Annotated in this window: 39 protein-coding genes and 1 pseudogene (2 of these 40 cut by a window edge); 26 read left to right on the forward strand and 14 right to left on the reverse strand. The window is 69.2% G+C overall.

All coding sequences use genetic code 11. The features are described from left to right. Together SK803_RS20780 and SK803_RS20785 are read left to right on the forward strand one after the other, a co-directional pair. Positions 1-1,073 carry the 3' portion of a hypothetical protein gene (locus tag SK803_RS20780; protein ID WP_319967693.1) on the forward strand. The gene continues 280 nt to the left of window position 1, outside the view, so only the last 1,073 of its 1,353 coding nucleotides appear in the window; its start codon lies beyond the left edge, outside the window; its stop codon occupies positions 1,071-1,073. Between the two features lie 39 nt (positions 1,074-1,112). After that, positions 1,113-4,154 (forward strand): AfsR/SARP family transcriptional regulator, encoded by a 3,042-nt coding sequence (locus SK803_RS20785; RefSeq protein WP_319967694.1) that lies wholly within the window; start codon positions 1,113-1,115, stop codon positions 4,152-4,154. Here the strand turns inward: SK803_RS20785 and SK803_RS20790 are convergent. Beyond that, positions 4,146-4,706, reverse strand: a complete 561-nt coding sequence (locus SK803_RS20790) for a DUF4265 domain-containing protein (RefSeq protein ID WP_319967695.1) — start codon at positions 4,704-4,706, stop codon at positions 4,146-4,148. The two genes, SK803_RS20785 and SK803_RS20790, sit on opposite strands and share 9 nt — an antisense overlap. Positions 4,707-4,715: 9 nt before the next feature. Further along, positions 4,716-13,907 (reverse strand): LamG-like jellyroll fold domain-containing protein, encoded by a 9,192-nt coding sequence (locus SK803_RS20795; protein ID WP_319967696.1) that lies wholly within the window; start codon positions 13,905-13,907, stop codon positions 4,716-4,718. 204 nt (positions 13,908-14,111) lie between these two features. Between SK803_RS20795 and SK803_RS20800 the strand changes: the two genes are divergently transcribed. After that, positions 14,112-16,046 carry a tachylectin-related carbohydrate-binding protein gene (locus tag SK803_RS20800; protein WP_319967697.1) on the forward strand — a complete coding sequence of 645 codons (1,935 nt, stop codon included), beginning with the start codon at positions 14,112-14,114 and terminating at the stop codon, positions 16,044-16,046. Positions 16,047-16,310: 264 nt separating this feature from the next. Here the strand turns inward: SK803_RS20800 and SK803_RS20805 are convergent, their stop codons facing one another. Then, positions 16,311-17,495: a trypsin-like serine protease gene (locus SK803_RS20805; RefSeq protein WP_319967698.1), complete on the reverse strand. Its 1,185-nt coding sequence runs from the start codon at positions 17,493-17,495 to the stop codon at positions 16,311-16,313. Positions 17,496-17,694: 199 nt separating this feature from the next. On the opposite strand from SK803_RS20805, the gene SK803_RS20810 reads away from it, so the two are divergent. Further along, positions 17,695-18,567: a hypothetical protein gene (locus SK803_RS20810; RefSeq protein ID WP_319967699.1), complete on the forward strand. Its 873-nt coding sequence runs from the start codon at positions 17,695-17,697 to the stop codon at positions 18,565-18,567. Between the two features lie 187 nt (positions 18,568-18,754). Continuing rightward, positions 18,755-21,046: a beta-L-arabinofuranosidase domain-containing protein gene (locus tag SK803_RS20815; protein WP_319967700.1), complete on the forward strand. Its 2,292-nt coding sequence runs from the start codon at positions 18,755-18,757 to the stop codon at positions 21,044-21,046. A 58-nt stretch (positions 21,047-21,104) separates the two neighbouring features. On the opposite strand, the gene SK803_RS20820 is transcribed toward SK803_RS20815, so the two are convergent. Continuing rightward, positions 21,105-21,767, reverse strand: a complete 663-nt coding sequence (locus SK803_RS20820) for a lytic polysaccharide monooxygenase auxiliary activity family 9 protein (RefSeq protein WP_319967701.1) — start codon at positions 21,765-21,767, stop codon at positions 21,105-21,107. Positions 21,768-21,907: 140 nt separating this feature from the next. Next, the gene (locus SK803_RS20825) at positions 21,908-22,999 is read right to left on the reverse strand and encodes an RICIN domain-containing protein (RefSeq protein WP_319967702.1); all 1,092 of its coding nucleotides are present in this window, start codon (positions 22,997-22,999) and stop codon (positions 21,908-21,910) included. Between the two features lie 213 nt (positions 23,000-23,212). Here SK803_RS20825 and SK803_RS20830 point away from each other — a divergent pair, with 213 nt between their 5' ends. After that, positions 23,213-24,706, forward strand: a complete 1,494-nt coding sequence (locus SK803_RS20830; protein WP_319967703.1) for a non-reducing end alpha-L-arabinofuranosidase family hydrolase — start codon at positions 23,213-23,215, stop codon at positions 24,704-24,706. 33 nt (positions 24,707-24,739) lie between these two features. Here the strand turns inward: SK803_RS20830 and SK803_RS20835 are convergent, their stop codons facing one another. Then, on the reverse strand, positions 24,740-25,576 hold the full coding sequence (locus SK803_RS20835; RefSeq protein ID WP_319967704.1) for a PaaX family transcriptional regulator: 837 nt from the start codon (positions 25,574-25,576) through the stop codon (positions 24,740-24,742). Positions 25,577-25,736: 160 nt separating this feature from the next. Here SK803_RS20835 and SK803_RS20840 point away from each other — a divergent pair, with 160 nt between their 5' ends. The 9 genes from SK803_RS20840 (at position 25,737) to SK803_RS20880 (ending at position 37,692) form a co-directional block, all read left to right on the forward strand. Beyond that, positions 25,737-26,666: an extracellular catalytic domain type 1 short-chain-length polyhydroxyalkanoate depolymerase gene (locus tag SK803_RS20840; RefSeq protein WP_319967705.1), complete on the forward strand. Its 930-nt coding sequence runs from the start codon at positions 25,737-25,739 to the stop codon at positions 26,664-26,666. A 1,038-nt stretch (positions 26,667-27,704) separates the two neighbouring features. Further along, on the forward strand, positions 27,705-30,347 hold the full coding sequence (locus tag SK803_RS20845; RefSeq protein ID WP_319967706.1) for a glycoside hydrolase family 9 protein: 2,643 nt from the start codon (positions 27,705-27,707) through the stop codon (positions 30,345-30,347). Between the two features lie 172 nt (positions 30,348-30,519). Beyond that, the gene (locus SK803_RS20850) at positions 30,520-31,551 is read left to right on the forward strand and encodes a LacI family DNA-binding transcriptional regulator (protein ID WP_319967707.1); all 1,032 of its coding nucleotides are present in this window, start codon (positions 30,520-30,522) and stop codon (positions 31,549-31,551) included. A gap of 234 nt (positions 31,552-31,785) precedes the next feature. Beyond that, positions 31,786-33,066, forward strand: coding sequence for an ABC transporter substrate-binding protein (locus SK803_RS20855; protein WP_406601557.1), 1,281 nt, complete (start codon positions 31,786-31,788; stop codon positions 33,064-33,066). Then, positions 33,063-34,022 carry a carbohydrate ABC transporter permease gene (locus SK803_RS20860; RefSeq protein ID WP_319967708.1) on the forward strand — a complete coding sequence of 320 codons (960 nt, stop codon included), beginning with the start codon at positions 33,063-33,065 and terminating at the stop codon, positions 34,020-34,022. The genes SK803_RS20855 and SK803_RS20860 overlap by 4 nt, the downstream gene beginning before the upstream one ends. Beyond that, on the forward strand, positions 34,019-34,837 hold the full coding sequence (locus tag SK803_RS20865) for a carbohydrate ABC transporter permease (RefSeq protein ID WP_319967709.1): 819 nt from the start codon (positions 34,019-34,021) through the stop codon (positions 34,835-34,837). Before SK803_RS20860 ends, SK803_RS20865 begins: the two co-directional genes overlap by 4 nt. 2 nt (positions 34,838-34,839) lie before the next feature. Beyond that, the gene (locus SK803_RS20870; RefSeq protein WP_319967710.1) at positions 34,840-36,219 is read left to right on the forward strand and encodes a GH1 family beta-glucosidase; all 1,380 of its coding nucleotides are present in this window, start codon (positions 34,840-34,842) and stop codon (positions 36,217-36,219) included. After that, positions 36,216-37,235 (forward strand): LacI family DNA-binding transcriptional regulator, encoded by a 1,020-nt coding sequence (locus SK803_RS20875; RefSeq protein ID WP_319967711.1) that lies wholly within the window; start codon positions 36,216-36,218, stop codon positions 37,233-37,235. Before SK803_RS20870 ends, SK803_RS20875 begins: the two co-directional genes overlap by 4 nt. 145 nt (positions 37,236-37,380) lie before the next feature. After that, complete coding sequence (locus tag SK803_RS20880) at positions 37,381-37,692, forward strand: hypothetical protein (RefSeq protein ID WP_319967712.1); 312 nt, start codon at positions 37,381-37,383, stop codon at positions 37,690-37,692. Here SK803_RS20880 and SK803_RS20885 read toward each other — a convergent pair. Then, positions 37,682-39,793, reverse strand: a complete 2,112-nt coding sequence (locus tag SK803_RS20885) for a beta-galactosidase (RefSeq protein ID WP_319967713.1) — start codon at positions 39,791-39,793, stop codon at positions 37,682-37,684. The genes SK803_RS20880 and SK803_RS20885 overlap by 11 nt on opposite strands. A gap of 203 nt (positions 39,794-39,996) precedes the next feature. Between SK803_RS20885 and SK803_RS20890 the strand changes: the two genes are divergently transcribed. Both SK803_RS20890 and SK803_RS20895 read left to right on the forward strand, forming a co-directional pair. Continuing rightward, a complete protein-coding gene (locus SK803_RS20890; RefSeq protein WP_319967714.1) occupies positions 39,997-42,018 on the forward strand; it encodes a cellulose binding domain-containing protein in 2,022 nt (673 codons plus the stop codon). A gap of 23 nt (positions 42,019-42,041) precedes the next feature. Further along, a complete protein-coding gene (locus SK803_RS20895) occupies positions 42,042-43,637 on the forward strand; it encodes a cellulase family glycosylhydrolase (protein ID WP_319967715.1) in 1,596 nt (531 codons plus the stop codon). A 69-nt stretch (positions 43,638-43,706) separates the two neighbouring features. Here SK803_RS20895 and SK803_RS20900 read toward each other — a convergent pair whose 3' ends face one another. Beyond that, positions 43,707-44,264, reverse strand: coding sequence for an NAD(P)H-dependent oxidoreductase (locus SK803_RS20900; RefSeq protein ID WP_319967716.1), 558 nt, complete (start codon positions 44,262-44,264; stop codon positions 43,707-43,709). Positions 44,265-44,349: 85 nt separating this feature from the next. Between SK803_RS20900 and SK803_RS20905 the strand changes: the two genes are divergently transcribed. Next, positions 44,350-44,949 carry a TetR/AcrR family transcriptional regulator gene (locus SK803_RS20905; RefSeq protein WP_319967717.1) on the forward strand — a complete coding sequence of 200 codons (600 nt, stop codon included), beginning with the start codon at positions 44,350-44,352 and terminating at the stop codon, positions 44,947-44,949. A gap of 17 nt (positions 44,950-44,966) precedes the next feature. Here SK803_RS20905 and SK803_RS20910 read toward each other — a convergent pair. From SK803_RS20910 to SK803_RS20935, 5 genes and pseudogenes are all read right to left on the reverse strand, one after another. Further along, positions 44,967-45,832: pseudogene (locus SK803_RS20910) on the reverse strand (amidohydrolase family protein). Beyond that, the gene (locus SK803_RS20920) at positions 45,829-46,674 is read right to left on the reverse strand and encodes a fumarylacetoacetate hydrolase family protein (protein ID WP_319967720.1); all 846 of its coding nucleotides are present in this window, start codon (positions 46,672-46,674) and stop codon (positions 45,829-45,831) included. Before SK803_RS20920 ends, SK803_RS20910 begins: the two are co-directional and overlap by 4 nt. Before the next feature lie 57 nt (positions 46,675-46,731). Continuing rightward, positions 46,732-47,694: an aldo/keto reductase gene (locus SK803_RS20925; RefSeq protein WP_319967721.1), complete on the reverse strand. Its 963-nt coding sequence runs from the start codon at positions 47,692-47,694 to the stop codon at positions 46,732-46,734. Next, complete coding sequence (locus SK803_RS20930; RefSeq protein ID WP_319967722.1) at positions 47,687-48,439, reverse strand: SDR family NAD(P)-dependent oxidoreductase; 753 nt, start codon at positions 48,437-48,439, stop codon at positions 47,687-47,689. Before SK803_RS20930 ends, SK803_RS20925 begins: the two co-directional genes overlap by 8 nt. Before the next feature lie 52 nt (positions 48,440-48,491). After that, positions 48,492-49,259: a FadR/GntR family transcriptional regulator gene (locus SK803_RS20935; RefSeq protein ID WP_319967723.1), complete on the reverse strand. Its 768-nt coding sequence runs from the start codon at positions 49,257-49,259 to the stop codon at positions 48,492-48,494. 154 nt (positions 49,260-49,413) lie between these two features. On the opposite strand from SK803_RS20935, the gene SK803_RS20940 reads away from it, so the two are divergent. The 5 genes from SK803_RS20940 (at position 49,414) to SK803_RS20960 (ending at position 54,176) form a co-directional block, all read left to right on the forward strand. Next, entirely contained in the window at positions 49,414-50,682 is a 1,269-nt protein-coding gene (locus tag SK803_RS20940; protein ID WP_319967724.1) for an ABC transporter substrate-binding protein, read from the forward strand. Between the two features lie 5 nt (positions 50,683-50,687). Continuing rightward, positions 50,688-51,668, forward strand: a complete 981-nt coding sequence (locus tag SK803_RS20945) for a carbohydrate ABC transporter permease (RefSeq protein ID WP_319967725.1) — start codon at positions 50,688-50,690, stop codon at positions 51,666-51,668. Next, entirely contained in the window at positions 51,668-52,495 is an 828-nt protein-coding gene (locus tag SK803_RS20950; RefSeq protein ID WP_319967726.1) for a carbohydrate ABC transporter permease, read from the forward strand. The genes SK803_RS20945 and SK803_RS20950 overlap by 1 nt, the downstream gene beginning before the upstream one ends. A 1-nt stretch (position 52,496) precedes the next feature. Next, positions 52,497-53,672: a mandelate racemase/muconate lactonizing enzyme family protein gene (locus tag SK803_RS20955; RefSeq protein WP_319967727.1), complete on the forward strand. Its 1,176-nt coding sequence runs from the start codon at positions 52,497-52,499 to the stop codon at positions 53,670-53,672. A 147-nt stretch (positions 53,673-53,819) separates the two neighbouring features. After that, positions 53,820-54,176: an L-rhamnose mutarotase gene (locus SK803_RS20960; protein WP_319967728.1), complete on the forward strand. Its 357-nt coding sequence runs from the start codon at positions 53,820-53,822 to the stop codon at positions 54,174-54,176. A 15-nt stretch (positions 54,177-54,191) separates the two neighbouring features. On the opposite strand, the gene SK803_RS20965 is transcribed toward SK803_RS20960, so the two are convergent. Next, positions 54,192-54,881, reverse strand: coding sequence for a FadR/GntR family transcriptional regulator (locus tag SK803_RS20965; RefSeq protein WP_319967729.1), 690 nt, complete (start codon positions 54,879-54,881; stop codon positions 54,192-54,194). Positions 54,882-55,048: 167 nt separating this feature from the next. Between SK803_RS20965 and SK803_RS20970 the strand changes: the two genes are divergently transcribed. The 3 genes in view from SK803_RS20970 to SK803_RS20980 are tightly spaced (at most 13 nt apart) and all read left to right on the forward strand, a layout consistent with a single transcriptional unit that may run on beyond the window. After that, complete coding sequence (locus SK803_RS20970; protein WP_319967730.1) at positions 55,049-56,374, forward strand: enolase C-terminal domain-like protein; 1,326 nt, start codon at positions 55,049-55,051, stop codon at positions 56,372-56,374. 11 nt (positions 56,375-56,385) lie between these two features. Next, positions 56,386-57,441 (forward strand): sugar ABC transporter substrate-binding protein, encoded by a 1,056-nt coding sequence (locus SK803_RS20975; RefSeq protein WP_319967731.1) that lies wholly within the window; start codon positions 56,386-56,388, stop codon positions 57,439-57,441. Positions 57,442-57,454: 13 nt separating this feature from the next. After that, positions 57,455-57,671, forward strand: the 5' portion of a protein-coding gene (locus SK803_RS20980; protein WP_319967732.1) for a sugar ABC transporter ATP-binding protein. It continues 1,289 nt past the right edge of the window; the window shows 217 of its 1,506 coding nt (coding positions 1-217); its start codon is at positions 57,455-57,457; the stop codon falls past the right edge of the window.

A 57,671-nucleotide genomic window follows, 5' to 3' on the forward strand; every position in this document is an offset into this window, starting at 1 on the left:
GCCACACCCACAACGGGCCGATGGTCGGGCGCGTGCCAGACCCGTACGTGTTGCTGGGCAACGAGGACGACGTCGCTCTCACCGACGCGTTCACCGCGGAGTTCGCCGACGTGATCGTGAGTCTGGTGACCCGTACGCGTGCGGCGGCGCCGGTCGAGGTCATCCTCGGACACGCCGAGGGACAGGCCTACATCGCGGCCAACCGGGAGCAGCTGGGGTGGGCACCGCCCGACGTTCCGGTGCTGGTCGCCAGGCGGGCTTCCGACGGCGCGGTGCACGCGGTCCTGTTCGGACACGCCTGTCATCCGGTGTGCCACCCGTATGCGACGAAGACCTTTGACGCGGATCACTGCGGCCGGGCCGCCGCGGAGGTGACGCGCCGCCTGGGTGTGCCCGCCCTGTTCTTCCAGGGCGCGGCGGGCGATCTCAACCCCGTCTCGATGGGTAGCGAGTCCGCGGTGCGGCTCACCGGCGACCAGCTGGCCGACTCCGTCGTCGCCATGGTGCGCAACAACGCGTTCCTCCCGGTGAACGGTCCGATTCGGACGGCCGCCGAGACGATCGAGCTGCCGTTCTCCGTCGACCTGACGGATGCCGCCGCCGTGGACCTGTTGCGGCGCAAGTACCAGCAGCGCGTCGACACGTCGGGCACCAACGCCGGTGCGCGCAGGCACGCCGAACGGATGCTCGAACTGATCGGGCGGAATGCTCTGCCGCGGTCGCTGCCGATGACGGTGCAGCGGCTGGATCTCGGCGGCCTGACCGTGCTCGCGCTCGCCCACGAGGTGGTCAGCGGCTACCACGTCGGTACCAAGGACCGGTACGGCAAGCCGTTGTGGTTCATGGCGTACGCGAACCACGTGGACGCCTACGTCGCCGCCGACGACCTGCTGTGGCGCGGTGGCTACGCCGCCGGTTGGAAGGACGACGACAAGATCGCGGGCATCGACACCGCCGCGCTCTCCTACCTGCTGCCCGCACCACTGCGTGCCTCGCCGCGGGACCATCCCGGTGCGCCCGACTGCACCGAGGGCCTGGTGAACGCCGCGATCGCGCGGCTGCTGGGCAGCTGATCGCACGTGCAGTCCACGTCGACGACTGGGGGGTTGTTGATGTCTGGCCGGTTCCGCTTCGGCGTGCTCGGACCGCTCGAAGCGTTCGACAGATCGGGGCAGGTGTCCGTGCGGCCGGCGAAGCTCCGCGCTTTGCTGGCCCTGCTGCTGATCAGCGCCAACGAGGTGCTGAGGATCGACGAGCTGGTGGGCCGGTTGTGGGGAGACTCGCCGCCGGCCAACGCCAAGCGGACGCTGCAGGTGTACGTGATGCGTCTGCGCGCCCTGCTCGGCGACAGCCACGGCCGGGAGCTGATCCGCACCACACCGGGCGGCTATCAGCTCACCATCGCACCTGACGCGGTAGATCTGGCGGTGTTCCGCAAGACGGTGGCCGCCGCCAGAGCCACCGCCGATCCCGCCGCCCGTGCGGCCTTGCTGCGCGATGCGGACGCGTTGTGGCGTGGCAGCCCGCTTGTGGACGTGGAGGCGGCGTACGTGATCGTTCACGTGACTCCGGCGTTGGCCGAGGAGCGGTTGCACGCGATCGAGATGCGCGTCGACGCCGACCTCGACCGCGGCGAGCACTCCGCGGTCGTCGGTGAACTGCGCAAGCTCGTGTCGGCGCATCCGTTGCGGGAACGCATGTGGGTGCAGCTCATCACGGCGTTGTGGCGTTCGGGACGTCAGGCGGACGCGCTCGCGGCCTACCAGGACGTGCGCCGTGTGCTCGCCGACGAGCTCGGTGTCGATCCCGGCGCGGAACTTCGGCGGTTGCACGCGACGGTACTGGCGGGCGGCGAGGAGATCGCGGTGCCGGACCAGGCAACCGCGCCGGCGCCGATGCAGCTCCCCCTCGACCTCAGGGGCTTCGTCGGCAGGGCAGGGCTCGCCGAGTGGGTGACCACGCGGCTACGCCCGTGCGCGGGCGCCACCTCGGTCCTGGTGCTGAGCGGCCCGCCGGGCGTCGGCAAGACCGCGCTCGCCGTCCACGTCGCACACCGGGTGCGCGACCACTTCCCGGACGGCCAGCTGTTCGCGGACCTGCGCGGCTACGACGAGCAGCCGCCGCTGACCGCGGACCAGGTGCTCAACCAGTTCCTGCGCGGCATCGGCATCCCCGCCGAGCAGATCCCGCTCGACGTGGACGAGCAGGCGGCGCTGTTCCGGTCGGTCCTCGCCGGCCGCAGGATGCTGGTGGTGCTGGACAACGCCGCCGACGCGGAGCACGTCCGCAAGCTCCTGCCGGCCGACAGCGGCTGCGCGGTGCTCGTCACGAGCCGCGATCCGTTGCGCGGCCTGGTGGTCACGCACGGAGCGCGGTCGTTGACCATCGACGTGTTCGACGCGGCCGAGGCCGAGCAGCTGCTGGTGGACGTGGTCGGACCGGAGCTGGTGCGCGCCGAACCCGGTGCGGCGGCTGACCTGATCACGCTGTGCGCGCACCTGCCGCTCGCGTTGCGCATCGCCGCCGCGAACATCACCGGCTCGATCGCCGAGTACGTCGCGGACCTGCGCGGACGTGGCCTGGCCGCGCTGTCGGTGGCGGGCGACGCCCGAGTCGCGGTGTCGGCCGCGTTCGACCTGTCCTACGCGGCGCTGGACCCGTTGGCGCAGCAGGCTTTCCGACTGCTGGCCAGACTTCCGGGCGACGACTTCGGCACCGAGGTAGCCGCCGTACTGATCTCCGTCTGTCCCGCCACCGCGGCCTCGGTGCTGCGCACGCTCACCGACGCGCACCTCGTCCACCGTGTCGCACCGGGCAGGTTCCGCTTCCACGACCTGATCCGCGGTTACGCCGCCGCGCTGCCCGACTCGCGCGGGGTGGACGCCGTCTACGACTGGTACCTGTCGCGCGCACTCGGTGCGGCACAACACCTCTACCCGGAAATGCTGCCATCCCGCGCGGACGGTGGTCCGTTCCGCACGGCCGAGGACGCCCTCTCGTGGCTGCACACCGAACGCGCCAACCTCGTCGCCGCCATCTCCCACGCCGCCGACCACGGCCCACGTCCGTTGGCATGGCAGCTCACGGACGCGCTGCGCGGCTACTTCTGGCTGCAGACCAACGGCACCGACTGGACCGTCGCAGCACACGCTGGTTTGCGTGCAGCTGTGGGAAACCCGCAAGCACAGGCGTTGATGCGGCACAGCCTCGGCACTCTGTACGCGAGCTTCCACCACCACGGCCGCGCTCTGGAGGAGTACGACCGGGCGCTGGAAGTCGCCTGCCTGCAAGATGTCCCGCGCGTCGTGCACGCCAGCCACAACAACATCGGCGTGCTGCGTCAGGACATGGGCCAACCGGCCGTCGCCATCACCGCGTACGAGACGGCGCTGGTGATCCAACGCGCGGCCGGCCACCTCGCCGCCGAGGCCACCACCCTCGTGAACCTCGGCTCGGCGTTCTGGGAGATGGGCGACCTGACCCGCGCCTGCCAGACGTTCAACGAGGCCCTGGTGTGCCTCAGCCTGTCCGACTCACACCAGGCGCGGGTGGAGGTGCAGGACAGTCTCGCGCGCGTCCACCTGGACCGAGGCGACCTGAACCAGGCCCACGACTACGCCTCCCACGCCCTGGCCTCGGCCGCGCACCACCCCCGGTTGGCCGCCGAGGCGCACAACACCCTGGGCGCTGTGTGTTTGCGGCTGGGGCTTTCCGGCGACGCGCTGCGTCACCACTCACAGGCGCTGGACGTCGCCCGTTCGCTGGGCCATCGCCGGGCCGAGGTCGCCGCGCTGCTCGGGCTGGCAGAGGCTCAGGGCAGATCCGGGGACTTCGTTCAGTCGCTGGAGATGTGTCGTCAGGCGCACTCTTTGGTGGTGGCGTCCGGGGTTCGGTCGCGGGTCGGGCGGGTGTTGACGGCGTTGGCTTCCGCTCATTTGCGGCTGGGGGACGGCGGGGCTGCCGTTGTTCAGGGGTGGCGGGCGGTGTGCGCGCATCGGGAGCACGGGCATCGGTTGGCTGAGGCTCGGGCGTTGCGGGTGTACGCGGAGGCGGTCGCTGTGGTGTCCGGGGAGGAGGAGGCTCGGCCGCATCGGGTGATGGCGGCCGAGATCTTCGCCTCGCTCGGGGTGGCGGAGCCGCTGGTCTCACACTAGTGGCGCTCCGGGCCAGCCGTTCACAGGCGGCTCGAAGGGAATGGCCTCCGACCACTCCCAGAACGCGAGCCCCCTGTCCACGTAGCCAGCGATGAACTCGATCACTGAAGCGATCTGCTCGTTCGACGTGCCCACGGGCACGTCGATCGCCACGTTGCCCCAGCTGTTCCACTCGAAGAGGAGGCCGAGGCCGGACGCCCTGCGCTCGACCTCAGTGCGAAACGTCTCCGCCATCGCGTCGTCCACACTCGGCGCCAGCAGCACCCGCAAGGTGCGGTTCCCCTTTCGCCGGACCACGCGCTCGACCATCACCTCCGGGTTGACCGCCACCTCGTCACCGAGAGAGAACCCGAACGCCACAAACGGGATGCACTGGACCACGAAGACACCTGCTTCACCAGGGACCACCACCAACTGCTCGAAGAACGCGGGCTGGCCGAACGGCTCCAAGTCCACGAGGCACGTGATGTTCCGCTCGGACTGACGTGCTGGACTCTTGTGCCCGATGTAGATGGGTCCGGCCGTCACCGGGAACCACACTCCAATCTCCATAGACCAAAATCAGGGACCGTTCGCATTGCGGGTGTGCCACCAGTCCAGCTGGTCCTGCGACCACCACGGCGGCGGCCAAGGCCAGGCGGGAGGATAACCCGGCGGCTTGTTCCAAGGCGCGGGCCGTTTGCCCTTCGAGCTGTTGCAGTGCCCGCAGGCGGGCGCCTGGTTCGGCTTGGTGAGGTCACCCTTGTCGACCTTGGGGTGCACGTGGTCAACCGAGGTAGCTGGGTGCCACCTGCAGTACGAGCACAGCGGCGGCATGGTGCCATCACGCTTCCCCGCGCCGATGTTGTAGTGGGTCCGGAGCGTCTCGGGAACACCCAGACCAGCACCATTCCCGCCCTTCGAGCCAGGGGGAATCTCGTAGACCGGCGCACCATCCGGTGTGCACCCAATCGGTGAGTTGATGCCGTATGGGTTCTTGGCAAAGTCATCGGGCGTGCAATCGTGGGTCTCCGCTGTCTCGTCTTCCCCCGCTCCTTGGTGGTTCCACTGGAACTGATGGGTGGTGGTTCCCCCAACATCACGCCTGATCCGGAACGCGCCTTCCTCCGTGTAGATGGTGCTGTCGCTGAAGGTCAGCTCCGACGGCATCGGCTCGTCGGCGTTCTGGATGACCGTGTTCTCGGCCCCCAGCACCGCCTCGCGGACCTTCTGGTTGACGACCTCCTCGTCCTGGACGTCGTGCAGCACCGTCCCCACGACCGCCGCCGGCACGTCCGGGTTGGCCGCGACGACGCCACCGGCGATCACGACCGCGAGGGCTGCCGGGTCGAGCGCCATCTCGACGTTCTTCGCCGACTGCTCCGCCTCGATGCGGGCGATCACGCCCGGCGGGATGGGCGGCGGGAGGACGACGTCGGGCGGGAGCTGTTCCTCGTTCGGGTTGTTCTGGTCCGGGTTGTTCTGGTCCGGTGATCCCGGCTTGTCGCTTGGGCGAACCGGCCACTTCACGCGGCTGATGAACTGGTTCTCCGGGCCTGGAGGGTTGATCCAGTCGTAGATGTCGAAGGTGGTCTGCGCCCAGCCGAAGACCGGCATGAACCTGGTCGCGATCCGGCGTGCCGTGAACTTGGCCACGCTGCCGGAAGGCTTGGCCGAAGGGCGGGTCTGCGTGTAGCAGGAGCCGCCTCCCGCCTTCCTGTAGATCGACCCGGGCTGGGCCGTCGCCGTCCTGCCGCTGCACTGGTGGCCGTCCGGGTCGTAGTTGCCGACCGGGTCGCCGTTGCCGTACGTGAAGCGGTTCGCCCCAACGGAAGGCGACGCGGGCAGCGAGATGTCGTCGCGTGAGGTGAAGCCGCCGGCTGCCGGGTCGTACCAGCGGGCGCCCATGTCCACTTCGCCGCTGTCCGGGTCGGTGTAGTCCGACTGGAAGCCCAGCGAGGGGCGGGTTCCGGTGCTGGCCTGGACCTTGCCGAACGGGTCGAACGTCGTCGAGTCCGCGAGGCCGGTGAGTTGCGTGCCGCCGTCGAAGCCGCCCACGACGTCGCCGTGCCGGTCGGTGAGCAGGGTGCGCTTGTCGGTGCCGCGGTTCAGGGAGAGCAGTGAGCCGGTCAGGTCGCGGCTGTAGTTCGTCGTGCCGTCGGAGGCCACGTCCAGTGAGGTGCCGACGTAGGAGAACGAGACTCCGTTGCGGCGCACCAGGCGGTCCAGGCCGTCGTAGGTGTAGGTGCCCGCGCCGCGTTTCACCGACCGGTCGAAGGCGTCGAACTGGTAGGTCACGTCGCCGCGTTTGACCGGGGAGCCGCGTGCCGACCAGGTGTAGGTGACACCGCTGTCGGACAGCATGCGGTTGCGTTCGTCGTAGATCGCCGTGCGCGCGCCTGCCTGCGTGCGGTTGCCTGAGTCGTCCCAGGCGTACGCGGTGGTGGTGCTGCCGGCGGTCCAGGACTTCAGGCGGCTGGACTTGTCGTAGGTGTAGGTGTTGTCGGTCGTCGACGGGCCGGTGACGACCTTCTTGCGCTTGACCCGGTCGGCCAGGTCGTACTCGTAGGTCGTGGCGGTGATGTCGGTGGTGCCGCCGCGCACCGTGTCAGAAGCCAGGCCGCCGACGTCGTTGTAGCCGTAGGTCCTCGTGTTGCCCGCGCCGTACGCCACGGAGGCCAGCGCGCCCGCGTTGTCGTAGTCCAGCGTGCGGGTGCGACCGGTGGCGCCGTCCAGGACGGTGGCCAGGCGGCCGTCCACATAGGAGTTCCGGGTGGTGCCGCCGGCGTCGGTCTGCGTGAGCGGCCTGCCGTTGGCGTCGTAGGTGAACGACGAGTTGCCGGACGGACCGGTCGCGCTGAGCAGCTGACCGCGGTCGTTGTAGTCGAACGTGTTGGTACCGCCGGGCGCGCTGACGGTCTTGAGCCTGCCCGCCAGGTCGTAGTCGAGAACGCGGCTGGGAGTGGCGACCTCCGCGCCGGCGCCGGTTTCCTCCTTGAGACGGTTCAGCGCGTCGTACACGCGGGTGCGCGTCACGCCGCCCGGCGCCTTCAGCAGGTCCGGGTTGCCCGCGAGGTCGTAGCTCGTCGTCCAGGTGCGGTCGGCGGCCTGCGGGTGCTGCGCCGTGGCCGGTTCGACGGTCGACTCGGGCAGGCCGAGGCTGTTGTAGGTGGTGATGAACCTGTTGGCGCGGCCGTCGGTGAACCGCGTGCGCTGGCCGTTGGCGTCGTAGCCGAACGAAGTGGTGACGGACTTGTTGTCCGCCACCGGTTCGACCTGGCTCACGAGCCGGTTCGCCGCGTCGTAGGCGAACGTCGTGACTTCCTGCTCGGCGTTGCGGACCTCGATCACGTTGCCCGCGTCGTCGTAGACGGTCGCGGTCTGGCGCAGGACCGCCTGCTGCGCGTTGAGCTGGTAGGTGCCGACCGGGCGGCGGGCGGCGTCGATCTTCGTGAACGACGTGCGCCCGAGACCGTCGGAGACGCGGACCTGGTTTCCGGTCAGGTCGTAGCCGAACTGGGTCGTGACGTTGTCCGGCGCGATGGTCCTGATCCGCTCGCCCAGCACGTTGTAGTCGTGCTGCGTGACCTCCCTCGGCGGAGCGGTGACCGTGCGCAGGTTGCCGGCGTCGTCGTAACGGAGCTCGGTGGTGTGCGCGGCGGGCTGCGGTTTGCGTTCCAGCGACGTGCTGGTGACCGGCCTGCCGAGGTCGTCGTAGGTGGCCTGCGTGCGAGACCCCGTCGGATCGGTGGCCGACAACGGCTCACCGGCCGCCGTGTAGGTGTACGACGAGGTTCCGCCGGGTGCGGGCTCACGCACCTCGCGCAGCCTGCCCAGCTGGTCGTAGCGGTTCGTGGTGATGCCGGCGCGCGGGTCCGTCACCTCGATCCGGTTGCCGAGGCCGTCGTACCTCGCGGTCTGGACCGACTTCCTCGCGGTCGTCTCGCCTGGCCTCGTGTAGTCCGGCGACTCCGTGCGCACGACGCGGCCGAGCCGGTCGTAACCAGTCGTGACGACCTCGCCGTTCGGGGTCTTCACGTGCGTCGGCGCGCCGAACGTGTCGAGGCCGGTCGTGGTCACCGGGCGCTGCACGACCGCGGCGCCGCCGTTGGACTCCACCTGCACGGTCGGTGAAGTCGCCTTCACCTGGTTGTTGTGCTCGTCGTAGCCGAGGTCGGTGATGTTGCCGCGCGGGTCGGTGACCGAGGTGAGCAGGCCGCGATCGTTGTAGCCGTGCTGCGTGACCAGCGACTTGGCGCCGTTGACGACGGTCTGCTTGAACATCCGCCCGGCGAGGTCGTACTGGAAGTCGGTGACCTCGACGCGGCTGGTGTCGATGCCGACGCTGTTGGAGCTCAACCCGGTGCGCTTGACCTGGGTCGTGTGGCCCTGCGTGTCGTAGGTGTACTCGGTCCTGCGCTTGAGACCGTCCGGATCGGACTCGGTCGTCTTGACGCGGCCGACAGCGTCGTAGGTGCTGGTGGTGACGCGCTTGCCGGTCCCCTCCGTACCGGGGGTCAGCTGCCAGACCGGGTTACCGGCGCCGTCGTAGAGGTTCTCCTCCAGCAGGACGTCCCGAGCCGCGGCACCGGCGTTGAACGGGTCGCGCACTCCCTTGGCGACGACTTTGTGCAGCAGATCGTCGTTGTAGTAGATGAACTGCTTCGTGCGTCCCATCGCATCGGTGGCGCGAATGGTTCGCCCGGCGAGGTCGTAGGTGAACGACTGCAGCACCAGGGTGGTGCCCGGCGTCGTCGACGACGTGCCCTCACCGGTGCCGCTGCCTGGTACGACCGGCTGGTCGTGGAACGCGCGCAGCCGCACCTCAGCGATCTTGTTGCGGCCGGTGTAGGCGTACTCGTACTTGTTGCCGCCCGCGTCGGTCATCGACGTGCGGTTGCCGAAGGAGTCGTAGCCGTAGGAAGTCCTGGCGCCCTCGGCGTCGGTCTGGACGCTGAGGCGGCCGCGGTCGTCGTACTCGTTCTTCGTGGTGCGCGCCGCGTCGCCACCGGTGAGGTCGCTGATCGTCACCGTGAGCGGCCGGCCGTCGGCGTCGTAGGACGTCTCGGTGCGCAGCGTGTGCTTGACGTTCGTGACCGCATTGGTGGTGGCCGGCTCGGTGACGGACGTCCGCCGGGACAACTTGTCGTAGGTGAACGTCGTCTTGAGGCCCTGCGGGAAGTCGTCGGAGATCTGCTTCTGCGACGTGCGCCTGCCGAGGGCGTCGTAGGTGTACTGGGTGATCAGTCCGGTAGCGACGACCTCCTCCTGCGCCAGGTCACCGTTGCGGAAGTAGCTGTACTTCGTGACGGCGCCGCGGCTGTCCTTCGAGGTGGCGACCAGCCCGGCCGGTGCGCCGCCGCCGTCGAACGCTGGGGTGGCGCCGTTGAGCAGCGTGTAGGTGTGAGTGAGGCCTCCACCGTCCGGTTTGGACACCTGCGCGAGTAGTCCGCGCTGGTTGTTCTCGCCGGTGTAGGAGTAGGTCGTGAGGTAACGGGAGTCGGTCGCGTTCGACGAGCGCGCGTCGCGGTGCGTGACGATCTTGTCGTTGCGCGGGTCGGTGACGTCGTCGGTGTTGAGGTAGTACGTCGAGTACGACGCCTGGCAGTCGGTCTCCAGGACGCGACAGGTCCTGCGGGACACCAGGTTCCCGCGCTCGTCGGTGGTCAGGAAGACCTTGTTGCCGTTCTCGTCCGTGATGGTGCTCTGGAAGCCCTGCTCGTCGTAGGCGAACGTGCGAACGCCCTGGCCGTCGACGGGTCCGCCGATCCACTCGTTCGGAGGCGTGCCCGGACCGCCGCAGTAGACCGGCGGCGGGTCACCGGGTCCCGGTGGCGGGCTGGTCGGCGCGGGGCAGGTGGGCGTGGGCGGCAGGCTCGGCTTGCCGGTGGCGTCCCGCGCGTCCTCCTGCCGGGTGCCCAGGCCCAGCGGCGCGGCGTAGCGCAGCACTCGCCCGCGCTTGGGGTCGAAGTCGTAGAAGTGGTTGCGGTTGCCGGGATCCGTCACGCGGGTGGTGCGGATCAGGTTGTCCGCGTTGCCGGTGACGACCGGGATGCTGATCTTCCACAGGCCGCCGTCGCGGTCGGTGAACTCGCTGACCCGGTCGTTGACGACGTCGTACCTGAGCTGTGCCGCCGTCCGTCCACTCGGGAGGGTCAGCTTCGTCAGCTGGTCGGACGGCGCGCGGGCGCGGAAGTGCGACCTGACCTCGGCCGGCCCGAGCGGGTGTTCGTAGTAGGCGACCTCATCGATCAGGCCGGAGAAGTAGCGGCGGGCGTCGGTGCCCCAGCCGGGCCACGCTGACGGCGGCACGGTGTAGCCGCCGCCGATCTGGCTGTGCAGCGCGTCGGGGTGGTTGATCTCGCCGGACAGCGGTGTCTGGGTGACCGGCTCACCGTCGAGGTAGAGCATCTGGGTCGCGAGCGAGCCCGACAGCACCACGTGGTGCCACTGGTCGTCGTTGACCACCCTGGTCGAGGTGAGCGGGTTGGCGCTGCCGTTCCAGAACTGGCCGCGCAGCTTGCCGTCCTGCCCGACGTACAGGGCCGGCACGCCACCGCCGGAGACCCCGGTGATCGGCTGCTGCTGGTAGCCGAACAGCGGGCCGCCCGCCGACGTCTTGAACCACAGTTCGACGGCGAGGTCGCGGTTCTTGCGCACCAGACCGGCCTGCAGCGTGATCGCCGACGAGGAGCCGTTGAACCGGCCGGAGCCGTCGGAGGTGCCGTTCAGCACGCCCTCGGCGGGCGTGACGTCCTTCGAGATGCCGTCGTCCTTGCCGAGGTTCGTGCGGACCTGGCTCTCGGCCTTGGTGCCGAGCGGGTCGCCGAGCCGCCAGTACGACAGCGGCCGCGAGTCGACCACCACGCTGCGGTAGTGCGATCCGAGCTGGTAGTCGTACTTCGTGCAGTTGTTCTCCGGTCCGCAGGCCTGGTCGAGCTTGTCGCCGGTGTAGCTGTAGGCCCAGACGATCCCGTCCGGGCTGCCGTCCACCGGGTCGGTGGTGACGGTCCTGACGTGCGTGCCGCCCGCCCAGCCGAACTCGAGGGCGCGGTCACTGGTGCGGTTGATCGCGCGCGTGATCCTGCCGTTGGCGTCGTACTCGACCTCGACCCAGTGACCGGCCTCGTTGAGGACCCTCCACAGTCGGCCGTCGATGCGGAAGCGGTAGGTGGTGAACGCCTTGTCGGTGAGCCACCAGCCGCCGCCCTCCTCCACCGCCGCGGCGCGGAAGTTCGCCGACCGGCCCGGCGGCGGGGAGAAGGTGCCGTCGGCGTTGCGGCCGAACCGCACCTGCTGGCCGTCGGGATAGGTGACGACGACGTTGCCGGAGCCGTCGTTGTCCGGCAGGACGCGCATGTCGTAGCGGGTCGACCAGCCGGCACCGAAGATCAGGTCCTTGCGCGGGTCGAGGCTGTTGTACGTGCGCACCACGTCCAGCGCCGGACCCGTGACCGCCACGGACGCGTCGACCGCGCTGGAGAAGTAGTTGCCGGTCTGCGAGTCGAAGTTCTCGTTCGCACCGCCGTAGGGCGCGTTCGCGAGGCGCGAGGTGATCTCGGGCTGCGGCACCGCGGTGAGCAGTGCGCTGCCCGGCAGCTCCAGGCTTTCGGCGATGCCGTCATACCCGAACGCCCGCCACTGGTAGGTCTTGCTCCACCTCAGCGCGCCGGCGGGGATCGTCCACACGCGATCGTTGACGTAGCCGGAGTTGGCGACGCAGCCGACGCCCTTGCCGTCGACGAACTTGTCGCAGACCTCGAACCTGTACTGCGGCTTCTTGTCCGGCGGCGAGTCGACGTCCACGGCGTCGACCCACAACTGCGGCGTAAGCGTCTGCGCCGAGTAGCCGTTGGGCGGGTACTGCGCCTTGACGATCGGCTTGATGTTGACCACGCGCAACGTCAGCCGGGCGGGCGGGATCTGCTCGTCGGTGAACCAGGGGCCGCCCTTGCGCAGCATCGAGAAGTCGAGGACGTACTCCCCGATCGGCATCGCGTTGATGTTCGCGTCGAGCGTGACCGAGCCACCGCGGGGCACGTCGCTGGTCAGCGTCTTGGACTCGACGGTCGCGAACGGCGCACCGTTGGAGGTGTAGGCGCGGTAACCGAGCACGAAGTCGTTCGCGCCCCACGTCTGCGCGCCGCGGTTCGTGACGGTGATCTTGACCTTGCCGGGCGACTGAGCGTGCACCGGAGGTTCCGGCACGCCGTTGTCGATGCGGTACTCCGCGTCGTACGGGCTGTGGGTGATGAACAGCCTCGGCTTGTTCGCGGTGCCGTGGCCGGTGAACTTCTTCCAGCCGAGGGCGTCGGTCTCCGACGCGCGGACGGTGAGGCCGTTGTTGGGCTGGCCGTTTGCCCAGCCCTGCACGAGATCGCGGCCGCGCACCCCGAGGTCGATCACCTCGGACGCGGTCGGGCAGCTCGACACCGGCTGCCAGTCGCCGATGAAGCCGTGCGCGAACGACGAGCTCGTCAGCGGTTCGGGATCGAAGGACGGACCGGGGTAGGCCCCGCTGCTGCCCCACGCGCTGCGCACGGCGTGGACGGTGATGGGCCGCGGTTCGCAGGACTCGGACCACCAGTTGGTGAGGTACAGCTGGGCGCCGAACACCTTGTGGTCGCGGATCGAGCCGGCGATGTCGCCGAAGTTCAGGTAACTGGCGTACTTGACGTTGTCGTGCAGACCGACGAGCAGGTCCTGGGCGCCGGACTGCCGGCCGTTGCTGTGCACCACGATGCCGTCGCCGGCCGCGCGCTCCAGGACGCTCGGGTCGACCAGGACCGGGAAGCGGCGGGCGGGATCGCGCAGCCAGGCCTCGTCCGCCTCGACCTTGAGCGTCCCGTCCACAATGGAGTACTTGACGCCGTAGGAGATGGCGGAGTCCTTCGCCGAGTCCGTCATGAATCCGGCGGGGATGGTCGCGCGCTCGATGCCCTTCGCGTCCTTGAGCACGACCTGGTTGTCCACGACCTGCGCGGCCAGCCCCTTGAGGTGCAGGGGGAAGCTCCACGACCTGGCCGAGTCGGGACCGTGCAGGACGACGGTCTCCTTGACGCCGCCGGGCACCGACTCGAGCTTGAGGTCGCTGCCCGGCAACGCGGCCGGGTAGGTGATGGTCGCGCCGTCGACGACTCCGGTGGCTCGGGTGGCGCCCCGCAGGCCGTACCCGAACTCGACGCCGTCGCCGAAGTCCATGCGCACCAGGCGTTGCGCGTCCGACGTGCGCGCGAAGGTGGTGCGCACGCTGTCCGCGCGGTTGCGCCAGCCGTCCGCGCCCGCGTCCTCGATCGCCGGGTCGACGGCCTGCCACTTGCCGTCGGCGGCCCGGTAGTTCAGCGCGTCACGGGAGAACTCGGTCGTGAGCGTGCCGTCGTCGTTGCGGTACGTGCGCTGCTGTCTGCCCCGTTGCTCGGGCAGTTCCTCGCTGGTGTCCCGATTGAACCCGCGCACCTGCGCCGGACCGGTGGACACCTTGGTCTCGTTGCGCGGCACATCAGGGTGTTCCGGAAACTTGATCTCCGGGTACTTCGCCTGCAGCGACTCGGGTTTCGCCTGGTTCACCGGCCCCTCGGCGATCTCGTGCGGCTTGCCCGCCGCGCTGCCGCCGGCCTGCTCGGGCGCGAGCGCGATCGCCTCCAGCAACGCGCGTTGCTCGGCGGTGATCAGCGGGAACAGCTGCGACGCAGCCGGGCCGAACAACGTGATGAGCAACAAGAGCGCCAGTCCGAGCAAGGACAAGCGCCGCACACGACCGCGTTTCTCCGCCACCACGTGAACCATCCCCCAGGCAGGACGAAATATCTGCTCCGCACGAGAGAATGAACCAGAAGAACAATTCGCGCAAGGCTCTGACCAGCTGTTTCATCGCGAAAGCGGCGCGTTGCAGCGATGAAACAGATATGAAGGCGGCACCCCTTAAAATTGGAGCACCCTTGTCGCACGCCCATTTCTCATCAATGCAGAGGAAATACAATGAGGCGAAGAGTGAAGCGGTGGCACGCGCCGCTGCTGGCCGGCCTGATCGCGGCGCCGCTGGCCGTGGTGTCGACCCCGTTGGTGGCCGCCGCCGACACCACCCCGGTGTGCCGCAGCGCGGCGACGGTGTTCACCGTGCGCCAGAACGGCGACCTGGCGATCTTCGGGCACGAGGAGCCGGAGAACGGACAGCGCGTGTGGACCGGGGGCGAGGTCAAGGGCACGCAGTGGACCGGTCGCACCATCGCCGGACCGGACGGCGTGATCTACAACATCCCGCCGGACGGCACGCTGAAGCGGTTGCGCTGGAACGGTTCCGGCTGGGACAACAACGGCCAGCCCGAGGTGATCGGCGTCGACTGGCAGCGCTTCACGACCGACGAGTACCGCAACCGGATCACCGTCGACGAGACCGGCCGGATCTACACGATCGACGACAAGGGCCAGCTGAAGATCTACCTCTGGGACGCGCAGAACAAGAAGTGGGCCAACCCTTCCGGCGACGTCATCGGGGTGGGCTGGAACCGGTACGACTCGATCACCGCCGGCGGCGCCGGTGTGCTCTACGCGCGCAAGCCGACCGGCGAGATGATCCGCTACCGCTTCCACGCGGAGTCGCAGCGCTACGTCCTGCGCGACGTCCAGGTCGGCACCGGCTGGCACAGCTTCAAGCGGATCTTCTCCCCTGGCGGCGACGTGCTCTACGGCGTGCGCCCTGACGGCGTGATGCTCTGGTACCGCTACATCGAGTCGAACAACACGTGGGTCGGCGGTGACACCACGGGTGTGCCGATCGGCAACGATTGGCAGAACGACGACACCAGCGCGATGACCGACGCCTGCAAGCTCACCTCGGTGCCGTCGTTCCCCCAGCGTGTCGGCGTGCCACTCGACGGCCGCGGCGCCGCACACGTGATGATGGGCAAAGACGGTGTGCCGCAGTACTTCTACGTCAACAGTTTCGGACAGACCGTGCACGGCAAGCAGGTCAACCCGAGCGACCCGCGCACCGTCCAGCTGCAGGTCATCGACGGCAACTCGCTGACCAGGACGCCCTCCGCCGTGCTCGGCGCCGGCGACCGGCTGCAGGCGTTCGCCCTCGGCCAGGACGGGGAGACCAGGACGTCCACGCAGAGCGCCGACGGCCTCACCTGGTCCGGGTACAGCTCACTGGGCGGATGGACTCCCGGCCCGGCGACGTTCGTGCGCGACAAGGACAACCTGATCCGCGGGTTCGCGGTGGACGCGGCCGGCAAGCTGTGGACCCGCTCGCAGGCCGCCGTGGACGGGCCGCTGATCCCCTGGACCGAGGTCGGCGGCACCAACCTCACGCCCGACTTCGTGGTGATCCGCTCCGGCGACGGCTTCGAACTCGTCGCCCGCACGACAACCGGTGACGTCACGGCCGTGCGCTACGAACAGTCGGTCTTCGGTGCCTGGCGACCGGTACCGGGTGGCGCGATCACGGGCAAGCCCGCCGCCGTGCTGAACCTGGACGGCAAGCTGGACCTCTACGTCCGCCGCGCGGACGGGCTCGTGCACTGGCAGCGCGAGACGCGCAACGGCTTCACCGGTATCTGGGCGCCCATCTCCGGCCTCACCGCGGTGGGCTCCCCCGCCGCGGCCGTCGCCGGTGGCGTCACCCGGATCTCGGTCCGCAACAGCACGGACAACTACGTGTACACGACCCAGCAGTCGGCCCCCGGCAGCGTCACCCACCAGGAGTGGACGGTCCTCACGGACGCCCGCACCGGCACGAAGGTGCTCGCTGACACGGACACGGCGATGGCCACCACGGCGAACGGCACCGGGGTGCTCATCACCTTCCGCGATCCCAACGAGATCCCGGCGTTCTACGCCACGGCCGGCACGACGCCCAACGCGCGTTCCGCCACGACGGGCGATTCGTTCACCGGTGGCCTCGTGCGGTAGTGACGCTCGGTGGGTGGAGGCTCCTCGGAGTGGAGCCTCCACCGCAGTGCCACCGGGAGCGGGAGGGGGTCGTTCTGCGCGCGGCACCTCCCGGGGTCGCAGCCGTCAGGTGCGCAGCAGGGTCGTCGGCCGCTCCAGCTCCAACTCCTCTTCCGCGGCAGGCAGTTCCTCCGGGAGCCACGACAGCAACGCCAGCCCCGCTTGACGCGGGCCTGATCGGGGCGGGCCCGCCGCGCCTCGCCCCGATCGGCCTCGGATGAGGCGTTACGCGTACGCCTCGAATTCGTAGACGCGGGCGATGTTCGCGCCGGACTGCGCACCCGTGATCACGGTGAGGCGGACGTGCCTCGCGCTGTTGCTGATCGTGTGTTCTGTGGTGCCGCTGGTGTTGCCGCGCACCGTTGCCACCGTGGTCCAGGCGGTGCCGTCGGCCGACACGGCCAGGTCGAAGTCCCTGGTGTTGAACGTCGCGGACTCACCGCCGGCGCCGGCGTGCTTGACGACGAGCTTCTTCAGCGCGTGACCGGATCCGAGGTCGACCTGCAGCGACTTCGTCCCGGCCGTGGAGCACCACTTGTCGGTGGTGCCGCCGGAGACGCTGCCGTTCACGGCTTTCGCGGCACTTTCGTTCGTGTTGCAGGCGGCCGAGCCCGTGGCAGGCTTGTTCAGGGCGAGGTTGTTGCCGGGTGGAGGGCCGTCGGGGCCGGCGACGTTGTTGATCCAGGTGTGCACGCTGCCCTGGAGTTCGGCGTAGTAGAAGCGCGCGGTGCCGCAGACGCCGGGGCCGCCGGACGTGTCGCCGCCGAGCCTCCAGTTGCCGGGTGTGCCCACCAGGAGCGGACCGCCCGAGTCGCCGTAGCAGGCGCTCTTGCCGTCCTTGTTGTCCAGGCAGATCTCCCACTGGCCGGTGCCGCACGCGCTGTCGGGCAGCACGGGCACCTCGACCTGTTTGAGGTTGGTGGGTGCGCCGCCGCAGCCGCCGCTCGGGTTGCACGTCGTGGCGCCCCAGCCGAGCAGTCGCACCGTCGAGCCGGGGGCGACTACCGGAGCGATCGAGATCGGCTGGTGGGTCACGGGTGCGGTCAGTTCGACGAGCGAGGTGTCGGCGTTGCCGTGGTCGACCCAGCGCCTGACCCTGGCCACCGTGCCGCCGGAGTTGCGGTTGTTGCTGCCGATCCGGATCTGCACACCGCTGGGAACCTCGCCCGCCATGCAGTGCTTGGCCGTCAGCACCCAGGTGGGCCGGATCAGGGCGCCGCCGCAGAAGTGGCCGCCGGAGTTGCCCTGCATCGAGGCCATGAAGCTGTAGTTCTCGGTGGCGTCCACACCGCCGATGATGTTCGGGGTCAGCGGATCGGGCTGTTGCTGTGCCGTCGCCGTCGTGACGGCCGATCCCGCCAGGGTCAGGACGGCGGCCGCCGCCAGCAGCCCCTTGACCAGTGCTCGCATGGAAACCTCGCGTTCGATGGGGTCGAAGGAGAATTCCCAGAAGGGTCCACCGGCCGAAATCGCCGGATCTAAGTCCGAAACTTCGGTGCTGCGGATGGGCTAACCACTCGCGCGGCCGGTGAATACGATGCGCCGCCCCGGTTGATGGTCTGGACCTCTCGTCGCGAACCGCCGTAGGGTGGAGCGCACGAGGAGTTCGATGACCGGACCATTTCATCTCGTGTTGCGCACCGCGATCCGCGAGCGCGGGCTGCCGCTCGACCGACTGCGGTCGCGGCTGGCCGAGCGCGGCATCCGGGTCGGGCTGGCCAGTCTCAGCGACTGGCAGCACGGCAGGGCATGGCCGCGACGACCGAACTCGTTGCGTGCCATCGCGGTCCTGGAGGAGATTCTCGGCCTGCCTCGCCACGCCCTGACGGGTCTGCTCACCACTCATCACCTCACGCCGTTCCGGCCGCAGCAGGGCGTGGACGAGTACCACGGCCCGATGGGCGAACTGCTCGACGAGCTCCCCGGCGCGAGGGACTGGAACCTCGAGGTGATCACGTCCGAGCACGCCGTGGACGTGGACGCGCACCGCAGCCCGTCGCGCATCACGGTGCGCAGCCTCGCCCGCGCCCGCCGGGACGACGTCGACCGAGCGGTGGTGCGGTACTTCGGCGCACCGGACTGTGCGATCGATCGCGTCCGCGTCGTGCCGGTGCGCAACTGTGCCGCCGGGCGACTGCTGCGCCACCCGAAAGGACAGGTGCTGGCCGCTGAACTGCTTTTCGGACAACGACTTCAGACCGGCGAGACGTGGGTCTGGGAGTACGAGCTGCACGACACCACCTCCGACTCCCGAACCGACTTCGCGCACGCGTTCCGCCGGCACGAGGGCACCTGCCTGATGGAGGTGCGGTTCCACCCGGACGCGCTGCCTTCCCAGGTGCACCACTACTTCCGCGCCGATCTGTACGTCGATCAGCACCGGCTGGACGAGTTGCGGCTCAACGCCCACCACGCGGTGCACGTGGCGACCAGTGGCATGAACTCCGGTGTCATCGGCATCAGCTGGGAGTGGCCGGACTGATCCGCGCGGGGAAGCTGCATGTGAGCGCTAACACCAGGTAGCTTCAGGACAGCCGCCTCGACAACTCCCTGGCGATATCGTTCGACTATTCGACTACATCCATGCCAGTTCACGGAAGTTAGCGCTAACATCCAGCGTTGAGCCGAGTGACTGGAGCGTCCTCATGTCCTCACCGTTGAGTCGACGAATGCTCTTCCAAGCCGCGGGGGTGGCCGCCGTCGCGACCACGGCACCGTCGCTGATGGCAGGTTCGGCCCAGGCCGCCACCGTGCCCCCTGCCCGTGGCGACGCGGGCGTGTCCGCCTATCCGTTCGACCTGTCGGAGGTCCGGCTGACGCAGGGCCGGTGGCTGGAAAACCAGAACCGGACGTTGTCCTACCTGCGGTTCGTCGATGTCGACCGGCTGCTCTACAACTTCCGCGCCAACCACCGGCTGTCCACCAACGCCGCCGCGGCGCTGGGAGGCTGGGAAGCGCCGAACTTCCCGTTCCGCACGCACAGCCAGGGGCACTTCCTCACCGCGTGGGCGCAGGCGTGGGCGGTCCTGGGCGACACGACGTGCCGGGACAAGGCGAACCACATGGTGGCGGAGCTGGCCAAGTGCCAGGCGAACAACTCGGCGGCCGGGTTCAACACCGGTTACCTGTCGGGCTTCCCGGAGTCGGACTTCGACGCGATGGAGGCGGGTTCGCCCAAGTCCGTGTCGTACTACTCCCTCCACAAGACCCTGGCCGGACTGCTGGACGCATGGCGCTACATCGGCAACACCCAGGCGCGGGACGTGCTGCTGCGCCTCGCCGGGTGGGTGGACTGGCGCACGGCCCGGCTGTCCTACAGCCGGATGCAGAGCGTCCTGGGCACCGAGTTCGGCGGCATGAACGCGGTGCTCGCCGACCTGTACCAGCAGACGGGCGACTCCCGCTGGCTGACGGCGGCGCAGCGGTTCGACCACGCCGCGGTGTTCGACCCGCTGGCGTCCAACCAGGACCGGCTCAACGGCCTGCACGCCAACACCCAGGTGCCGAAGTGGATCGGCGCGGCCCGCGAGTACAAGGCGACCGGGACCACCCGCTACCGCGACATCGCCGCCAACGCCTGGAACATCACGCTCAGCGCGCACACCTACGTCATCGGCGGCAACAGCCAGGCCGAGCACTTCCGCGCGCCCAACGCCGTCGCCGCCTACCTCAACACCGACACGTGCGAGGCGTGCAACACCTACAACATGCTCAAGCTGACCCGTGAGCTGTGGCTGACCGATCCCGGCCGGGTGGCCTACTTCGACTACTACGAGCGCGCCCTGATCAACCACCTGATCGGCCAGCAGAACCCGGCGGACCCGCACGGGAACATCTGCTACTTCACCGGCCTCAACCCCGGCCACCGGCGGGGCAACACCGGCCCCGCGTGGGGCGGCGGCAACTGGAGCACGGACTACGGCACGTTCTGGTGCTGTCAGGGCACCGCCCAGGAGACGAACACCAAGCTCGCCGACTCCATCTACTTCCACAGCGGCACCACTCTGACGGTGAACCTGTACACGCCGTCGGTGCTGACGTGGTCGTCCCGCGGCATCACGGTCACCCAGACCACGACCTACCCGGCGAGCGACACCACGACCCTGACCGTCACCGGCAACGCGGGCGGGTCGTGGACGATGCGGTTCCGCGTCCCGGCCTGGACCACCGGCGCGACCATCGGTGTCAACGGCGTCGCGCAGAACGTGACCGCCACGCCCGGCACCTACGCGTCGCTGACGCGGTCGTGGACGTCCGGCGACGTGGTGACGCTGCGGCTGCCGATGCGCGTGATCGCCCAGCCGGCCAACGACAGCGCCAACGCCGTCGCGCTGACCTACGGCCCGGCCGTGCTGGCGGGCAACTACGGCAACACCAGCCTGTCGGCGTTGCCCTCGCTGGACATCGGCTCCGTCACCCGCACCAGCACGTCGTCGCTGGCGTTCACCGCGACGGCGAACGGCACGCAGGTGTCGCTCGGGCCTTTCCACGACGCGCACGGCTTCAACTACACCGTCTATTGGAGCGCCGGCGGTGGTGGCACGACGAGCTACCGGTTGGTCAACGCCGGCACCGGCATGGTGCTCGGTGTCCAGAACATGTCCACTTCGGACGGTGGGCTCGCCGTGCAGTGGCACGACAGCGGCACCGCCGACCACAACTGGCAGCTGATCACCGACGGATCCGACGTGCGGCTGCGCAACGTCCACAGCGGCAAGGTGCTGGGCGTGGAGAACATGTCCACCACGGACAACGCCCGCGTCCTGCAATGGTCGGACAACGGCACCGCCGACCACAGGTGGACGTTGGTCCCCAACGGCGACGGCACCCACAAGGTCCGCAACGCCAACAGCGGCAAGCTGCTCGGCATCCTCAACGGTTCCACCAGCGCGGGTGCGCAGGTCGTGCAGGACTCCGACAACGGCAGTGCGGACAACCGCTGGCGCCTGGTCGCCAACTGACGACGTGGGTGCGTGCCCCCGGAAGCACCGGGGGCACGCACCACATCGGACGGATCTCCTAACCGAAGTTCACGTCACTGCACCACATGTAGGCCTGGTCCAGATGTGAGGCCTGCCAGATCGTGAACACGATGTGGTGTCCCCGGTAGGCGCCGGAGGTCTGGACGTTGAACGTGATGTCCTTGGCAGGGGCGAACCTGCCGGTCTGCGTGATGAAGTCGAGGTTGCCCCAGCCGAGTCTCTGGGTGGTGGGGTCGTACCCGTTCTTGCTCACGTAGACCCGGAAGTAGTCGGCACCGTGCGTGGCCTGGTCGTACAGGTGCATCGAGAAGGTGCTGCCGACGTTGGTGGTCTTCCACTGGCCGGGCGTGTTCAGGGAGTTGTTGCGGGAGAGGGCGTTGCTGCAGAGCTGTCCGTCCGGGGTGGCCCCCTGGAAGTTTCCGCGAAGCCCGTCCCGCAGCGCGCTCATCCAGTTCCACATGGTGTCGGCGTTGGCCTGGAAGGCCTGCCAGCACATGGGATCCTGCTGCTGCATAGCGGGATTCGTGTGCTGACTGCCCCACGTCTTCCAACACTGGTAGGCGCGGGTCGCGGGGCCGACGATGGTGCCGTGCGCCGAGGCCGGCGGGGCCCAGAGGACCGTGCAGGCCAGCATGCCGACGATCACGGCGAGGACACCTCGACGTCTGGTGACGGAACCGGAGGTAGTGCGCATACGCATGGTTGAGCCTCCATTCTCCGATGATCGAGCAACAGCGATCGATCTGGGAGCGCTCCCAGTTTCAGCCTATCCGTCACCCTCCGAGATCGCAACGGTGCATTGCGTGACAGATGCGGTCACCTGGCCCCGACCGGCCGCGGTCAGGACCTCCACTGCTGGTTGGACTGCCCGGAGCAGGCCCACAGGATCAGCTTGGTGCCGTTGACGGAACCCCGGCCGTTGGCGTCCAGGCAGAGGCCGGACAGCGCGTTGGTGATCGTGCCGCCGGAGTTGACGTTCCACTGCTGGTTCGCACCGCCGTGGCAGTCCCAGATCGCCACCGGGGTGCCGTTGGCCGTCCCCCAGCCGGACGCTTCCAGGCACTTCGAGCCGAAGACCACCAATGCCTTGCCGGAGGTGTACGTCCAGTTCTGATTGGTTCCGCCGTGACAGTCCCACAGTTGGACCTGCGTGCCGTTGGTGGTGGTCGCGCCCGGAACGTCCGTGCACCGGCCTGACGGCACGCCGACGATCCGTCGGCCGGCCGCGGGATCGCCGATGCTGCCGGGCACCGAGCGCAGTGCCGCGTACCAGGCCGTGGCCATCTTGTCGTAGCCGGTGGCGGTCGGGTGGACGCCGTCGATCAGGTCGGCGGTGGTGAGTGCGGCGTGCATGTCGACCAGGTGCACGCGCTTGCCCGCGTTCCGCTTGCCCTGCACCATTCCGGGGATCGTGGCGTTGTACGCGCGGGCCGCGGACTCCTGCCCCGCGTTCGACAGCGGGATGATCGTCGCGACGAACACGTCCGCGTTGGGCACGGTCGCGGTGATGCGGTCGACCAGGGCCGACAGACGTGCGGGCGCGTTGGCCACGTCGAAGTTCTGGAGCACGTCGTTGGTGCCGATGTGCAGCAACACGGTGCGCGGGCTGGTGTTGCCGAGCCAGCTGACGACGTTCGCGTCGATCTGGTCGATGCGCCAGCCGGGGTGGCCTTCGTGGTCGCGATCCCCCAGTGACGCGGGGCCGTTGAACTGCGAGCCGACGAGGTCCACACGGTAGTTCCCGCCCCCGAACCGCTGCCACAACCCGATGCGGTAACCACCCGGCACCTGCGTGCCCTCGGTGATCGAGTCGCCGAGCGGCATCACCCGTGTTCCCCCGTTGGACTCCGCGGCCGCCGGCGCGGCGGGCAGCAGTGCGGCGGTGATCAACGCGGCGGCGCAGGCGATGAGCCGCCGTGACCTGGTCAGCATCGCGTTCTCCTCGTTGAGAGCGGCAACAGACTTGTTAGCGCTCACATTGGAGGCGCGCCAAAGTGAAGTCAACTACGGAAGTCGAATTCGTCGAACTCGACTCACGTGAGTACCACCCAGTACTTCTTCGAGCGTTGTTGAGTCTTGCGGTTCGCGCGAGCACGAAGTTAGCGTTCACATCCTGTCCCGCCACAATCACGGAAGATGGTGAACATGGGCAGTCGAACAACGGCGATCGGCACGGTCCTGGCCCTGCTGGCCGGCGCACTGGTCGCGACCGGTGCACCGGGAGCACAAGCGGCCACTGTGGACACAAGTGCGTGGTACGTCGTGGTGAACCGCAACAGCGGCAAGGCATTGGACGTGTCGGGGGCGAGCACCGCCGACGGCGCCGCCGTCACGCAGTGGGCCCGGCACGACGGGACCAACCAGCAGTTCCAGTTCGTGGACTCCGGCGGTGGCCACTACCGGCTGAAGGCACGGCATTCCGGCAAGGTCCTGGACGTGTCCGGGTGGTCGGCCGCGGACAACGCCGCTGTCAACCAGTGGACCGACCACGGTGGCGTGAACCAGCAGTTCCGGCTGCAGGACTCCCCCGACGGGTACGTGCGGCTGATCAACCGCAACAGCGGGAAGGCCGTCGAGGTGCCGGGTTTCTCGGCCGCCGACGGGACCGGCGTCGTCCAGTACTCGGACCTGGGCGGGGTGAACCAGCAGTGGCAGCTCGTCCGCGTCGGCACCACGGGCTCGCTGCCGTCGAGGTTCCAATGGTCCTCCAGCGGTCCGCTGGCCGGCCCGAAGCCCGACGCCCAGCACCCAGAAGCCTTGGCGGTCAAGGACTTCTCGGTCATCCGGTACAACAACCAATGGCAGGTCTACGCCACCACGGCCGGCCCGTCCGGGTGGGGTCTGGTGCACTACGCGTTCAGCGACTGGTCGCAGGCCGCGTCCGCGCCGCACACCTACCTCGACACTTCCTCCGCGGTCGGGCCGGGCTATCGCGCGGCGCCGCAGGTGTTCTACTTCGCTCCGCAGAACCTGTGGTACCTGGTCTACCAGACCCCCTGGCCCACCTACTCGACCAGCACCAACCCTGCCGACCCGCGGTCGTGGTCGGCGCCACGCACGTTCATGTCCGAGGAGCCGGACATCGTCAAGCAGAACAAGGGTGACGGCACGTGGATCGACTTCTGGGTCATCTGCGACAGCGCCAACTGCCATCTGTTCTTCAGTGACGACAACGGCCACATCTACCGCGCCCAGACGTCGCTGGGCAGCTTCCCCAGCGGCTTCGGCAACACCCAGCTGATCCTGTCCGACACCAAGGAGAACCTGTTCGAGGCGACCAACGTCTACAAGGTGGCCGGCAGCGACCAGTACCTGCTGATCCAGGAGGCGGCCGGCCCCGGCTGGCGGCGCTACTTCCGGTCCTTCACCTCCACCAGCCTCACCGGGCCCTGGACGCCGGCCTCCGGCCTTTACGACGACCCGTTCGCGGGCCGCGCCAACGTCACGTTCCCGGGCGGCGAGTGGTCGCACGACATCAGCCACGGCGAGATGATCCGCGCGAACAACGACCAGACGCTCACCATCAACCCCTGTCGGCTGCAGTTCGTCTACCAGGGCATCGATCCCAACGCGGGTGGCGACTACCTCCGGCTGCCCTACCGGATGGGCCTGCTCACGCAGACCAACTCACCCTGCTGAACCGGGCGCGGGGCGGCTCCCGCCGTCCCGCGCTCATTCGTCCACAATGGAGTCGAGCGCGCTCGCGGCCAGCTCACCGGCCTGGCGCGCCCAGCCCTGACGCAGCGTGCGGAACATCTCCGCGGCCCGCGTGCCCGGCCAGTCCTGCGGCAGCAGCACGGACGGCAGCACCGGGTCGCGGCGGATCACCAGCAACCACTCCGCGCCCAGCAGGACCCGCCGGGACAACTCGTCGAGGTGCTCGAACGCCCTGCTTTCCCAGCGCAGCAGGAAGTCCTCGTATCCCGCGGCGATTCCCGGCAGGTCCCAGGCCTCCGCGGCGATCCGCGCGGGATCGGTCCACGAGGTCGCCTCCGCCCGGAACACCTCGGCGTGCTCGAGCAGATCGAGCTCCGCCAGTGTCGCCGAGACGTCGGCCGCCGACGTCGAGACCCACAGGCCGCTGCGCAACGGCCCGAACCCGAACCAGCCCAGGTGGGTGCGCAGGGCGTGCCGGTCCGCGCGCCTGCTCTCCGGCACCGAGAACGTCAGCAGCGTCCACCGGCCGTCCCAGTTCCGTTCGACGATCTCGCCGTCGAGCTTGCGCTGCCCGTCGCGCAGCACCGCGGTTCCGTGCTCGGTCAGCCCGAGGAAGGCCTGACGGCCCCTGCGGACCGTGCGCAGCAGGCCGCGGCGACCCATCCTGCTCAGCGCCGTCCTGGTCGCGTGCTCACCGATGCCGAGGTTGCCGAGCACGTCGATGACGCCCACCGTCGACACGGCGACACCGCGGTCCAGCACGTGATCGCCCAGCAGGGCGAGGACCGCGGTCTCCGGCCGGACCGCGGTCACGGCCGCGACACCGTCCGGGCGAGGCACCGCTGCCGACATTCGACGCTCCTTCCACCCGGACGGTTCGACGTTAGCCGAGTACCGGACGTTCTTCGTCGAACGCCTCACCATCAACATTCGTCGAAAGTTTGACGGCCGTCACGAATCTGAATATGTTCAGGGCTCGGGGGGATCTGAAATCCCTGACCGGAGGTCGACGATGACCGCACGCAGAACCACTTTCACGACACTCGTCAGCATCCTGATCACCATCGCCGGAGTCGTGCTCGCACCGCACGCGTCCGCCGCGGCACTGGTGGAGGTGACCGGTTTCGGCGACAACCCTGGCCGGATGCGCATGCACGTCTACTTGCCGGACTCCCGCCCGGCCGCTCCCGCGATCGTGGTCGCCATGCACGGCTGCGGCGGCTCGGGCCCTGGCTTCTACGCGGGCAGCGAGTTCGCCTCACTCGCCGACAGGTACGGCTTCGTCGTCATCTACCCGAGCGCGCAACAGGAAGCCGGTTTCGGCAAGTGCTTCGACACCTGGTCCGACGCCGCCAAGCGCCGCGGCGGCGGCAGCGATCCCGTCTCGATCGTCTCGATGGTGACCTACGCGCGGCAGCGGTACGGCGGTGACCCGAACCGCGTGTTCGCCACCGGATCGTCGTCCGGCGGCATGATGACCAACGAGATGCTGGCCCTGTACCCGGACGTCTTCAAGGCGGGCGCGGCGTTCATGGGCGTGCCCTTCAACTGCTTCGCCAACGCCGCAGACTTCCCGCCGGGACGCAGCAAGTGCACCGGCGGCAGCATGAACCGCACCCCGCAGCAGTGGGGCGACGCCGTCCGGCAGGCCTATCCCGGCTACACCGGGCCCCGCCCGCGAATGCAGCTGTGGCACGGCACCGCCGACACCCTCGTGCCGTACTCCTTGCTGCGGGAGGAGATCGAGCAGTGGACCAACGTGTTCGGCCTGAGCCAGACACCGACGTCCACCGACACCCCGCGGCCGGGCTGGAACCGCAGCCGTTACGGCACGCAGGTGGAGGCCTACAGCATCCAGGGCGCCGGGCACAGCCTGCCGTCGGCCGGCATGGCGGCTTCCGCCGTGGAGTTCTTCGGCATCACCGCGCGCCGCGCGGGCTGAGCAGGTTACCTCACCGTTCGTACTGGTAAGGCGTGTGCAAGTACCACCAACTCTTGATCGAACCGCCCTCAACTGCACCCAACATGTTCGTCGTTCGCCGAACGTCTGCGCGAGCGGCCGGGACCGCCACGGCGCTGGATGAGGCTGTTGGTAGTGAGAAAGTGCTTGTTGATGTTGAGTTGGCGGTACTTGCACACGCCACGGGGTAGCGGGGCGGGTGGCAGCGGGCATCTCGCGGCTGGTCCCTGCTGCGCATCGCTCGATCCGCACGCACACCGGGCCGATCCGCAGTCGATCATCAACGAGTTGCGGACAGCACCTCCGAGCAGGCGCTTGGACGTGGGCGGCTTCCTGACGGGCACCCCTCCCGGCTCACACCGGAGGGGATGCCCATCGGGACCGGCACGATGGCGAGCCGCCGTCGAGGACGCGAGGGTGACCTCCACGACGCCACACCGTGTCGGTCCGCGTCCCACTCCCGTCACCGGGCCGGATACCTGGGAGCGTTCCCAGGTGAAGCCGGACTTAACCACGGCGACGGCGACTCGGGAAGAGGTCGTCGAACCCGTGGTCGATATGGGAGCGAACCTCACATTGCACTTCCCGTAACCAAAATGGCACCCACCACCCACTCTTTCTGACCAGCTCGCCGCTGAAATGAGCCTTTTCCGAACACGTCCAGTAGGCGATTTTCTCCACCGGTAGGCCATCTCAGCGAGAGGCTGCGGAACCACGCCCGGATTCATTGTGTGACGGCCACGTAAAAATTACGCCGAATGGCCTCACGCCACATTGATCTTGCGCAGTCAGCACCCCGACGACCTGGCTCTTCTCGACTCAGCGAACATGCCCAGAGCCATTCGGCAGAAGGCGCGGACGACGTTCAGGCGACGACCACCGCCCGATCGTCGGCATTTTCCGACGCATTCGGCGGGCACCCCTGTCGGGATGGTTTCGTGACCGTTACAGTCCCGGACCTGGGAGCGCTCCCAGCCGAATCCGAACCCCCTGTCCTCGGAGGCTCACGTGCAGAGTCGCATGTCGAGAGCTGTGGCAGCCGTCCTCGTCGCGGTGCTCGCGGGACTGACCGGCCCGCTGATGCCGCGGGCGGAGGCGGCGCCCGCGTTCAACTACGCGGAGGCGCTGCAGAAGTCGGTCTGGTTCTACGACGCCCAGCGGTCCGGGAAGCTGCCGGCGGACAACCGCGTGAGCTGGCGGGCGGACTCGGCGCTGCGCGACGGTGCCGACGTCGGGCTCGACCTGTCCGGCGGCTTCTACGACGCCGGCGACCACGTGAAGTTCGGGCTGCCCTTCGCGTTCAGCATGTCGATGCTCGCCTGGGGCGCCGTGGAGAACCGGGGCGCCTACGCGAACTCCGGCCAGCTGCCGCACCTGATGGCGAACCTGCGGTGGGGCACGGACTGGATCATCAGGGCGCACCCGTCCCCGAACGTCGTCTACGGTCAGGTCGGCGCGGGCAACCCGGACCACGCCTGGTGGGGGTCGGCGGAGGTCATGCCGATGGCCCGTCCTTCGTACAAAGTGGACGCTTCCTGTCCAGGGTCCGACCTCGCGGGCGAGTACGCGGCGGCAACGGCGTCGGCCTCGATGGTCTTCAAGGACACCGACCCCGCCTACGCGGCCACCCTGCTCACGCACGCCAAGCAGCTCTACAGCTTCGCGGACACCTACCGCGGCAAGTACAGCTCGTGCATCACCGACGCCGCGAGCTTCTACAACTCGTGGAGCGGCTACCAGGACGAGCTGGTGTGGGGTGCGATCTGGCTGCACCGCGCGACCGGTGACGCGAGCTACCTGACCAAGGCGAAGGCGGAGTACCAGAAGCTCGGCACCGAGCCGCAGAGCACGGAGCGCTCCTACAAGTGGACCATCGCGTGGGACGACAAGTCCTACGGCGCCTACGTCCTGATGGCGAAGCTGACCGGCGAGCAGACCTACGTCACCGATGCCAACCGCTGGCTGGACTTCTGGACCACCGGGTACAACGGCAACCGGATCCGTTACTCCCCCGGCGGCCAGGCGGTGCTCGACAGCTGGGGCTCACTGCGCTACGCCGCCAACACCTCCTTCGCCGCACTGGTGTATTCGGACTGGCTGTCCACACGCGACAGCACCCGCGCCAGGACGTACCACGACTTCGGGGTGCGACAGATCAACTACGCCCTCGGCGACAATCCTCGCAACTCCAGCTACGTGGTCGGGTTCGGCGCCAACCCGCCGCGCAACCCGCACCACCGCACCGCGCACGGGTCGTGGGCCGACACCGTTCAAGAACCCGTCACCAGCCGGCACGTGCTCTACGGTGCGCTGGTCGGCGGCCCCAGCACCAACAACGACGCCTACACCGACAGCCGCGGCGACTACGTGATGAACGAGGTCGCGCTCGACTACAACGCGGGCTTCACCGGTGCTCTCGCCCGGCTGTACGGGGAGTTCGGCGGCACCCCGCTCGCGAGCTTCCCGGTGGCGGAGACGCCGGACGGTCCCGAGCTGACCGTCCAGGCGTCGGTGAACCAGAGTGCCGCCCAGTTCACCGAGATCAAGGCGTTCGTGCTCAACAAGAGCGCCTGGCCGGCGCGCACGTTCAACGGCACGCTGCGCTACTTCTTCACGCTCGACGGCGCCACCACTCCGAGCCAGATCAGCGTTTCCACGAACTACAACCAGTGCGGCACGGCGAGTGCGCCCGCGCAGTACCGCGGCGCGGTGTACTACGTGGAGATCCCGTGTTCCGGCATCGCTCCCGCCGGGCAGTCCGCGTACCGCAAGGAAGTGCAGTTCCGCATCACCAGCACCGGCACGTGGGATCCGGCCAACGACTGGTCCTACGCCGGCCTGGGCAGCGGCAACACGGTCGCCCAGACCGACCGGATCGTGTTGCGCCAGGACGGGAAGACGCTGTGGGGCAAGGAACCCGGAGGGATCGTCGACGACAGCGAGCCACCGACCGTCCCCATCGGACTGACCGCGTCGAACATCGGCAGCACCAGCGTCACCCTGAGCTGGACCGCCTCGACCGACAACACCGGCGTCACCGGGTACGAGGTCCTCAACGGCACCACCGTCGCCGGCTCGTCGGCCACCACCAGCCTGCTGGTGACCGGTCTCGTACCGGACACGCCCTACTCGTTCTCGGTGCGTGCGAAGGACGCGGCCGGCAACGTCTCCGCCGCCGGCACGCCGGTCAGCACGCGCACTCTCCCCGGCGCCAGGAGCACGCTCGCGGTGCAGCACAAGGGCACCGGCGCGGCCGTCTCGAACCAGGTCGGTGCCACGCTGCAGCTGACCAACCGCGGCACCACACCGGTCGGCCTCGCCACCACGACCGCGAGGTACTGGTTCACCGGCGACGCGCCCGCCGCCACCTACCAGGTGTGGTGCGACTGGGCCCAGATCGGGTGCGCGGGCGTCCAGGCAAGAGTGGTCAAGCTCGCCACCGCCCGTCCGGGAGCGGATGCCTACCTCGAGGTGTCCTTCGCCTCCGGCAGCCTCGCGGCGGGCGCGAGCACGGGTGAGATCCAGGTCCGGGTGGCGAAGTCCGACTGGTCCTCCTTCGACCAGGCCGACGACCACAGCTACCGGGTCAGCGCCGCGCTCACCGACTTCGACCGGGTCACCGCCTATTCCGGCGGTGTCCTCACGTGGGGTGCCGAACCCTGACAGACCTCGGCGCGGAACGTTCTGCGAGTCCAGGCGGACCGCGCCGATCCCAACCCCGGCCGATGGCCGGCCACGACCGCGACCCCGGCACAACGCTGTGCCGGGGTCGCGCTCTCACGGCGACACGCGGCAGGGTTCGCCTGCGTTCGACTGACGGCCGCTGACTCCTACGATGAACGACATGACGGAGATTGACCGGCAACGACGGTCCGGCCCGCGGATCGAAGAGGTCGCCCGGCTGGCGGGGGTGTCCAAGTCGACGGTCTCCAGGGTGATCAACGGCGAGCCGTACGTGAGCGCGAGAGCCCGCGACGCCGTGCACGAGGCGATCGCCCGGCTCCGCTACAGCCCGAACCAGGCCGCCCGATCTCTCGCGGGCAGCAAGGCGAACGCCATCGCGCTGATCATCTCCGAAGCGGGCAGCAGGGTCCTCGGTGATCCGTTCTTCGCCGGGATGCTGCGCGGGGTGCACGCCGAACTGGCCGGGCGGCACACCCAGCTGCTGCTCATGCTGAGCCGCCCGGAGGGCCACGACGACCTCGTCGACTACCTGGGCGGCGGCCACGTCGACGGAGCGCTGCTGGTGAGCCTGCACGGTGACGACCCGCTGCCACAACGGCTGCACGAGATCGGCCTGCCGGTCGTCGTCGGCGGCCGCCCGCTCGGCGCGGCCTCGGTCCCGTTCGTGGACTCGGACAACTTCACCGGCGGTCTGGAGGCGGTGCGCCACCTGGTGTCGTTGGGACGCAAGAGGGTCGCGACGGTCGCGGGTCCGCGCGACATGGCAGCGGGGCTGGACCGGCTCAGCGGGTGGCGACGTGGCCTCGGCGAGGCGAAGCTGGCCGCGGACCTGGTGGCGGAAGCCGACTTCACGCCGGAGAGCGGCGCCCGCGCGATGACCGAGCTGCTCGCCCGCGCACCTGATCTCGACGCGGTCTTCGTCGCGGCCGACATCATCGCCCTGGGCGTGCTGCAGGTGCTGCACGCCAGCGGCAGGCGCATTCCGCAGGACGTGGCGGTCGTCGGGTTCGACGACTCCCTGCTGGCCTCGACCGCGACCCCGCCGCTCACCACGGTCCGGCAGGACGTCGAGCAACTGGGTCGCACGATGACCTGGCGCCTGCTGGGCGAACTCGCCGGCGAGGACGGCCTGCCGCCGTCACTGCTGCTGCCGACCTCCCTGGTGCGCCGCGCCAGCGCCTGAGTCGGCACGTCGCCTCCGACCGATGGCGTAACCGGCACGACACACATCCGGGAACGCTCCCAGGTATTCCAACCGTGACTCTCGCGGAAACAACGAGGTCATCAAGTTCGGCGCGCCCGAACCGCCTGGTGCGGCCCGGAGTGTGTCTTGACACACACTCGACACCGGGGCGACACTCCTCGGCATCTGGGAGCGCTCCCAGAACCCGCCCGCCGAGACCAGAGGAGTTCTCCCGTGCGACACCGTTGGGTCAGCGTGCTGATCTGCGCCGCCGTGTCCGCCGCCGCCACCACAGCCTGCGGCTCGGGCGGGGCAAGTCAGTCCGCGGACGGCCAGACCGAGCTGACGATCGCCACGTTCAACGAGTTCGGGTACGAGGATCTGCTCAAGGAGTACGAAGCCGCGCACCCGGACGTCAAGATCACACAACGCAAGACAGGCCAGGGGCAGCCGCACCACCAGAACCTGTTCACCAAGCTCGGCGCCGGGTCCGGTCTCGCGGACGTCGAAGGCGTCGAGGAGGGCTACCTCAGCCAGGTGATGTCGAAGGCCGGACAGTTCAACGATCTCGGGGAGATCGGCCCGAAGATCGAGGACGGGCGCTGGCTGAAGTGGAAGACCGAAGCCATGACCACCAAGGACGGCAAGCTCATCGGCTACGGCACCGACATCGGCCCGCTCGCCATGTGCTACCGCAAGGACCTGTTCGCACAGGCCGGTCTGCCGTCGGACCCGGAGGGCGTCAAGGCGCTGTTCTCCACGTGGGACAGCTACTTCGCCGCGGGTGACCAGTTCGTCGCCAAGGTCCCGGGCGTCGCCTGGTTCGACAGCGCCGCACAGGTGTTCAACGCGATGCACAACCAGCACGAGACCGGCTACTACGACAAGTCCGACAAACTGGTCGTGGACACCAACCCCGACATCAAGTCGGACTGGACCGCGGTGACCGCCGCTGTCGCGAAGGGACAGTCGGCGAGGCTCGCGGCCTTCAGCAACGAGTGGAACACCGGGTTCAAACTCGGCAAGTTCGCCACCAAGACCTGCCCGTCGTGGATGCTCGGCGTGGTCGAGTCCCAGGCGGGTCCGGAGAACAAGGGCAAGTGGGCCGTCACCGACGCGTTCCCCGACGGCGGTGGCAACTGGGGCGGCTCGTACCTGACCGTGCCGAAGCAGAGCAAGAACGCCAAGAAGGCCGCCGAACTCGCCGCCTGGCTGACCGCGCCGGAACAGCAGATCAAGGCGTTCAAGGCCAAGGGCACCTTCCCCAGCCAGGTCAAGGCACTGGACGCGCCCGAACTGCTGGAGCAGACCAACGCCTACTTCGGTGACGTCAAGGCCGGCGCGCTGTTCGCCACCCAGGCCAAGAAGGTCAAGGCCGCGCAGTACAAGGGTCCCGCGGACGGCCAGATCCAGGAGACCGTCTTCAGCCCGGCGCTGCAGTCGGTCGAGCAGGGCAAGAACGCCGAGGAGGCGTGGCGCACCGCGGTAGAGGGCGCACAGAAGGCGGCCAAGTGACCGTCGTTCTCACCAAGGACGGCCGCGGGCGAGCCGAGCAGGCTCCCCCGCAGCCGCCGCGGCGGCACCGGCTGAACCGCTTGGACGCCAAGGTCTCTCCGTACCTGTTCGTCGCGCCGTTCTTCGTGTTGTTCGGCGCGATCGGGCTGTTCCCGTTGCTGTACACGGCCTACGTCTCGCTCTTCGACTGGGAGGTGGGGGCAGACGAACCGGCGTTCATCGGACTGGACAACTACCGGACCCTGGTCGAGGACGGCCAGTTCTGGAACGCGCTGTTCAACACGTTCAGCATCTTCGTGCTCTCCAGCGCCCCGCAGATCGTCATCGCGGTGGCGATCGCGGCGCTGCTCAACGAGAACCTGCGGGCGCGCACCGGCTGGCGGATGGGCGTGCTGCTCCCCTACGTCGCCAGTCTCGTCGCGTTGACGATCATCTTCGGCAACCTGTTCGGGCCGCAGTACGGACTGGTCAACAACGTCCTCTCGGCGGTGGGCATCAGCCCGATCGACTGGCAGGCCGAGACCTTCGGCAGCCACGCCGCCATCGCGTCGATGGTCAACTGGCGGTGGACCGGGTACAACGCGCTGATCGTGCTCGCGGCCATGCAGGCGATCCCCCGCGAGGTGCACGAGGCCGCGCTCGTCGACGGCGCGGGGCCGCTGCGCCGGTTCTTCAGCATCACGTTGCCGATGCTGAAGCCGACGCTGATCTTCGTCGTCGTCACCTCGACGATCGGCGGTCTGCAGATCTTCACCGAGCCGAAGCTGTTCGAACCGTCCGGTGGCAGCGGCGGCGGCACGGAGCACCAGTACCAGACGGTCGTGCTCTACCTCTACCAGTCGGGGTTCCAGCAACTGGACCTCGGCTACGCGTCCGCGATCGCGTGGGTGCTGTTCCTGATCGTGATCGCGGTCGCGGGACTCAACTTCCTCGTCACCAGGAGGGCGGTGCGATGACCGGCCGCAGACCTTCGTTTCTGGTGTACGGGATCCTCGGCGCGTTCGTGCTGGGCTCGGCGTTCCCGTTCTACTGGTCGTACCTGGTCGCCAGCCGCGACAACTCGGTGCTGACCGGTGACTTCACGCTGATCCCCGGCGGGAACTTCTTCTCCAACGCCGCACGGGTGATCGACACCATCCCGTTCTGGAAGGCGCTGGGCAACAGCTTCATCGTGTCCGGCACCGTGACGCTGTCGGTGGTGCTGCTCTCGACGCTGGCCGGGTTCGCGTTCGCCAAACTGCGGTTCCGCGGCCGGGGCGTGCTGTTCCTGTTCGTGGTGGCGACGCTCGCGGTGCCGACGCAGCTCGGGATCATCCCGCTGTACATGGCGATGGCGGAGTTCGGCTGGGCCGGTGAACTGGAAGCGGTGATCGTGCCGAACCTCGTCACCGCGTTCGGCGTGTTCTGGATGCGGCAGTACCTCGTCGACGCCATCCCCGACGAACTCGTCGAGGCGGCGCGGATGGACGGCTGCAGCCTGTGGCGGACGTTCTGGCACGTCGCTTTGCCGGCCGCGCGACCGGCCGCCGCGATGCTGGGCGTGTTCACCTTCATGCAGTCCTGGAACGACTTCCTGTGGCCACTCGTCGTGCTCAACGCCGACAACCCGACGATGCAGGTCGCGCTGGAGAAGCTGCAGAGCGGTTACTACGTCGACTACTCGCTCGTGCTCGCCGGGACGACGCTCGCGACCGTCCCGGTCCTCATCGTGTTCCTCGTGCTCGGGCGGCAGATCGTCGCCGGTGTGATGCAGGGCGCCGTCAAGGGGTGAAAATGGAGAACATTGTTTTCCCGCAGGGTTTTCTGTGGGGTGCCGCGACCGCGGCGTTCCAGGTGGAGGGTGCGACCGACGTGGACGGCCGCACCGACTCCATCTGGGACGTCTTCTGCCGGATGCCCGGCAAGGTCGTCGGCGGCGACTGCGGTGAACCTGCCGCCGACCACTACCGGCGGTTCGAGCAGGACGTGGCGATGATGGCGGACCTGGGCCTCAAGGCCTACCGGTTCTCGATCGCCTGGCCGCGGGTGCGGCCGGACGGCGGCGCCGTCAACCAGGCGGGCCTCGACTTCTACCGGCGGTTGATCGACACGTTGCTGGAGCACGACATCGTGCCGTGGCCGACGCTCTACCACTGGGACCTCCCGCAGAAGCTCGAGGAGAAAGGCGGCTGGGCCTCGCGCGACACCGCGTTCCGGTTCGCCGACTACGCGACGGCCACCGTCGAGGCGCTCGGTGACCGCGTCACCACGTGGACGACGTTGAACGAGCCCTGGTGCTCGGCCTTTCTCGGCTACGCGTCCGGAGTTCACGCGCCGGGCCGCACGGATCCGGGCGACGCCGTCGCCGCGGTGCACCACCTGCTGCTCGGGCACGGGCTCGCGGCCGACACCATCCGCTCGGCCGCACCGGACGCCAAGGTGGGCATCACCCTCAACATGTACCCGATCATCCCGGTCGACCTGGGCGACCCGGCGGACCTCGACGTCGCGCGCCGGCTCGACGGGCTGCAGCAGCGGATCTTCCTCGACCCGTTGCTGCGCGGCGAATACCCCGCGGACGTCCTGGCGGACCTCGAGCCGTTCGGGTTCGGCGAGCGCGTGCTGGACGGCGACCTCGGCGTGATCTCGGCGCCCATGGACATGCTCGGCGTGAACTACTACACCGAGCATTACGTCAGCTCCTCGCCCAACGGCAGCGACGAAGGCCCGTCGCCGTGGGTCGGCGTGCGGCACGCGTCGTTCCCGCGGCGCGACGCCCCGCGGACCGACATGGACTGGGAGGTCAGGCCGGACGGGCTCACCGCCGTGTTGCTGCGGCTGCACCACGACTACCCGCGGCTCCCGTTGTACATCACCGAGAACGGCGCCGCGTTCCGCGACGACTTCTCCGGCAACGGTGCGATCGACGACGTCGACCGCACCGGTTACATCGCCTCACACCTGCGCGCCGCACACGCGGCGATCAGCGCCGGGGTCGATCTCCGCGGTTACTTCTGCTGGTCGCTGCTGGACAACTTCGAGTGGGCAGAGGGGTACGCGAAGCGGTTCGGCATCGTGCACGTCGACTACGCCACTCAGATCCGCACGCCGAAGATGAGTGCGAGGTGGTTCGCCCGAGTGGCACGCGACAACGCGTTGGTCGCTGTCTCGTGACGGAAGGCAGGAGTCGGCGCCCCGGCCCGCGCATCGAGGAGGTCGCGCGCATGGCCGGGGTGTCGAAGTCGACGGTCTCCCGGGTGATCAACGGCGAGAAGTACGTGAGCGAACGGTCCCGTCAAGCGGTGCACCGGGCGATCACGCTGCTCGGGTACAGCCCGAACCACGCCGCGCGGACGCTGGCGGGCAGCAGGGCCGACGCGATCGCGCTCGTGATCTCCGAGCAGGGCAGCCGCGTCCTCGCCGACCCGTTCTTCGCCGGCGTCCTGCGCGGCGTCCACGCCGAACTGGCCGGGCGGCACGTCCAGCTCCTGCTGATGATGAACCAACCGGCCGACGGTGAGGACCAGGTCGCCTACCTCACCGGCGGCCACGTCGACGGCGCGCTCGTGGTGAGCCTGCACGGCGAGGACCCGTTGCCGAGGAAGTTGTACGAGGCGGGGCTGCCCATCGTGGTGGGCGGTCGTCCGCTCGCGGGCGGCTCCGTCCCGTTCGTCGACTCGGACAACTTCACCGGCGCGCTGGAGGCGGTGCGCCATCTCGTCTCACTCGACCGCAGCAGGATCGCCACGATCGCCGGCCCGCGCGACATGGCCGTCGGCATGGACCGGCTGAGCGGGTGGCGGTGCGGGCTCGCGGAACGCGGCATGGGCGTGGAGCTGGTGGTGCACAGCGACTTCACGCCCGAGAGCGGCGCGCTCGCGATGGAGGAGCTGCTGCGCAGGGCGCCCGGCCTCGACGCGGTGTTCGTGGCGGCGGACATCATGGCGCTGGGCGCCATGCGGGTGCTCCAGGCACGCGGCTACCGGATCCCCGCCGACGTGGCGGTGGTCGGCTTCGACGACTCCGTGCTGGCGTCGACGGCGGTGCCGTCGCTCACCACCGTGCGCCAGGACGTGGAACAGTTCGGCCGCACCCTGACCTGGCGCCTGCTCGCCGACCTGGCCGGCGACGAGAACCTGCCGATGTCCATTCTGCTGCCCACCTCGCTGGTGCACCGGTCCAGCGCCTGATCCTGCTTTCTCCCCAAAAGAGATCGAATGCGTCCACGATCGAATCGACGCCGACGCATTCGACTCGAAAGTAGTTGTTCCCTGGCATGAACCACGGCCAGGACCAGGCCGTACTACGAAACGGAGACAGAAACGGGGGTTTCGGATGCACGCTGGCAGATTTCTCGACAATTCACCGGACGACGCTTCGGCTCTGCCGGAAACAGCGGTTCTCCGGGTGCTGTGGATGACGGCGCAGGGCATGGTGTGGCCGTGGCTGCTGCAAAGCCTGTGCCGGCGCGACGCGATCGAGCGCGCGATGGAGACACAGCTGATCTCACCACCGGTGGGCGACCACCTCGGCTTTCACATCACGGACGCGGGCAGGCAGCGGATCGTGGACTGGTACCGGGAGAACCGCCCGGGCACCGGCGCGCACGACGACGCCGAGGAATGGCGCGCCGTCACTAGACGCTGACCCCCGGCGGGGTCGCGAACACGCGCACGTCGCGCTCTGCCAGCACGACGGACCCGCCCGCCGCGACACCGCCACCGGCCAGCAGGTCGGTGAGCTCGACCGGAGCCGTGACCTCGGCGCGGTCGCCGCTCCAGTTGTGCACCACGTGCACGCGCCGCCCGTCCGGCGAGGTACCCGTCGTCACGGTGACCGAGGCGGGGAGGTCGATCCAGCCCGACCGGGGCGCCGGCGCCAGCCACGTGGCGAGCGCGGCCGCGAGGTCACGGCCGGGAACGGTGCCGACACAGGTGACGCGGCCGTCCCCGTGGCGCCGGGTGGTGACCGCGGCCCAGCGGCCGAAGTGGTGGTGGTCGTACTCGACGAGCACGTCCGCGTCCACGACCGTGTACCCCTCCACCCACCGGGTGGCGACGGCGTCCGCGGGCAGGTCGAGCGGCGACTCCGCCGCGGCGCGCACCCGCAGGTCGTGGGAGAGGTTGCTGAACTCGTCGTAGTAGACGCCCGCCGCCTCGACGAGCCGTCCGGGAGCAGGCTCGTGGCGGGCCCTGCCCTCCTCGTCGGCGTACGCGGTCCGGGGCCCGATGACCAGGTGACCGCCCGCGTGGGCATAGGCGGCGAGCCAGTCGACCGTGTCGTGGTCGGCGAGGTAGAGCGCGGGCACGACCAGCACGGGGTGCCGTCGCGCGGTCTCGTCCGGCGGCGTCGCCGTCAGCTGACGGGCGTGGATCAGGCGCACCTGACGCCCCGCCTCGAAAGCACCGCGGTAGAAGGCGTCGGAGATCCGCTGGTACGCGGCACCGTCCGGGCCACCGTCCGGAGTGGACAGTGGCGGGTACTTCTGCATGAACCACTTGCTGGGCGTCGAGTAGACGATCGCGATGTCGGAGTCCGGTTCGACGCCCGCGACCGTCGCGCCGGCGGTGGCGAACTCCGCGCCCAGCCGTGCCAGTTCGGCGTACACCCGGCCGGGCCGCAGGCTGTGCGGCAGCACCCCGCCCCAGTAGGTCTCCGCACCGAAGTGCAGCGTGTGCCAGTGCCAGTACTCGATCATCCGGGCACCTCGCGCGACGAACGCCCACGCCGCCTGCCGCCACTGACCGTCGTAGGCGGGACGGTTGTCCCACGGCGCACCGATGTTGCCGGCGTTGGTCTCGGTGACCAGGAACGGTTCCTGACGGGAGGAGAAGATCCAGTCCGCGCCGCGGTAGAACGCCCACACCCCGCGGGTCTTCCACCCCTGCTCGTGGTCGTCGGGCGTGGGGTCCGGCAGCGTGAGCGCGTCCTGCATGTCGTAGTACGGGTTGCCCGCGGTGACGTCCACGTGGTCGGTCAGCTCGTCGTCGTCGAGCGCGACGTGCGGGTAGTGCAGGCAGGTGGTGACGAACTGGTCCGGCCGCGCGTACTCGCGGACGACGTCCACCTGCCAGGCGACGAACTCGGTGGTCTGCCGTGCCTGGAACGCCCGCCAGGCGATGTCGTACTGCGGCTGGGCGTTCCCCTCCGGCGTCCACAGGTCGGCCCACGTCGACAGCCGGTGGGACCAGTACACCAGTCCCCACGCGCGGTTGAGGTTCTCGACGTCGCCGTACGTCGTGCGCAGGTGGTCGACGAAGCGCTGGAAGACGCCGTGGTTGTGCAGCAGGTGCACACCCGGTTCGTTGTCCACCTGGAAACCGATGACCGACGGGTGGTCCGCGTACCGGCCGGCGATCCTGCGCGTGATCCGTTCGGCGTGGAAGCGGAAGGCGGGGTGGGTGAAGTCGACCTCCTGCCTGGCACCCCAGCCGACGCGCCTGCCGTCGGCCCGCTCGCCCGCGATCTCCGGGTACTGCCGGGCCAGCCACGGCGGCACCGCGTACGTCGGCGTGCCGACGACGACCGAGATACCGCGTTCGTGCGCGCCGTCGAGCACCGGCTGGAGCCAGTCCAGGTCGAACCGCCCGTTCTCCGGCTCCCACGTCGACCACACCGACTCGCCCACCCGGATGACGGTGAAACCGGCCTCCGCCATCAGGTCCAGGTCGGTCTCGAGCCGGTCGTACGGCTGGTACTCGTGGTAGTAGGCAGCGCCGAACAACACCCGCGCGGGCAGGACCGCCATCAGGAGACCTCCGTGGGAGCGAAGTCGACCTTCGCATGCTAACCGCGGTCGTTGAAGTTTCCCCTTTGCCCGCAGGGCGTTCGACTCGATTGGACAGTCGAATGTGGACCGTCGCCGAAGACTCCGAACGCCGTCTTGACCCCCGACGACCGGGACAGCAGTCTGGGAGCGCTCCCAGACTCGTCGACGAGGACGTGATGCGCATGGCAAGGCGCCGGCTTCTCCTGGTGGCCGCGCTCGTCGCGGCCGGACTACCCGCCGTGGCGACCACCGCGGCCGGTGCGCCCGACGCCACCGTCGTGGTCAACGCGAGGGCGGGGCTCGCGACCGTGCCGGACACCGCGCTCGGCGTGAACCACGCGATCTGGGACAGCCAGCTCGGCACGAACGCGGTGGCCGACCTGCTCGGTGACGCGGGTGTGCGGATGATGCGCTACCCCGGCGGTTCGTACGGCGACATCTACCACTGGAAGGACCACACGGCTCCCGGCGGTTACGTGGCGCCGAACACGGACTTCGACACGTTCATGGCCGGTGTGCGCAGGGCGCAGGCGCAGCCGATCATCATCGCGAACTACGGCACCGGCACGCCGCAGGAGGCTGCCGACTGGGTGCGCTACGCCAACATCACCAAGGGGTACGGCGCGAAGTACTGGGAGATCGGCAACGAGCTCTACGGCAACGGCCACTACGGCTCCGCGTGGGAGGCGGACGACCACCCCGACAAGAGTCCCGCCGGCTATGCCAGGGAGACCGTGGCCTACGCCCAGGCGATGAAGGCGGTCGACCCCACCATCAAGATCGGCGCCGTGCTCACCACGCCGGCGAACTGGCCGGACGCGATCGTCGCCGCCGGTGACGCCGCGAGCTGGAACCAGACGGTGCTCTCGATCGCGGGCCCGCACGTGGACTTCGTCGTCGTGCACTGGTATCCCAGCGGGTCGACGGCGGCGGAGACGATGGCGAGCGCGGACCAGGTCACCGACATGACGTACCTGCTGCGTCAGCAGATCACCCGGTACGCCGGGCCGGACGCGGACCGCATCGGGATCGCGATGACCGAGCTGAACACCACGTACGGCCGCAACACCCAGCCGGGCGCGTTGTTCGCGGCCGAGGCGTACACGTCGTTGCTGGAGAACGGCGTGTTCACCGTCGACTGGTGGAACACCCACAACGGCCCCGGCAAGGCGTCCACTGTGGCCGGTCAGCCCGACTACGACGACTTCGGCCTGCTCTCCAGCGGAACCTGCCTGGAGGACGGCGCGTGCGAGCCGCCGTTGAACATGCCGTTCGCGCCGTACCACGCGCTGAAGATGCTCAGTCTCTTCGCCCGTCCCGGTGATCAGCTCGTCCGCGCGGGTTCCGGCGACCCGTCGGTCCGGGCGCACGCGGCACGCCGGCTGAACGGTGACCTCGCGGTGTTGTTGCTCAACTCCGATCCGGACAACGCACGCACGGTCGCCATCGACTACGCCGGTTACACGCCTTCCGCTGCGGCGCCGACAGTCCACACGTTCACCAACGGTGCGACCGGCGTCTCGACCTCGACCGGCGGCGACGCGCTCAGCCGGACGCTGCCGCCGTTCTCGCTCACGACGCTCGTCCTGCACCCGTCCGCCCCGGCCCAGCTTCCCGCCGCGCCAGGACAACCGGCCTCGGCCCAGGTCACCGACCGGACCGCGACGATCACCTGGCCGCCCGTTCCCGGCGTCGTGAAGTACGAGGTCCACCGTCAGCTCGGCACGACCGGTGAGCAGTGGGGCGAGACGTCCGGAACCTCGTTCACCGTCGGCAACCTCAACCCCGGCACCAGGTACGCGGTCAACGTGCTGGCGCGGACCGCCGCAGGTGCCGTGTCCTGGGCCTCTCCCCCGCTCACCATCACCACCGGCGGTCCCGCGCAGAGCACCTGCACGGTGCGACTGTCCACAGTGACCGACTGGAGCAGCGGGTACGTCGGCGGTGTCGACATCACCAACACCGGCACCCACCCGATCTCCGACTGGACGCTGACGTTCGACTGGCCCACCGGACGCCAGCAGGTGGGGTCGGGCTGGAACGCGACCTGGAGCCAGACCGGGAGCGCGGTCACCGTCACCGGCTCCACCCGCATCGAACCGGACGCGACCGTCGGCGTCGGATACGTCGGCAACTACACCGGCCCGAACATCCCGCCGACGGCATTCAGGCTGAACGGAACGCTCTGCCGCACGGCGGCATGAACCTCTTGCTCAAAGGAGAGCGGATGAAGCGGCGGAACAAGGTTCTCGGCGCGCTGCTCACGGCTGTGGTGGCCGCGAGCGGAATGGTCGCCATCGGCACGACCGGCCAGGTCGCGGCAGTGGCGGCGGCGGGCGGCACGGGCACCGGGTACCTGCACACCAGCGGGAACAAGATCCTGGACAGCACCGGTGCGACGGTCCGCCTGACCGGCATCAACTGGTTCGGGATGGAGACCGACAACAAGACCTTCCACGGCCTGTGGGCCAGTGTCACGTGGCGCCAGCAGCTCGACCACATGGCGCGGCTGGGCTACAACACCCTGCGCGTCCCGTTCTCCAACGACGCGCTGAAACCCGACGCCAGGGCCACCGGCATCAACGACTACACCAATCCCGACCTGGTGGGACTGTCGCCGTTGCAGATCCTCGACAAGGTGATCGACCACGTGGGCCAGAAGGGGATGCGCGTCATCCTCGACCGGCACCGGCCGACCAGCGCGGGCCAGAGCGCCCTCTGGTACACGGCGGGCGTCCCGGAGACCACCTGGATCAACGACTGGAAGATGCTCGCCCAGCGCTACGCGGGCAACACCACGGTCATCGGCGCCGACCTGCACAACGAGCCGCACGCCGAGGGCACCAACCCGGCCGCGACCGGTTCGTGCTGGGGCTGCGGCGACACCGCCCGCGACTGGCGGTTGGCCGCCGAACGCGCGGGCAACGCGATCCTGGGTGTGCAGCCGAACTGGCTGATCTTCGTCGAGGGCGTGAGCTGCCCGAGCGGCGGGCTGTCGAACGTGTGGGACGGCGACCCGTCCAACGACGAGGACTGCGGCTGGTGGGGCGGGAACCTGTCGAAAGCCGGTCAGTTCCCGGTGCGCCTGTCCGTGCCCGGCCGGCTGGTGTACTCCCCGCACGAGTACGCGACGTCGGTCTACAACCAGCCGTGGTTCAGCGCTCCCGACTATCCGGCGAACATGCCCGCGATCTGGGACAAGTACTGGGGTTACCTGTACAAGCAGAACATCGCGCCGCTGATGATGGGCGAGTTCGGCACCACGCTGGCCAACCCGGTCGACAAGGTGTGGCTGGAGAACCTGATGGCCTACACCGGGACCGGCGTCAACGGCATCTCGTTCACCTACTGGTCGTGGAACCCCAACTCCGGTGACACCGGCGGCATCGTCAGCGACGACTGGGCCACGGTCAACCAGGCGAAGCAGAACATCCTCCAGCCCTACCTCATCCCGCCCGCCGGCGGAGGCCCCGGCCCGACGACGACCACGACCACCCCCGGCGGCGGTACGGGCGGATGCAAGTCGGCCTGGAAGCTGGACAACTCGTGGCAGGGCGGTTTCCAGGGCGCGCTGACCGTCACCAACACGGGGACGAGCGCCGCCAATCCGTGGTCCGTCGTCTTCACGTTGCCCAGCGGGGTCACCATCTCCAACGGCTGGAACGGCACGTTCAGCCAGACCGGTGCCACGGTCACCGTGACCGCGCCGTCGCACAGCACGTCTCTGGGTGCGGGAGTGGCGGTGTCGCTCGGTTTCACCGCCAACGGCACGGCAAGCGCTCCCTCGGCCGTCACGCTCAACCAGGCGGCCTGCACCACCTGACAGACCGCACGCGGGGCGCTTTCGTACCCCCATGCGATACGAAAGCGCCCCGCGTGCGGTCGGCAGCGGTCAGACGGTGGCGGTGGTGCGGGCGGCCAGGCCTTCGATGACCACGGTCAGCTTCTCGGTGACCTCGGGGTCGTCGGCCGGGTGGAGGTCGGCGAAGCGGACCACCGAGGCGGGGATCGACAGCGTCAGGTCCTCGGCGACCGCGGCGCCGGCGATGGTGGCGGCCTTGCGGGCCTCGTCCTGGGCCCACACGCCGCCGTACTGACCGAACGCGGTGCCGACGACGGCGACCGGCTTGCCGACCAGTGCGCCCGCGCCGTAGGGACGCGACAGCCAGTCGATGGCGTTCTTCAGCACCGCGGGAATGGTGCCGTTGTACTCGGGCGAGACCAGCAGCAGGGCGTCGGCCTCGACAGCGGCCTCGCGCAGCCTGGCCGCGGCGGCGGGCACGCTGCCCTCGGCGTCGATGTCCTCGTTGTAGAACGGCACGGTGTCGAGTCCGTCGAACACGCCGACCTCGACGTGGTCCGGCGCGATCTGGACCGCGGCTTCGGCGAGCCTGCGGTTGTGCGATCCGGCGCGGAGGCTGCCGACGAGGGTGAGGATGCGGACGGCCATGGCGTACTCCCGGTGAAGGCTGCGGTGAAACGGTCCTCCAGGTAAACGGGACGCGGCCCGTTTACCTTCCGGCTAGGCTGAGAAGGTGATCGACGGCACACGCCTGCCCCTCGCCGGCACGGAAACACACCTGCGTGCGGACGCGGTGCGCAATCGGGCCCGGCTGCTGGAGGCCGCGGCCCGGCTGGCGGCCGAACACGGCGCGGCGGCCATCACGATGGAGACCGTGGCCGCCGCGGCCGGGGTCGGCAAAGGCACGGTGTCCCGCCGCTTCGGCGACCGCAACGGACTGCTCCAGGCCCTGCTGGACCACGCCGAGCAGCGGTTCCAGGAGGCGTTCCTCAGCGGCCCGCCGCCGCTGGGTCCCGGAGCCGGCGCGGTGACGCGACTGAGGGAGTTCGGACCGGCTCTGCTGCGCCACGAACACGCCGGCCTCGACCTCTACCTGGCCGCGGAGCCCGGCCCCGACCGGCGGTTCGAGGTTCCGCCCAAGCGGCTGCGCCACACCCACGTCGCGGCGCTGGTGCGCGCGGCCCTCCCGGACGCCGACGCGGACCTGCTGGCCCACACCCTGCTGTCGTCAGTGGACGTCGTGCTCGTGGACCACCTCGTGCGCGTCCACGGCATGTCGCTGGAACGGATCGAAACAGGCTGGTACGACCTGGTCGACCGGCTCCTGCGCTGACCACCACCAGCGCGTCCTCAAGGGCGTTCACCCGCTTCCAACCGGTAGACGCGGGCGGCCGTGCCACCGAAGACCTGGTCGCGCTCGGTGGCGGAGAGGCCCTCGCACAGCTGCGATGCGGCGTCGAAGACCTCGTCGTAGGAGGCCGCGAGCAGGCAGACGGGCCAGTCGGAACCGGCCATCAGCCGGCGCGGGCCGAACACCTCCAGCGCGATGCCGACGTACGACCGCAGCCGCTCGACCGTCCACCGCGGACCGACCTCGGTCACCAGGCCCGACACCTTGGCGACCACGTTCGGTTCCGCGGCCAGCGCGGCCAGATGGGTCGCCCACGGCTCCAGCCGCCCGCTCGCGATGTCCGGTTTGGACAGATGGTCCAGCACGAACACCATGTCCGGCACCGCCCGCACCGCCAGCACCGCCGCCGGCAGCTGGTGCGGGCGGGTCAGCACGTCGTAGGCGAGTCCGGCGTCCCGCACCGCGCGCAGCCCTGCCACCACGTCCGGGCGCATCAACCAGTCCGGATCCGGCTCGGACTGCACCAGGTGCCGGACGGCCACCAGCCGGTCGCCGCCAGGCCCCGTGCGCAACCGGTCCAGCTGCTCGGCGACGTCGGGCGCGGTGAGGTCGACCCAGCCGACGACGCCCGCGATCAGGTCGGACTCCCCGCCAGCGCGAGGAAGTCCGCCGTCTCGTCGATGTCGTTGAGCACCTGGACCAGCACTGTGGCGTCGACCCCGGCCGGCCCGGTCACCGCGCGCAGGTCAGCGGGTCCGAAGTCGCGCCGGATCGGCTGCACGTCCGGCCCGTCCAGCCACCCCTGCGGCCGGGCGGAGAGGTCCCACAGGTGGTGGTGCGCGTCGATCCGGCGCGTCGTGGTCATGCCTGCCCGACCCGCTGCCGCTGGACGCCCAGCCGGTCGATCGCGAGCTCCACGGTGTCGCCCTCGCGCAGGTAACCGAAGTCGTTGACGCCGAGTGCCACACCCGCCGGCGTACCCGTGTTCACCACGTCACCGGGTTCGAGGACCATGAACTGGCTGAGGTACCAGATGATGTGGTGCACACCGAAGAGCATGTTCTTGGTGTTGCCGTCCTGCCGGACCTCACCGTTGACGCTCAGCTTCAGGCCGAGTGCCTGCGGGTCGCCCACCTCGTCGGCGGTGACCAGCCACGGCCCCAACGGGTTGAACGTCTCGCACGACTTGCCCTTGGTCCACTGGCCGCCGCGCTCGATCTGGAACTCGCGCTCGCTGACGTCGTTGGAGATCGCGTAGCCGGCGATCACCGCCGCCGCGTCGTCCGGGCTCTCCAGGTAACGCGCGGTGGCACCCAGCACGACGGCCAGCTCCACCTCGTAGTCGGTCTTCACGCTCTTCCTGGGCACCAGCACGGTGTCGTTCGGGCCGACCACCGTGTTGGTGTTCTTCATGAACACCACGGGTTCGCTGGGCGGTTGCACAGCGGTCTCGGCCGCGTGGTCGGAGTAGTTGAGCCCGATGCACACCAGGGCACCGGGACGGGCGACCGGCGCACCGATCCGCAGCCCGGTGACGTCCAGCTCCGGCAGACTCGCCAGTGCGTCGCGCACCCGCGCCACACCGCCGTCGGCCAGGAAGTCGCCGCCGATCTGACTCGTCAACGGACGCAGGTCCCGCGCATGACCGGCCTCGTCCAGCACCACGGGAACCTCGGTGCCGGGATCGCCCACTCGCAGCAGTCGCATTGCCGTTCCTCACTCCGTTCTGACCGAAACCGTTCTGAGCCGAAAGCCGTGCTGGGGTCAAGGGGTCGGGACGCGGGCGTCGAGCAGTCCCTCGTCCCGCAGCTCCGCCCACAGCTCCGGCGGAAGGGGTGCCGAGAGCGCCTCGACGTTCGCGCGGACCTCGGCCTCGGCGCGGGCACCGATGATCACACCGGTCACCGCCGGATGCCCGAAAGCGAACCACAGCGCGGCGGCCAGCAGCGTCGTGCCGTGCCGTGCGCACACCGCGGCGATCCGCCGGGCGCGGCCGACCACGTCCGCTGGCGCGGCGCGGTAGTCGTAAGTGACGTCGTCCGGCACGTCCTGCCTGGCCAGCAGACCCGAGTTGAAGACCCCGGCGGCGAGCACGTCCACCCCGCGCTCGGCGCACAACGGCAGGAACTCCGCCAGCGCGGGCTGCTCCAGCAGGGTGTAGCGACCCGCGATCAGCACACTGTCCACATCGGACTCACGTACGAACCTGGCGAGCATCTGCCACTGGTTCATCCCGGCGCCGATCGCACCGATCACGCCCTGCTCGCGCAGCTCCGCCAGCGCGGGCATCGCCTCACCCACGGCCTGGTCCCAGTGGTCGTCCGGATCGTGCAGGTAGACCACGTCGACCCGATCGAGCCCGAGACGGTCGAGCGAGGACTCCAGGCTGCGCCGAACCCCGTCCGCGCTGAAGTCCCACACCCGGCGCAGCGTTGCCGGCACCGCGAAGCCGTCGTCGTCGAGCCGCCCCGCGCCGTCCGGATCGGGCACCAGCAGCCGCCCCACCTTGGTGGACAACACGAACTCGTCGCGCGGACGGTCCTTCAACGCGGCACCGAGGCGGCGTTCCGCCAGTCCCAGCCCGTAGTGCGGGGCGGTGTCGAAGATCCGGACACCGGCCTCCCACGCCGCGTCGACCACAGCGCGCGCCTCGTCGTCGGTCACCTCGGTGAACAGGTTGCCCAGCGGGGAGGTGCCGAGCCCCAGCCGGCTCACGGGGTCAGCCACGGGGACGCAACCGCAGCGCGTCCATGCCGCCGTCGACGGCGAGCACGGTCCCGGCGGTCGAACCCGACAGCGGACCGGCGAGGTACGCGATCGCTCCGGCGACCTCGTCGGCGGTCACCAATCGGCCGTGCGGTTGCCTCGCCTCCAGTGCGGCGCGCTCGGCCTCCGGGTCCGGCGCGGAGTCGAGAAGCCTGCGCACCCACGGGGTGTCGGCGGTGCCGGGCGCGACCGCGTTGACCCGGATGCCCTCACGGATGTGGTCGGCGGCGAGCGCGCGCGTCAACGCGTGCACAGCGCCCTTGCTCGCCGAGTAGACCGCCCGCTGCGGCAGACCCGCGGTGCCCGCGATCGAGCCGGTGTTCACGATGGCGGCCGCACCGGACTTCCGCAGGTGCGGCAGGCAGGCGCGGGTCACCCTGGCCATCCCGACCACGTTGACGTCGTACACCTTGAGCCACTCGTCGTCGGTCGAGGCTGCCACGTCACCCTGTGCGCCGATCCCCGCGTTGTTCACCACGACGTCGAGGCCACCGAAGTGCTCGACCACCGCCTCCACGGCGTGGCGGACGCTCTGGTCGTCCGTGACGTCCGCGCGCACGAACAACATGTCCTCCGGCAGGCCGTTGGCCACCAGGTCGAGCACGGCGACCCGCGCGCCGAGGCGGGACAACAGCTCGGCCGTGCTCCGGCCGATGCCGGAGCCACCACCGGTGACGAGAGCCACCAGCCCGTCGAAGTCACCCATGACCGACCGCTCCGTTCGTTGGTTGCCGTGCAGAGATCGACTGCTCGCCGCACTACCGTTCCAGGCGGTCCGGATCTCCCGCGTCGCTGCGACGCACGAGCCACGCCTCGGTGATGTGGGCGAACATCGCCTCGGCGGCACCGTCCGGGTCCTGCGCCGCGATCCGCTCGCAGATGCGGCGGTGTCCCCGGTTCGAGGCCACGCACAGCTCGCGATCCGTTCTGCCCATGTAACTGGCGGTGTTGACGACCTGGCTCTCCAGCGCGCGCACGACACCCCTGGCGATCCGGTTGCCGGACGTCCGCATGATCGTGTCGTGGAAGACCCGGTCCTGCTCGCGATAGGCATGGGGGTCGTCCACCAGCTCGTCCATCAGGTCCACGACAGCGCGCAGCTCGTCGACGGTGGCCTGGTCCGCGATCCGAGCGGCCACCAGGGCCATGTCCGACTCGAGCAGCCGGCGGGTGACCACCAGGTCGTCGAGGACACCCAGCGTCTCGTCCTCGGCGACGACCGCCCCGAGGACGAGCTCGTCGAGCACGTTCCACGTCGACTGCGGGGTCACCAGCGTGCCCGCACCCTGGCGCACCTGAACCAACCCCTTCTCCTGCAACACCTTCATCGCTTCGCGGATGACGGTCCTGCTCACCGAGAAGGTCTCGCACAGCACCGGCTCCGGCGGCAGCGACGTGCCGGAGGGGTGATCGCCGCGCACGATCCGCTCCACGAGCTCGGTGGTGATCGCCCTGGCCAGGTTCGCCGGCCGGCGCGCCCAGTTCAGGGCGGGGAGCGCGCTCGGTCGCTGGCCTGATGCCGTCATCGTTCCTCCGGTCGCACTCCTCGCCGGCGCGGCGGAGCGTGCCGGCCGAGTGTACTGACAAACGGCCGTTGACGTAATACGTCATACGAATTACGTTCAGCAGACTTCGTCGGGCCGCTCGCCGCCCGGCCACCGTCTCGAGAAGTGAGCAGCGATGAAGCAGCGCACACTCTGGTCTGCCCTGGTGGTAGGACTGACGCTGACAGCGGGTTGCGGGAGCGCGGCCGGGCCGGGCACCTCGTCCGGCGGGTCCACGGACAAGCTCGTGGTCTGGGACTGGAAGTCCGGCGACCCGAAAGCCGCCGCCTACGTGGAGAAGGCCAGGGCCGACTTCGCCAGGAAGCACCCCGGCGTGAAGGTCGAGTTCGTGGCCCAGCCGTTCGACCAGTACTACACGCTGCTGGGCGCGGCCATCCAGTCCGGCAAGGGCCCCGACGTCATCCTCTTCAACGGTGGCGGGCAGATCCGCGACCGGGCCGACGCGCTCGCCCCGCTGGACGACTACGTGGCGGACGACCGGAAGCGGCTGGCAGGCTGGGACGCGTTCACCAAGGCGGGCAAGGTTTACGCGGAGCCGGTGACCCTGCAGGGGCACCCGATCTACTACAACAGGGATCTCTACCAGAAGGCCGGCCTCAACCCCGACGCTCCTGCCAGGACCTGGGACGGCTTCGTCAGGGACTGCGGCGTCATCTCCCAGAAGACCGGCGCGAAGTGCTTCTCGCTGGGCAACAAGGAGGGCATCGGCATCCAGTTCTGGTTGTCCTCACTGGGATCGGCGGTGCTGACCCCGCAGGAGTACGACGACTGGATCGCCGGCCAGCGGAACTGGTCCTCCCCCGGTGTCAAGAAGATCTTCGAGCTGTGGAAGCAGGCCGGTGACAACGGGCTGAACACCGACGGCGCCAACTCCACCGCGATGTTCAACGACGCGTTCGCGGCCTTCAACTCCGGCAAGGCGGCCAACGTCATCGGCCTGATGTCCGATGTGGGGCACTGGAAGGACTTCGCCGAGTTCCTCACCCCGGAGAAGGTCGGCGTCATGGTGGCGCCGGCGGTGAACTCCGCGGCGAAGCCGAGCCTGCCCTTCGACGGCGGCATCGGGTACGCGGTCGCGAAGTGGACCAAGGACCCGAAGGTGGCGTCGGACCTGGTGCGGTCACTGACCTCGACCGACGCGCTCAAGGCGTTCTACGAGAACGGTGGCGCGATCGCGTCCGACACCACGATCGACACCGCGGCGGGCGGGCCGGCCGTCAAGACGATCGTCTCCGAGGTCAAGAACGGCAAGCCCGCCCTGCACGTCGCGCTGTCGTCCAAGACGATCGACCTCATGGGACGCCTGTCCCAGCAGTTGCTCAGCGGCTCGATCACGGTGGACGAGGTGTTGCAGCAGCTGGCCGCCTCCGACAAGACGGGCTGACCGGCGTGGCCGCACACTCTGTGTCCTCAGTGGACTCGGCCGCCGCCGGGTCCACTGAGGGGTCTGCCAGCAGGGCGCGGGCTTCCCGGCCCGTCACCGCACCGGCGCGGCGCAACCGCAGGGGCTCACGGGCGGAACGCCTGGCACCACTGGTCTTCCTGGCACCGGCCGTCCTGATCATCGCCGGCCTGCGGCTGTGGCCGCTGGTGCTCGGGATCAACTTCTCCTTCACCGGTGACGGTGCCCTCAACGGGCTGGTGGTCGGCTTCGCCAACTACCTGACGTTGTTCGGCGATCCGCTGTTCCTCTCGGCGTTGCGCAACGTCGGCCTGCTCGTGCTGCTGCTCCCGGTGGCGGTGGCCATCCCCGGCCTGCTCGCGACCTTCATCTTCCTGAAGGTGCCGGGGCACCGCCTCTACCGCGGCGTGTACTTCTTCCCGGCCGTGCTGTCACCGGTCATCGTCGGCGCGATCTTCAACCTGCTGCTGGCCTTCGACGGTCCGCTCAACGCACTGCTCGGCGGTCTGGGCCTCGGGCCGGTCGACTGGCTCGGCGATCCGGACGTGGCGATCTTCGCGGTCGTCGGGGTGCACGTCTGGGCGACGTTCGGCATGGCGCTGGTCGTCTTCCTGGCCGGGTTCGCCACCCTCGACTCCTCGCTGCTCGATGCGGCCAGAACGGACGGCGCGTCGTTGCCGCAGACCATCTGGCACGTCGTCGTTCCGAGCCTGTCGCGGACCATCCAGTTCGTCTTCGTGACCACGATGATCGGCATGCTGACGTCGATGTTCGGCCTGGTGTACGTGATGACCAGCGGTGGCCCGGAAGGGTCGACGTACCTGCCCGAGTACTACGTCTGGATCCAGCAGGGACAGATGAACCAACCGGCGCTCGCCTCCGCGGCGTCCACGATGCTGTTCCTGATCATGCTCGTGGTGGGACTGGCCCAGATCGGCGTCCTGCGGCGGGCGGGCAAGGAGGACTGATGTCCGGCACCCGGCTGACCAGGTGGGTCGTCGCGATCCCGATGGCCGCACTCGCGCTGGCCACGATCTACCCGCTGGTGTTCACGACCAACGTCGCCATGAAGACCCGCCGCGAGTACGTGCTGGACCGGTTCTCCCTGGTGGACTCCTTCAGTCTGGACAACGTCGTCAAGGCGTGGACGAGCGTCGGGATGTCCCGGTACTTCCTGAACTCGGTGATCGTCGTGGCCTGCTCGGTCGCGCTGCTGTTGCTGTTCGGGTCGATGGCCGGCTTCGCGCTCGCCCGGCTGCGCTTCCGCGGCTCCTCCGCGCTCTTCCTGGGCATTCTCGCCGCGTTGTTCATCCCGTTCCAGGTGATCATGGTTCCGCTGGCGCGGATCATGGCGGACAGCGGCCTGGTCGACACCTATCCCGGGCTGGTCCTCGCGTACGTCGCGCAGTTCCTGCCGTTCACGATCTTCCTGCTGACCAGCTACTACTCAACAGTGCCAACGGACATCATCGAAGCCGCACGCATCGACGGGAACTCGGTGTACGGGGTCTACTGGCGGATCATGCTGCCGATCGGCGCGCCCGCGCTGCTGTCGGTCGGCGTGCTCAACGCCCTGTTCTGCTGGAACGACGTGCTCATCTCCCTGTTGATGATGCCGTCGGCCGAGCACCGCACGCTCATGGTCGGCGTCACGTCGTTGCGCGGGCAGTACTCCGACGACATCCCCACGTTCGCCTCCGGCGTGCTGATCGCCGCGATCCCCGTCCTCGTCGTCTACCTGTTCCTGCAACGACAGATCGCCGACGGGGTCACCGCCGGGTCCACGAAGGGCTGACATGCGCATCACTGGTCTGCGGACCCTCACCACGGTCCAGGACTGGGGCCGTCCGGTCGGCGACGCCAACGGCGTCCACCCCGACGGGCTGGTCCGGGTCCCGATAGTCCTCGTCGAGACCGACGCCGGCCTCACCGGCGTCGGCCTCGGACCGCACGTGGAGATCGAGAGCGTCTTCGCCGCCATCGAGGGCGAGGACCCGAGGTGCGTCACCGCCCTCTACGACCGGATGCTGCGCCGGATGTTCAAGGCGGGTCACGCCGGCGCGGTGTTCGGCACCATCGGCGCCCTCGACGCCGCGTTGTGGGACATCAAGGCACAGGCGGCGGGAGAACCGCTGTGGCGGATGCTCGGCGGCCGCGACCGCAGGGTGCCCGCCTACGCCTCGGGCCTGGACATCGCGCTGGACGACGACGAGTTCGTCGCGGTCTACCAGAACTACGCCGATCACGGGTTGCGTGCGGCGAAGATCAAGGGAGGTCTCGACGTCGAACGGGACCGGCACCGTCTCTGCCTGGTCCGCGACGTGCTCACCGAGGCGGGCCACGGGGCGCGGCCGAGCCTCATGCTCGACGTCAACGAGACCTGGACGCGCAAGCAGGCGGTCCGCCACGTCGGCGAGCTGGAGCGCACCCTCGACCTGACGTGGATCGAGGAACCCGTCCGGCGCTGGGACGTGGAAGGTCACGCGACGGTGGGCCGCGGCATCCGCGCCTCGGTCGCCACCGGGGAGAACCTCACCGGGCTCGAACAGCACCGCCCGCTCATCGCCGCCGGGGCGGTCGACGTCGTCCAGACCGCCGCGGTCTGGGGCATCACCCACTTCCTGCGGGTAGCGGTCCTCGCCCACGCCCACGACCTCCCCGTCAGCCCCATCGGCACCACGCCGGTCGGTCTGCTGCACGCCGCCACGTCGGTGCCCAACCACCTGGTCAGCGAACTGCAGGACCTCCGGCCACCCGTGGGCCTCTCCCTCGACCTGCACGTGGAGGACGGGGCCTACGTGCTCGGCGACGGCCCCGGCCTGGGCGTGCGCGTCGACGAGGAGGCGATCGCCGCGTCGGCCCACCTCCTCCCCCACCCGACGTCCGGCGGTTCGCACATCCGGCCGGAACGGGCCGGGCACCGCCTGCACGCGGTCGAGGTGGACGCCGAAAGCACCGCTGTCACCGCCTGACCCCTGATGGCGTCTGCAAGTACCACCAACTCAACATCAACAAGCACTTTTCCACTACCAACAGCTCTCGACGTGTAGTTGAGGGCGATTCGATCAAGGGGTGGTGGTACTTGCAGACGCCCTGCCGGCACTTCACAGGAGACCACAATGGACAGTCCACAGCGCTACGGCATGGTGGTCCGGCTGCGCCCGGAGCGACGCGAGGAGTACCTGCGGCTGCACGCCGCGGTCTGGCCCGCCGTCGAACGGACGATGCTCGACGCCAACATGCGCAACTTCACCATCTTCCTGCACGGCGACCTGCTCTTCGGCTACTACGAGTACGTCGGTGACGACCACGACGCCGACCAGGTCCGCATCGCCGCCGACCCCGAGACGCAACGCTGGTGGACCCTCACCGACCCGTGCCAGGAGTCTCTGTCCGAGCGCGGCTCCGGCAGCTGGTGGTCGCCGATGCGGGAGGTCTGGCACCTGGAGGACCCCGGCTCGTCCGGTGGAGCCTGACCCCGTGACGTCGGCTCAGCGCGGCTCGTGACCCACGTGCTCGCGCAGCCAGCGCTCGGTCGTGTTGACGTGCACGAGCGCGGCGGCCTGCGCGAGCGCGGCGTCCCGGTCGGCCAGCGCCCGGAAGATCGCCTCGTGCTCGGCGAGGGTGCGGCTGGCGGCGTTGTCGTCGACCAGTCCGCGCCAGACCCTGGCCCGGACCGTGCGACTGGAGATGCCCTCCAGCAACGTCGTCAGCGTGGCGTTGCCGGTGGCGGCGACGACCGCGCGGTGGAACGCGGCGTCGTGGGAGTTGAGCAGCTCGACGTCGTCCCGCGCCGCGCGCATCGCGTTGAGGTGCTGTTCGACCTCGAAGAGCTCGCGGTCGGAGATGCGGGTCGCGGCTAGCCCCGTCGCGACCGGTTCGAACAGCCTGCGCACCTCGGTGAGCTCCAGCTGGGTGTCGCCGCGCAGCAGTTCCACCGCCGAGGAGATGCCGCTGAGCAACACCTCCGGTGCCAGGCTCGTCACGTAGGTGCCGTCACCGCGCCGGATCTCCAGCACCCGCGCGACCACGAGCGCCTTGACCGCCTCCCGCATCAGGTTGCGGGACAGGCCCAGCTCGGCCGCCAGCTGCTGCTCGGGCGGGAGCTTGGAGCCCGGCGGCAGCTCACCAGACCCGATCAGGTCCCTGATGCGCTCGATGGCCTTGTCGGTCAGTGACATCCGCGCAGACTAGCAACACATCCCATCTCTGCCGGAGAGATGGGATGTCATCTCCAGGGCAACAACGACTGCAGAATCGTCCTCCAGCAGGATATATCGTCGATTTCGCGTCGAACAGGCCGTCGACCGTAGACAGCAGGCGCTGCCTCACCCTATAAATCCATCCCATGTCCGAGCTGATTACCGAGGTCGAGGCAGTCGACGTGCGGTTCCCCACCTCGCGCGAGCTCGACGGTTCCGACGCGATGAACCCCGAGCCCGACTACTCGGCCGCCTACGTGGTCATCCGCACGAGCGAGGGTGCGGAGGGCCACGGGCTCGCGTTCACGGTGGGGCGCGGCAACGAGGTCGAGGTCGCCGCGGTGCGCGCGCTCGCTCCGCTGGTGACCGGGCTGTCCGTGGACGACGTCCTCGGCGATCTCGGCGCCTTCTCCCGGCGGCTGACCGGCGACAGCCAGCTGCGCTGGCTCGGCCCGGAGAAGGGCGTCATCCACATGGCCGCCGCCGCGATCGTCAACGCGGTCTGGGACCTCTACGGGCGCCGGGAGCGGAAACCCGTGTGGCAGCTGCTCTCCGAGATGACGCCAGAGCAGCTGGTCGACCTCGTGGACTTCCGCTACATCGAGGACGCGCTCACCCGCGACGAGGCCCTCGACATCCTCCGGCGCGCCGAACCCGGTCGCGCCGCACGCGCCGCTCACCTGTTGCGCCAAGGATATCCCGCTTACACGACCACGCCCGGCTGGCTCGGCTACGACGACGAGAAACTCGTGCGGCTGTCGCGGCAGGCCGTCGCCGACGGGTTCACCCTGATCAAGCTGAAGGTCGGCGCCGACGCCGTCGACGACATGCGCCGCCTGCGACTGGCGCGCGAGGCGGTCGGCCCCGGCATCAGGATCGCCGTCGACGCCAACCAGGCGTGGAGTGTGCGGCAGGCGATCGAGCGGACGGCCGCGCTCGCGCCGTACGACCCGTACTGGATCGAGGAGCCGACCTCACCGGACGACCTCCTCGGCCACGCCGCCATCCGGCGGGCGGTCGCGCCGGTGAAGGTCGCCACCGGCGAGCACGTGCACAACCAGGTGATGTTCAAGCAGCTGCTCCAGCTGGACGCGATCGACGTCCTGCAGCTCGACGCCAGCCGTACCGCCGGCGTGACCGAGAACGTCGCGATCCTGTTGCTGGCGGCGAAGTTCGGTGTGCCGGTCTGCCCGCACGCCGGTGGTGTCGGGCTGTGCGAGATGGTCCAGCACCTGGCGATGTTCGACTTCGTGGCCGTCAGCGGTACCACCGAGGACCGCGTCATCGAGTACGTCGACCACCTGCACGAGCACTTCACCGACCCGGTGCACGTCCACGACGGCCACTACCTCGCGCCGACGGCCCCCGGCATCAGCGCCGAGCTGCACCCCGCGTCGGTCACCGCCCACCGCTTCCCGGACGGGCCCGTCTGGAGCACGCAGGTCACCGCACCCGATCCCCGCCACCCGTAAGGAGATCCGCCGTGAACACCAGATCTCGCACCTGTCTCGGTCTCGTCGCGCTCCTCACCGCCGCCCTCTGCGCGTGCGGTTCCCCGGACTCCGGCGCGGGCGGCGGTGCGACGGTGGTCGGCGTCGACTACCCGCGGTCCGACACCGACTTCTGGAACTCGTACATCAAGTACACCCCCGAGTCCGCGAAGGAACTGGGGCTGGAGCTCAAGACCACGAACTCGCAGAACGACGTCGCCAAGCTCACCGCCAACGTCCAGACGTTCATCAGCCAGGGCGTCAAGGGTGTCGCGATGGCCCCGCAGGACACCGCGGCCATCGCACCCACCCTGGAACAGCTGGCGGCGAAGAAGATCCCGGTCGTCACGGTCGACACCCGGCCGGACAGCGGTGACGTGTTCATGGTCGTCCGGGCCGACAACCGGGCCTACGGCGAGAAGGCGTGCCGTTTCCTCGGCGCCAAGCTCGGCGGCAAGGGCAAGGTCGTGATGCTGCAAGGGGATCTGGCGTCGATCAACGGGCGCGACCGCACCGAGGCGTTCAACGACTGCATGAAGAGCAACTACCCCGGCATCACCGTGCTCGGTGAGGCCACGAACTGGGACGGCGCGGTCGCGGCGCAGAAGCTGCAGACCGACCTCACCGCCAACCCGGACGTCAAGGGCGTCTACATGCAGTCCAGCTTCGCGCTGTCCGGGACGTTGCAGGTGCTCAAGCAGAAGGACCTGCTGGTCCCGCCGACCGATCCCAAGCACGTGTTCATCGTCTCCAACGACGGGATCCCCGAGGAGCTCAAGAACATCGCCGAGGGCCACATCGACGCCACCGTCTCGCAGCCGGCCGACCTCTACGCCAAGTACGCCCTGCAGTACCTGAAGGCCGCGATCGACGGCAAGACGTTCAGCCCCGGCAAGACCGACCACGACAGCACGATCGTCCAGGTGCGCGACGGTCTGCTGGAAGACCAGCTCTCCGCTCCCCTGGTGACCGCGGACGGCGGCACCTTCGACGGCGTGCCCAGCCTGAAGCACGACGACAAGTCCCTGTGGGGCAACAAACTCAGCTGAGCAGGGGACGACAATGGTCGCAACTCCGCCCGTCGTCGAGGCGACGGGAGTGACAAAGCGGTACGGGTCCACCGTGGCCCTGCACGAGGCCGCGATCAGCATCGACCAGGGACAGACCCACGCGCTGGTGGGGCGCAACGGGGCGGGCAAGTCGACCCTGGTGAACGTCCTCACCGGACTGCAGGCACCGGACGAGGGCACCGTCACGTTCGCCGGCGAGCCCGCTCCCC

The organism is Lentzea miocenica, assembly GCF_033949945.1.
Lineage (GTDB): Bacteria > Actinomycetota > Actinomycetes > Mycobacteriales > Pseudonocardiaceae > Lentzea > Lentzea miocenica.

Excerpts from the sequence above, each read along its gene's own strand:
- SK803_RS20785 (WP_319967694.1), top strand. The coding sequence starts at position 1,113 with ATGTCTGGCCGGTTCCGCTTCGGCGTGCTCGGACCGCTCGAAGCGTTC.
- SK803_RS20845 (WP_319967706.1), top strand. The coding sequence starts at position 27,705 with ATGTCGAGAGCTGTGGCAGCCGTCCTCGTCGCGGTGCTCGCGGGACTG.
- SK803_RS20955 (WP_319967727.1), top strand. The coding sequence starts at position 52,497 with ATGCGCATCACTGGTCTGCGGACCCTCACCACGGTCCAGGACTGGGGC.
- SK803_RS20960 (WP_319967728.1), top strand. The coding sequence starts at position 53,820 with ATGGACAGTCCACAGCGCTACGGCATGGTGGTCCGGCTGCGCCCGGAG.
- SK803_RS20835 (WP_319967704.1), bottom strand. The coding sequence starts at position 25,576 with ATGTCGGCAGCGGTGCCTCGCCCGGACGGTGTCGCGGCCGTGACCGCG.
- SK803_RS20870 (WP_319967710.1), top strand. The coding sequence starts at position 34,840 with ATGGAGAACATTGTTTTCCCGCAGGGTTTTCTGTGGGGTGCCGCGACC.
- SK803_RS20920 (WP_319967720.1), bottom strand. The coding sequence starts at position 46,674 with ATGCGACTGCTGCGAGTGGGCGATCCCGGCACCGAGGTTCCCGTGGTG.
- SK803_RS20805 (WP_319967698.1), bottom strand. The coding sequence starts at position 17,495 with ATGCGAGCACTGGTCAAGGGGCTGCTGGCGGCGGCCGCCGTCCTGACC.
- SK803_RS20970 (WP_319967730.1), top strand. The coding sequence starts at position 55,049 with ATGTCCGAGCTGATTACCGAGGTCGAGGCAGTCGACGTGCGGTTCCCC.
- SK803_RS20825 (WP_319967702.1), bottom strand. The coding sequence starts at position 22,999 with ATGCTGACCAGGTCACGGCGGCTCATCGCCTGCGCCGCCGCGTTGATC.
- SK803_RS20880 (WP_319967712.1), top strand. The coding sequence starts at position 37,381 with ATGCACGCTGGCAGATTTCTCGACAATTCACCGGACGACGCTTCGGCT.
- SK803_RS20930 (WP_319967722.1), bottom strand. The coding sequence starts at position 48,439 with ATGGGTGACTTCGACGGGCTGGTGGCTCTCGTCACCGGTGGTGGCTCC.
- SK803_RS20895 (WP_319967715.1), top strand. The coding sequence starts at position 42,042 with ATGAAGCGGCGGAACAAGGTTCTCGGCGCGCTGCTCACGGCTGTGGTG.
- SK803_RS20790 (WP_319967695.1), bottom strand. The coding sequence starts at position 4,706 with ATGGAGATTGGAGTGTGGTTCCCGGTGACGGCCGGACCCATCTACATC.
- SK803_RS20890 (WP_319967714.1), top strand. The coding sequence starts at position 39,997 with ATGGCAAGGCGCCGGCTTCTCCTGGTGGCCGCGCTCGTCGCGGCCGGA.
- SK803_RS20820 (WP_319967701.1), bottom strand. The coding sequence starts at position 21,767 with ATGCGTATGCGCACTACCTCCGGTTCCGTCACCAGACGTCGAGGTGTC.
- SK803_RS20935 (WP_319967723.1), bottom strand. The coding sequence starts at position 49,259 with ATGACGGCATCAGGCCAGCGACCGAGCGCGCTCCCCGCCCTGAACTGG.
- SK803_RS20840 (WP_319967705.1), top strand. The coding sequence starts at position 25,737 with ATGACCGCACGCAGAACCACTTTCACGACACTCGTCAGCATCCTGATC.
- SK803_RS20810 (WP_319967699.1), top strand. The coding sequence starts at position 17,695 with ATGACCGGACCATTTCATCTCGTGTTGCGCACCGCGATCCGCGAGCGC.
- SK803_RS20940 (WP_319967724.1), top strand. The coding sequence starts at position 49,414 with ATGAAGCAGCGCACACTCTGGTCTGCCCTGGTGGTAGGACTGACGCTG.
- SK803_RS20800 (WP_319967697.1), top strand. The coding sequence starts at position 14,112 with ATGAGGCGAAGAGTGAAGCGGTGGCACGCGCCGCTGCTGGCCGGCCTG.
- SK803_RS20900 (WP_319967716.1), bottom strand. The coding sequence starts at position 44,264 with ATGGCCGTCCGCATCCTCACCCTCGTCGGCAGCCTCCGCGCCGGATCG.
- SK803_RS20850 (WP_319967707.1), top strand. The coding sequence starts at position 30,520 with ATGAACGACATGACGGAGATTGACCGGCAACGACGGTCCGGCCCGCGG.
- SK803_RS20950 (WP_319967726.1), top strand. The coding sequence starts at position 51,668 with ATGTCCGGCACCCGGCTGACCAGGTGGGTCGTCGCGATCCCGATGGCC.
- SK803_RS20865 (WP_319967709.1), top strand. The coding sequence starts at position 34,019 with ATGACCGGCCGCAGACCTTCGTTTCTGGTGTACGGGATCCTCGGCGCG.
- SK803_RS20815 (WP_319967700.1), top strand. The coding sequence starts at position 18,755 with ATGCTCTTCCAAGCCGCGGGGGTGGCCGCCGTCGCGACCACGGCACCG.
- SK803_RS20830 (WP_319967703.1), top strand. The coding sequence starts at position 23,213 with ATGGGCAGTCGAACAACGGCGATCGGCACGGTCCTGGCCCTGCTGGCC.
- SK803_RS20965 (WP_319967729.1), bottom strand. The coding sequence starts at position 54,881 with ATGTCACTGACCGACAAGGCCATCGAGCGCATCAGGGACCTGATCGGG.
- SK803_RS20885 (WP_319967713.1), bottom strand. The coding sequence starts at position 39,793 with ATGGCGGTCCTGCCCGCGCGGGTGTTGTTCGGCGCTGCCTACTACCAC.